Source organism: Catenulispora pinisilvae, from assembly GCF_015356865.1.
In the GTDB taxonomy this organism is placed as follows: domain Bacteria; phylum Actinomycetota; class Actinomycetes; order Streptomycetales; family Catenulisporaceae; genus Catenulispora; species Catenulispora pinisilvae.
The window spans coordinates 1-57,671 of record NZ_JAAFZA010000010.1 but is presented as its reverse complement, the minus strand read 5'-3'; the positions used below and the strand labels follow the sequence as shown (position 1 = coordinate 57,671).

Here is a 57,671-nt window from a genome sequence, read left to right as displayed (position 1 = left end):
CGCGGCTTACGTTGACAAGGACGCTATGCGCGATAATCATTCGACCATGGCCACGGGTGAGACACCATCTCCGCCAGGGGCGCAGAGTCTGCGTCCGGACTTCAAACACTTCGAAGGCGACGCGGCCCTTTATGACTCTTCCAAACCCGTATACCCCGACGCTCTGATCACGCGCATCGTCACCGCGATGCGGGGCCGCGAAGTCTTGAATGTCGGGTGCGGCACCGGCATCGAAGCCCGCCAGTTCCAGGCCCACGGATGTGCCGTCCTGGGCGTGGACCCCGACGCGGGATTGGCGCGGTTCGCCCGCGGCACCGGTGTGCCCGTCGAAGTCTCGGCCTTCGAGGCGTGGGAGCCCGCGGACCGGGCGTTCGACGCGGTCGTCGCCGGGACGGCCTGGCACTGGATAGACCCGGTCGCCGGTGTGGCGAAAGCCGCTCAGGCGCTCAGACCGGGGGGTCTGCTCGCACCGTTCCACCACGCGATGCACACACCGCCGGAGTTGGCCGACGCCATCGGGGAGGGCCTTCCGGCCTGGACAACGCGTTCGGCGGCAGCCTACCGACAGGTGGCGCCGCACTCCACGCTCGACGGCGACGGCCGGCGAAAGCCGTCCACGGAGCTGTACCAGCCGCTGTTCGACGGCATCGCCGACGGGATCCGCCGGGCGGGCGGGTTCGACGAACCCGACCAGTGGCGCTTCGAGTGGGAGCAGCGGTACTCGCGCGAGGAGTGGCTGGATCTGCTGCCCACCTTCGGTGCCGTCGCGAAGCTTCCGCCCGACAAACTGGCGAAGGCCTTGGACGCGGTGGGCACCGTCATCGACGGGATGGGAGGCAGTTTCAGCATGCCGTACACCACCGTCGCCGTTGTGGCGGTACGGAGAGATTCTGATTGAGAAAGCCGAACAAGCCAGGGTTGCCATGGGGGCGGCACTGAGATTCCTCCACATTTCCAGGGAACCTCGATCGACCGGCAAAAGGGGAAAGCATGAGCCACGGTTCGGCGACGGACTTCGCCAAATTCGAGACGATTCTTGACGCCGACGCTCTGCGCGGCGTCGCCGCGTTGACCGCCGAGACGTGCGGGGACCAGGTACAGCGGATGCTTGCCGACGCCCAGGTGGCCGAGCGACTGCGCACTGACGGTCTGGTGGTGCTCTCCGGGCTGGACGCGCTGCCTTCGCCGGACTGGTCATGGGTCTTCGTCGCGATCTGCGGCGCCCTGGGCAAGCTCCAGCCGCAGGGAGCGAAGGACAGCGGACAGGTCGTCAGGGAGGTCCGCTACCGCCGTGGCAGCCTCCAGGAGAGGACCGTCCGGTACTCCGACAGCCGCTCGGGCGGCAGCTACCACAGCGACGGCGTTCCCGTCCCCGGTCCGCTCCCCGATGTATTGGCGCTGCTGTGCGTGCGGCCAGCGCCGCGCGGCGGCGAGCTGGTCTTCGTGGACTCGACCTCCGCGCTGGAGGCCGCCACGCACCGGATGCCCGGGCTGCCCGCCGCCCTCAGCCGCGACTTCCACTTCGACCAGCGGCGCGAGGACGACCCCACGGCGACGGCGGTCCGCCGGATCGTCGAGCGGCACGAGGGCGAAGACCGGCTCGTCTACTTGCGGGACTACGTGGAGTCCGGCCACCGGATCGCCGGGGTCCGCCCGCTGGCCGCGGACGAGATCGAGGCCATGGACGTCCTCGATGAAGTGCTCGCCGACGAGGCGCTGCACATCGAGGGCAGGCTGGCGCCGGGGCAGATCGCGATCAACGACAACCACCGGTTCGTCCACGGGCGGCATGAGTTCCCCGACGAGCAGGACGAGCAAGGCGGCCGGTTGATGCTCCGCTGCTGGATCAGGGCATCGAAGGGCGAGTGAGGACGTCCGCCCGACGCGGCGCCGGTGGGACAACGCCGGCGCCGGCGCGGCTTCAGGTCAGGACACCAGCGGTGCGCGCTCGGCAAGACGGAGCGCGAGCCCGGCGTGGTGCAGGTCGTCCTCGTCGTGCGGCACATCGAGAATCAGAGCGCTGATTCCGAGCTGCAAGTAGCGGCCGAACATCTGCGCCACCTCCTGGTAACTGCCGACCAGGTAGGGGCAGAAGGTCTTGTACGCGCGGAACGGGTAGAGCCAGTAGCCCTCACGCGGCTCGGAGGAGCGGAGGGCCTCGGCGGAGAGCTTGCGGTGCCAGCGCGACTCCACCGCGCCTGCGGCCAGGTCGTGCAGTTGTTCGCCCAGCTGGTCGTCGGGAAAGCGGCCGCGGGCGACCTGCCAGGCCTGCTCGGTGCTCTCGCGGGCGATGATGCCGAGCCTGATGCCGTTGCCGCGCAGGACGTCGGGCGCCTGGGCATAGTCGCCGATGAACTGCGGGTAGAACAGGCGGACCGCGTCCAACACCCGCGCCGCCTCGATGCAGGCTTCTGACGAGCCCGACAGGTAGGTACGCGGGGTCAGATCGCCGGGCAGTGGAATCGTCAGCCGCGCGGTCGACAGATCGTAGAATTCGCCCCGCTGAGTGAGCGCGGGGCCGCCGGCCAGCAGCCGCCCGACGATCCGGCTGTACTCGACGAGCCGCAGGTAGCGCTCGTCGTGGCCGAGCGTGTCGCCCAACTCGTGCATATGACGGGCGAAACCACCGGTGACCAGGTTGAGGTCGACTTGCCGGCCGTACTGGAAGCCGAGCGAGCTGACCGCCCGCGCCACGTCGAACGGATGGCGGAACAGCGGCTGCACCGCGACCAGCGGCACGATCGACTCGGTGTGCTCGATCATGAGCTGCGCGACCTGCCACGGATCGACGAGCGTGTTGTCCGTGTAGACGAGCAGCCCGCGGTAGCCGGCCGCCTCGGTCCACCGGGCCGCGTCCAGGGCCAGTCGACGGAACTCGCTCCCGGATACCCCGTCGGAGGACGGAGCGGTCGTGTAGACGGTGAGCACGACGTCAGCCCGCCTTCGGTGGGCGAAGTCGGCCTACCGGGTCAGAACATCGGATAGATCGAGGCGTCATTCTTTCGTTTGGCGCGCTTCTTGCGGCTGAAGACGCGGACAATCCGGCGCATGAAAGCCATGCTGGATACTCCCTTGAGCAGTGATTCACAGGTACGTCTCGCCTATCGGCGATTACCTCCCCCGTGATGATCAGACGCATCGCGTTCGTATCACTGTGCCACGGCGGGCCATGGTCGGCAAGCGCTGTGTCGTAGAGCCCTGATAGACAGGCATGGACACTGCTTCACTGTCAGGGCTCGAAGGTGCGGCGTCGGATCACGGTGCGTCACCGCAGGTCCAGCCCGATCAGTCTCGTATCATGAGATGCCACATGACTCGGGGGTAGCGTATCAGTGAACTGTCGCTTATGGTGCCGGGATGGGGAAAAGTCAGAACGACTCGTTTGTTGATGCCGACGGCGCCTTCCAGCAAACGCCGAGACTGGCTTTCTAAAGACTGCTCTTTCGCGCAGGTCTTCAATTCACCTCGGAACGGCTCGATTCCGTGCTGTGCCGCACGTTCTCATAGCCGATCCGCCGGGATCGGCGACCCGAGCCGGACGCCCGGAACCGTGATATCCGCATCAACGTCCTCGGCGATGTTCCGCCGGTGGTGGGCTAAACCTGTGCGCGCAGCAGAACCCCACCTCCACACCACACGCCGACAACGGCTGGAAGGACCCTAGTGTGACGATCAGCGCACAAGGCATGGTGGAAACGCTGACAGCCCACGGCTATCAGCTGGCCACCGGCGTGCCTTGCTCGTACTTCGCCGGACCGCTACGGCTGCTGGACCAGGGGGCCGGGCCGCCGTACGTCGCCGCGGCGAACGAGGGAGGCGCCATCGCGATCGCCGCCGGCGCGCAGTTGGGCGGACACCGGCCGGTGGTGCTGGCGCAGAACTCCGGCTTCGGCAACATGATCAACCCGCTCACTTCGCTGGTCCTGCCGTACGGCATTCCGATGACCGTGATGGTCAGCATGCGCGGCTGGCCGGCCGCGAGCGCGGGCGAGCCTCAGCACCACTGGATGGGTCAGGTGGTGCCGGGCTGGCTGGACTCGATGGGCATCGCGCACTGGATGCTCACTGCGGACGGGCCGCCGCTGGAGGAGCTACTACGGCGGGCGCAGACTGTCCTGGACGCCGGGCGGCCGGCGTTCGTCCTGGTCGCGAAGGGCGCCATCGCGGACGCCGGGCCAGCCGGGAAGTCGGCGGCGCCCCCAGCCGGACTGCCGACCCGGGACGAACTGGTGTCGGCGGTCCTCCAGGAGGCGGGCGACGCGCACCTGCTGAGCACGACCGGCTACCTGTCGCGCAGCCTGTTCAACCTGGGCGACAGCGACCGGAACTTCTATATGCAGGGCTCGATGGGCCACGTCGCGAGCGTGGCGCTGGGAGCCGCGCTGGCGAACCCGCAGCGGCGGTTCGTCGTCCTGGACGGCGACGGCGCCGTGCTGATGCACGCGGGCTCCCTGGCGACGATCGGCGATCTGGCCCCGGTCAATCTGACGCACGTCGTCTTCGACAACGGCGTCTACGACTCGACCGGCGGGCAGCGGACCGGCGGGCAGCAGACCGACTTCGCCGGGATGGCGCTGGCGTGCGGCTATCGCCAGGCGTGGCGCGTCGATTCCACGGACGGGCTGCGCTCGGCCCTGCGTACGGCCCTGGCGAAGGACGGACCGTGCGCCATCGTGGTGCGCTGCGCGTCCGGCGCGCCCACCGGCGAACGGGCGTCGAACTCGGTGAGCGTCCAGGAGCTGAGCGACCGCTTCAGGAAGAGCCTTGCGACAGCGCCTGTCGCCGAGGCCGGCGACGAGAGGGCGTCATGAACCCGCACGTACGCATCGGCCCTGGCGTGCTGGACCAACTGCCCGACGTACTCGGCACCGCCCGCCGGGTGCTCGTCGTCCACGGCCGCAGATCCTTCCGGGCCGGCGCCGCCGCGGCGGTGGTCGACCGCATCGACGCCGAGGTCCGCTGCTTCGCCGGCGTGCGCCCGAATCCGGCCGTGGCCCAGGTCTGCGACGCGATAGCGCTGGCCCGGGAGTACTCCCCCGACGCCGTGCTCGGCATCGGCGGCGGCAGCGCGATGGACGTCGCCAAATGCGTCGCGGTACTGGCCGCGGGCACCGAGGACCCGGCAGCGTATCTGCTCGGCCCCCGCCCGATACCGGACAACAGGTCCGTCATGCTGGTACAGGTCCCGACCATATCCGGCTCCGGCAGCGAACTCACCTGCTTCGCGACGGTCTACAGCGGCCACCGCAAGCTGTCGCTCGACCACCCGAGCGCCCAGGCGGACCACGTCCTCATCGATCCGGACCTGGCCGCCACGGTGCCGACCCGGACCGCCGCCGCGAGCGCCCTGGACGCCCTCGCGCAAGCGGTCGAGTCGGCGTGGGCGGTCCGCGCCACCCCGGAATCCCGGGACACGGCCGTCCGCGCGCTGCGGACGCTCACCCCGGTCCTCGACGCCGCGACAAGTCGCGGGGACTTCGCCGATCCGCACCTGCGCACCGAACTGGCCCGCGGTGCCGCACTGGCCGGCGCCGCGATCAACACCTCCCGCACCACCGCCGCGCACGCGCTGTCCTACGCGCTGACCGCGCGGTACGGCATCGCCCACGGCGCGGCCGTGGGCCTGCACCTGCGATGGCTGATCGGGCACAACGCGGCGGCGACCGACGCGGACGTCCGCCACCCTGACGGTCCCGAGGCGTTGCGGACCATCATCGGCGACCTACAGCAGATCTGTCTGGACAGCACCGGCGCGCAGCTCGAGACGCTGATCGACCGCCTGCTCGACCTGCACGGCCTAGGTGACTTCCACGTTCCACGCCGTGACTGGCAGGACGACCTGTCCGGCAACAGAGCGGTGAACAACCCGCGCCTGGTGCGTACACAGGACGTCCTGGCCGGTACCGCCACAGCCGCGAAACGGACCAGGTCGACGGTGATCGCAGATGTCTGACACACGGCGGCTGTCCGCGTCGAACGGAGAGCCGGGGTCGTCCGATGCCTGAGTCAGCGCGAACGGCGACGGTCGCGGTCCTGGACTATCCCGGGCCTTCCATGCCCGCCCGGACCAAGTCCGTCCTCCTCGGCGACGACCGCTTCAGCTGTACGTATCCTCTGGAGCTGCACCTGCCGAACACGACGAGCCTGCCCGAATACGCGGCCGCTGTCGGAGACAACATCGGTGAGCGGCCGGACGTGGTCGTGGCCTACTGCGCGGCGGCGCCGATCGCCCGCGAGGTGGCTCGCCGGTTCGCGATGACGCCACGGCTGGTACTGGTCAATCCGGAAGTCCCCGGCGCCGACCGGGTCATACGGGAGCTGGCGTCCTTCCTCGCCGGAGACGCCCGGCCGACCGAGTCCGAGGACCGGCGGGCGGCCGCGGCCTGGCTGGCCGACGGCGCCGACCCCGACCGCCTCCAGCAGATACTCGGGGACCAGCATCTCGCCCGGCTGGAGGACCAGTTCGGCGGCCCACAACCACACCTGCGACCGATCGCGCTGCAACTCGCCACGATGCAGATCGCCTGGATCCATCACCTGGCCGCCGGAGCCGGCGGGCCGACCGACGGCGCCACCAGCACCGCCATCGCCATCGCCGACGAACACCACCTGGTGTCGGCGGACCACCGGTGCGAGCCGGACTGCACAGCGCGTCACGAGGTGTTCGGCGAGTCGGCGGAGGAGATCTTCTCGGGTCGGCGCCTGGCCGACGCCGTCGCCGCCGCCGGTTCCCGGCCGGTGCCGGATCGGGGCTGATCGGGGCCGATCGGGGCTAATCGACGCTGATCGGCTCCCGCCACGGACAGTTGGCGGGAGCTGATCAGCCTATAGATGAGAAGCCGTCACGAAGCTGTCAACAGCACCCGATCGACCTTCCCCGCCGTAGTCCGCGGCAGCGAATCCATCAGGACGATCCGCGCCGGCCGCATAGCGCTCGGCAGCCGTTCGGCGACCCAGCGACGGATCACCCGCTCGGTCGTCGGCGCCGCGGCCACCACGAAGGCGACGAGGTGAGCGCGGTCCGGCTGGTCCGCGGACCGGACGAGCACGGTCGCCTCGGACACGCCGGGGCACTCCTGGACGACCGCCTCGATCTCACCCGGCTCGATGCGGTGCCCCCGCAGCTTCACCTGGGCATCGGTGCGCCCCAGAAACTCCAGCGTGCCGTCCGGCCGGTACCGCCCGCGGTCGCCGGTGTGGTAGCAGAGCACTGAGCCGTCCGGTGTCATCCCGGTCCGGAACCGCTGCGCGGTCAGCTCAGGGCGTTCCAGGTAGCCGTCGGCCAGACCCGCGCCGTATATCAGGATCTCGCCCTCGCCGCCCGGCTCGGCCGAGGACGGCGCGGATCGGCCGTCGGGGTCGGCCAGGCACAGGCCGGTCCCCGGCAGAGCCTCGCCCAGCGAGATGGCGTCGCCGTCCCGGACCAGCGCGGCCGAAGCCCAGATGGTCGCCTCGGTCGGGCCGTACACGTTCCACAGTTGGGCGCAGCGGGGCACCAAGGCCCGCGCCAACACCGGGGTGAGGGCTTCGCCGCCGCACCAGATCCGGCTGCCGGGCGCGCCCTCCCAGCCGGCGGCCAGGGCGAGCCGCAGGAAACTCGGCGTGGCCTGAATGACAGACGGCTTATACGTGCTCACGGCCGCGGCGAAGACCGTCGGATCCAACCGGGCTCCGAACGGCGCGGCGACGACCGTCGCGCCGACGGTCAGGGGAAGCAGGATCTCGGCCATCGAGATGTCGAAGGACAGCGCCGTCATGGCGAGCATGGACTCGCCGGCGCTCAGACCGGGTGTCCTGGCCAGTCCGGCCAGCCGGGCGACGAGGGCTTCCTGCGACACCAGGACGCCTTTCGGGCGCCCCGTCGAGCCCGACGTGTACAGGACGTAGGCGATGCCGGTCAGATCCGTCCGGCCCGGGCCGAGCGGCTCCACGGCGAACCCGCCGTCCGCGGCCTCGCGGATAACGGCCGTCGGCCGCGCGTCCGCGGCCACCATGTCGCGATGGTGGGGCGGGCTGTCGGCGATCACCGGCATCAGCGCGCAGCCGGCGCGCGCCGCCGCCATCATCGCCACCACGCCGGCCAACGGTGCGTCGGCCTCGAGCGCGACCAGGCTGCCGGGCGAGGCGGCGGCCGCGACGCGGTCGGCGAGATCGGCGACGGTGGCGCCGAGCCGCGCATAGGTCAGGTCGGCGGTACCTCCGACCGCGACGGCGTCGGGGTCTTCGGCGAGGCGCGCCGCGACCAGGTCCCAGACGGTGCCCGTTTCACTCACCACCAGCGGCCCCCACCTCGGCGGCCTGCCGGGCCAGCAACCCGCTCACTTCCACCGCGGTCGGTGCGCGGACCACGTCGAGCAGGCTCAGCATGATCCCGGTCCGCTCATGGATGCGGGCCAGCAGGGTGAGGGCGAGGAAAGAGTTCCCACCGACCTCGAAGAAGCCGGCGTCGACGCCGACCTCGTCGAGGTCGACGATCTCCTGCATCAGTTCTGCGATCTCACTGGGGGTCATACCTGCTCGCTTTCCTTTCCGGCGATCTGGTCAAGCCATGCCCGGTCCAGTGTCCGCGCGCCGTCCCGCCCGACGAACACGAAGGTCTCGGTGAGGTACTCGGCCACCTGGAGCAGCCGGGTGTGCAGCGCGTCGGCCGAGTCCGCGCCGATCCACACATGGGCGACGGCGCCGTCGCTCCCGTCGCGCCAGTCGACCGTGGTCCCGGCGGTTGCCAGGGCCTCCACGGCGATCACCCCGGGCAGCTTGGCGACGGCCGAGCGCTCGGGCACCGCTGATATCCGCCGCGCCGATGCCGGCGGCTGGAACAGCAGCACCAGGACACAGCGGCGCCAGGCCAGGTCCAGCTCCGGCGGCCGCCCGATCGCCGCGGCGATGGCCGCCGCGCCCAGATCGGCGCCGGCCCCGTAGGCGGCGAGCTTGGCGATGAACCCCCCGAGCCGGCCGTTCAGCTCGACGATCTCCGAGCCGGCCGCTCGCGGTTTCAGCTCGACGTGGAACGCGCCGTCGGCGGCGCCGACGGCGTCCAGCGCCGCCGATGCGGTGCGGATCACTTCCGCGGCCGCGTCCGGGGCGAGCAGGCTCGGCAGCACCAGGCCGGTCTCGCGGCACGGGTCCATCGGCCGGAGGCGGTCGGTGACGAAGGCCGCCGCGACCTGCCCGCCGCACCGGAAGACTTCGGCCGACACGTAGTCGGCCAGGTGCGGCTGCGCCCGGGTGTCCCCGACGAGGAACCGTTCGACGAGCATCGCAGGGCCCGGTGTTCCGTCCGGCCACAGCGCGGCCACGGCGGCCGCCGCCTCGGCCGGGTCGCGCAGCAGCCAGATGTCCCGGCTGCTGACCCCGCCGACCGGTTTGAGGATCGCCGGCATGCCGTGGGCGTCCAGGAAGCGCGTCAGATCGGCGGCGCCGGCGACCCGGGCCGCCGGGACCTGCGACACCCCGCTCTCGCGCAGCAGGGCACGCTGGACGTCCTTCTTCCCCCACGTCGGCGTCCGGCCGGCGGCGATCCCCAGACCCCGGTTGACGGCCGCGGCCAGTGCGCACAGCCGGTCCACGAAGGAGATCGCCCGGTCGGCGCCCGCGGACTTGGCCGCCGACAGACAACCGTCGACATCGCCGAAGTCGACCACGGCGGTCGGGCCCAATGCCGTGGCGACGGCTTGGAGATCGGGATATCGGGCAGCCTCCCGGGCGTCCACCAGGAACACCAGATCGGCCAGATCGGCCGCGGCCGCGGCGCTGTCCAGCGTGGACAGCGAACCACCGACGCCGGTCAGCACCGCCAGGCGGGGTCGGCTAGCCGGCATCGGCGAGCTCCCGTGTCGCCTCGGCCGTCAGCAGGCCGCCGGACAACTCCTCGAACACCGCGCCGCGGGAGCTCTTCGGCGTCTCGGCGGCCGTACCGGCGCGGATATGCCTGAGCCCGCGCCGGCGCGCGTAAGCCAGCGGCTGATGGAACATCAAGTCCAGATACACGGCGATCCGTTCGCTGTCCTGGCTCTGCGGCAACCCGATCTCGTACAGCTCCAGCTGGTCCTGCCAGACGATCGCGGTCAACACGCCGGCCACCGACGCCGTGGCGGCGGAGAAGACGACGAGTTCGACGTCCGGGCACTCGGTCCACTGCCGGTAGCGCATCCGGACGAACTCCGCGTGATCCGGCACGTCCTTGCGGGTGTTGTGCTCGGCGATCAGCGGTGCGGCGACCGCCTCGGCCGTTGCCCAGTCCGTGACCGAGGTGTCCAGCCCCGCCGCCTCGATCAGCCGCCGATCGCGCCGCAGTACGCCGCGCACCCGTGAGCTCATCGGCCGGTCGGGGTCGTCGACGTCCCGGAAGTGCGACTCGCGGGCCAGGCCGGTCCAGTGGAAGCCGTCGGTGACCGCGTCGAGCGCGCGCCGGGCGCGGTTGTAGGCGTAAGGGAAGACCAGCGCGCGTTCCTCGGCGGCGGCGGCCCTGGCGATGGCCACGAGCACCTCGCGGGCGTTCTCGCCGGCGGCGTCCAGCCGGACCGGGAAGCCCGACCGCTGGTCGTAGACACCCCCGACGACCAGGCAGCGGTCCGCGGGCAGCGCTTCGGTCAGGCCCGGGTCCAGACCCCAGTTCCGCGGGTCGTAGGCGGCGTCCGGCCAGGAGGAGCCGACGGTTGTGTATACGGGTACCGCGGCTACCAACTCGGACCCGCGCACTCCCCGCACATACCGCGCACGCCACCGGCGGTCCAGCTCGACCTGGCGCAGCCGGCTCAGGCCGGCGGCGGCGCCGGCCGACCGGTCCAGCGCTTGGAATCCGGCGGGTTCGAACCGCGCACGGTCGAGCACGTCGTATCTGGAATCAAGGATCGGATGCGGTGATGTGATCGACAATCCTGCCTCCCCCAGCGGCAACAGCGCTCAGAGGCGAGCAGTACCGGCCTGCCCGCATCAGAACTCTGCTGTACATCGAGTCGAAGGTTCGCCCCGGGTGCCGGTGCGTGAACCGCGCGACGAGCTGCGCACAAACCGCTCACTCGCCCCAACGGCACCCAAACAGTATTCGAACACTGATCTTCGCAGAGGCCACAGCGGTCGTCAAGGCATGTATCGCAGGGTATGCATTCACCCGGGGCGTGGCCCGGCGCGCAGGCGGAGGCGGACGTGGACCGGGCCCGGATCCGACCGGTGTCTATCGAATCAGAAGTTTGATACGTTTTTCCGATGCGTTTCGCCACCGCGCTCCGCCCGTTGGCCCACAAGACGTTCCGGCGCCAGTTCACGGCCCAGGCGGTGTCGATGACCGGCACGGCGCTGGCCCCGGTGGCGATGACCTTCGGCGTGCTGAACGTCACCGGATCGGCGGCGGCGCTGAGCCTGGTGCTCGCCTCGTATTCCCTGCCCCAGCTCGCGCTGATGGTGGTGGGCGGGGTGTGGGCCGACCGGCTGCCGCGGCACCGGGTCATGATGACGACCGACGCGGCGCGGTTCCTGGCCCAGACCACCTTCGGCATCTGCCTGCTGACCGGCCACGCCCCGATCCTGGCCCTGATGGCCTTGCAGGTCCTCAACGGGGTGGCCAGCGCGTTCAACGCCCCGGCGCGGCTGGGCCTGACGAAGGCGACGGCGCCGCCGGGGATGTTCCAGCAGGCCAGCGCGCTGCTCGCGGTGACGAACGACGTCACCACCAGCATCGGCCCCCTCATCGCCGGCGTGCTGGCGGTGTCGATCGGCCCCGGCTGGGCCCTGGTGATCGACGGTGGGACGTACCTGGGCAGCTCCCTGCTGCTGTCGAGCCTGCGCCTGCCGAGTTCCCAGCGCACCCGGGGCCGGTTCGGCGAAGACGTCCGCGAAGGCTGGCAAGAGGTGCGCAAGCGCACCTGGCTGTGGACGAGTGTCGCCTACTTCTCGCTGTTCAACCTGGTGTACGCCATCTTCGTCGTCCTCGGCCCGGCGCAGCTGCACAGCAAGCATGGCAGTGCCCTGCAATGGGGCGTCGTGGTGGCCGCCATGAGCATCGGCTCGCTGTGCGGCAACGCTCTCGCGCTCCGGCTCACCACCCGCTACTTGCTGCGGTGGCCGCGCGCCATGCAGTTCGCGGCGATACCGCTGATCGTGGCGCTGGCCCTGAACGCGCCCTCGCCGGTGCTCACCGGCGCCGCTTTCCTGATGGGACTGGTCATCTCGTTCCCCGACGCGCTGTGGTACACCGCGCTCCAGCAGGAGGTGCCCGGGCCGGCGCTGTCCCGCGTGTCGTCGTTCGACATGCTCGGCTCGACCGCCGGCCGCCCACTGGGCTACGCGCTGGCAGCCGTGCTCCTGCGGATCGGTTCGGCGACGTCGCTGCTGGCCGTCGCCGCCGTGTTCTTCCTGGCGACCGCGGCGACGCTGGCCGTGCGCGACACCCGGAACCTCGCCCGCGCCCCGGCCGTCGAGCTCGACCCCGAGGAGGATTCGGCCGTCGTGGCGTAGTCGAGCTTTGTCACGCCCCGCCGGACCGCCGGCTCACCGATCCGTCGCACACTGCAATTCAGCGACGCCGGGAAGGACGATATCGGTGACGGCATCAAGGGCTTCGGCAGGAGAGGCCTCGCTGATGTCGAGGATGTGCCAGCCCCAGCTGGTGGCCATCCGCTCATAATCCTCCAGCATCGCGCCTTGGAGCTCGATGAACGACGACCGGCCCGTTCGGCCGGTGAAGCCCATGTCTTCGAACGGCCCGACACCGGTGCGCGCCACGATCCGCCGGTAGCACTCCTCTGCCGCGACTTTCATGAATACCCCGATATCGGGCTGCAGGAACTGGCCGGAGCAGGCCTCGACGATGAAGTCGATCGCCTTGGCGATGAAATCATCGGGGACGTCGCCGCTGTGAATCTCGTTGGCGACCCGGAGCACCTTCATCGCGTTCCGGTAGGGGAATCCGTCCCTGACGACGGTCCTGCCGTTGGACAGGTGCTCATTCACGATCTCCGTGTGAATCAACATCTCGGTGGTGAATTCGAGCATCGCGGAGGCCACCATGCCGGAGCGGCGGGCGTCGGCCGGATAGACCGGGCCGGGGTCGAGTTGGGCGCGCTTGAAGTCCGCGTATGAAGTCGGCCCATGCTGCACCCGAACCGATTGCGCATCCGTGGCGCCGCCGTAGCGCGTCCGCCAGATCTCCACCAGGAGCTGGCGCACCGAGATGTACGGAAAGTCTAATCGATCGCCCTGGTCGAGAACTCCCTGCCATCTCATGAACTCGGGCTTATGCCCTTGCGCGGCCAGCCGTTCTGTCAGCCCGTGAGCGACAGTGGTCTTACCGGATCCGTCTAGGCCCAGGAGCGCGACGTACACGCCTCGGCGCGTCCCAGCTGCATCTGCATCGGTCATGATAATGAAAAGGATTCCTCACTGTGATTCCGTGATCCGGCCTTCATTTATTGTTCGGGCGCAGATCATCACCTGCTGTCGGATAGCGCAGATCCCACCACAGGAGATGCATTCGTGACAAGCACCCCTCGTCTCGCCACGCCCGCCGAGCACCCCGGCCGCCGGCCCGTCAGCCCCCGGACCGGGATCCGGTGAATTCCGGACCCAGGCAGGAGATTCGGCACCGGCCGAATCGCGTGCGTTCCGCACTCGGCGTCGCTACCCTTCCCAGAAAGTCAGCTCTATGCATCGGAGATCGGCTCATGCGTTTGGACGCACGCAAGGCGGTGAAGACCTTGCGCGACCGAAACGTGCTGCCGGACCAGTGCCGGGCCGCTCTCCTGGTCGGATCCGCCGCCCGTGGGTGGAGCAATCGCCGGAGCGATCTCGACATCTACCTGGTCAGCGCCGAACCGTGGGCCGGTCCGGACACTGTCGAAGTTCGAGTGTCGCTGGACCCCGACGTGGTCCGGCAGCACACGTTCCACGCCGACGGCTGCGACTGGGATCTGGCCTATTGGTTGGACACCCAGGTCGACCAGATGGTCGCGAAGGTCTCCTGGGCCGAGTACGACCGGGTGCGGGCGGACAGCAACGACGTCCTGCTACCGCGGGAAGAGGCGTTCCTCGGACGTATCGCGACGTGCGTACCGCTGCTCGGCGAGGACTGGGTCGCCCGTCGCCGAGCCGAGATCGACGGTTCGGCCTTCCGGTCCGTCCTCGTCGCCCGCTCGCTCGGTGCGGCGGGCCGGGCCATCGAGGACGGTCTGGGCCAACTGGAGGACGGAGACCTGCACAGTTCCATGATCTCGGCGCGGCTGGCCTTCGGCCACACCGTCGACGCGCTGCTCGAAGAACGGGGAGAGTACGACAGTTACGCCTACAAGTGGCGGCCACGCAGGTTCCAGGCGGCCAACCCCGCGGCACTGACCTTCGACGAGTACTGGGACGTCGAGACGATGCGGGACTTCGATCGCGACGACCCCAAGAAGTGGATCAACAACATCCTCACGCTGTGCCAGGATCTGGCGCTGAAGGTGGAGGTCTGACCGACGTCGCTCCGAGGCGCCGCCCCGGTGCCCGGAACTGGATGATCCGGCTGCGCACGACGCTAGTACGGGGACCTGATGATCCGAATACAGCTCGATGAACTGACTCTTGGACGGGTACGCATAGCGATCAGCCCGCTGTGGGAGGCGTTTTCCAGTCTGACCTTGACCCTGCGTTACCGGAGCGAAATACCGTACCCCTACACGAAATGGGCCGCGACGGCACTGCCACGGGTTCCGCCCGGTCTGCACAGAGAGCTCACGGGCGCGATACGAACGCAATGGACGAAGTCTGTACCGTCGCCCCTCACCCCCATCCCGGCATGTCCCTCCCCCGGCATCGAGGACGAACTGACGGCACTGCGGAACACCGGCCACGACAGATTCGCCCACCTGATGAGCGACTACTGGAGTGCGGCGATCGCGCCTTACTGGCCGGACATGCGCAACGTCCTGGAGGAAGAGATCCTGGTGCGCGGCCGTGCGCTGGTGACAGGGGGCGCTGACATGTTGTTGCAGAACCTGGGAGGCCGCATCCGCTGGGAGCGCCCCGATTTGAACGTTCCGCACCAGACCGACATGGACTGGCCGTTGACCGACAGCTGCCTGATCATCGTCCCGGTCTTGTTCGCACGCGGCAATACGCGGATCTTCTCCGCCGTTCACGACACGGCGGCGTTCTCCTACCAGGCACAGGGTGCCGCGGTGCTAGGCGGCCCGCCCCGGGACGAGAGTGAACAGCACGACCAGGTGCGACCGAGGGACAAACTGACCGCTCTGCTCGGGCCTGGCCGGACCTCGGTCCTGCGCGCACTGCTGTCACCCACCACCACGACAGGAGTGGCGAACTCCCTCGGCTTGGCGCCGAGCACCGTCTCTCAGCACCTGGCCGGCCTCACCTCGGCCGGCCTCGTCCGGCGCCACCGCGTGGGGGCCCGGGTGCTCTACGAGTTGGAGGACTTCGGCGTCGTCCTGCTCGGTGAGCTCGGCGACTGAGTCCGCGCAGCCGTCGCCACTACCCGCCGACCCGGGCACCGCCCGCAGATCAGTCAGGGGCCCAGACCATGTACTCCCTGCGCGTCAGTTCCTGTGCCGTGTGCCTGCGGGACGGGCAGATCCTGCTCTCCCGCTGGGTTGATCCGGATGATCCCGCACGGAAACTCTGGTCGATTCCCGGTGGCGGTATCGACCACGGCGAAGACCCGTATGACGCGGCGGTGCGCGAAGTACGGGAGGAGACCGGGTACGAGGTCGCCATCGACGAACTGCTCGGCATGCACACCAGAGTCACCCCGGCCCCGCCCTCTGCCCGAGAACAGGTTGAGTTCCACAGCCTGCGGATCTTCTACGCGGCCCACATCGTCGGCGGCGAACTGCGCGATGAGATCGGAGGGTCCTCAGATCGCGCCGAGTGGGTGGGCCTGGACAAGGTGACCGGTCTTCCGCGCGATGAGCGCGTGGACATCGGCATCGCGCTGGCCCGCGAGCGCCCCGCCACCGGTCGGCATGGACATTCGGCCAAAGCGGACATTCGGTCAAAGCCGAATCCTTAGCACCTCTCCTCCTGCCGTGCTGCACTGCTGATTGACCGTTCCCGAACACTTTTTTGCGAGGTGTGCAATGGAGAACACGGACAACCTGGACGTCGTCGAGATCGACGAGGACATCGTCGAATTCGACGTCGAGGCGGACGACGCCAACGTCGCTAACGTAGCGAACGTAGCCAATGTCGCGAACGTGGCGAACGTCGCCAACGTAGCGAACGTGGCCAACGTAGCGAACGTCGCCAACGTCTGATGCCGACTGCGGCGGGAGCCACCTCGGCTCCCGCCGCCCCATCCGATCCGGGAAGAACCTCCAGCAGAAGGGAACGACGGTAGATGGGAAGCCTTGTAGTCGCGGAGAAACTCGCCGCGGCGCGCAAGCTTGGCCACGCCCTGGCAGCCGATGCCGACTCGGGCATCGACTCCGTCTACACCGGCGGCAGCCTGACGGCCGGCCTGGGCAACGCCACCAGCGACGCCGACGTCTTCGTGCTCGTCGCACCCGGGAGCGCCATAGGCGAGCAGACGACCCAGTACAGCGTCGACGGCCATCGGGTCGATGTGGAACGGTACCCGCTCACCGAGATCGAGGCGCTGGTCGCGGAGCTCGCCGAGTTCGAACTGCGCCGGGACAACCTGCCGACGCTGCACAAGCTTCCGGACACACTGGATCTCGTCCTGCGGCTCGTCTCAGCCGAGACTCTGGTCGGCTCTGAGCGTCTCACCGCTCTGCGCGAGCGCGTAACCGAATCCCTTCCGGCCATCCGGCGCACCGCGGTGAACCACGCGGCCATCTCCATCAACGGCTACCTTGAGGACTTCCTCGGCGCCGCGGCGGAAGGCGATCTGGACACGGCCGCGTTCACCGGCCAGAGCCTTGTCGCCTACGCGGGCAAGGCGGTCGCGGCCGCCGCCGGCGATCTGTACTTCAGCAACAAATGGATCTACAAGCAACTGGCCCGGACCCCGATCGAGGGGTTTCCTGTCGACCTGTTCACCTATTACCAGCGAGGCGCATGGACTGCGGACGGGACGACGGCGGCGGAAGGGCTGGCGCTTTTCGTCCAGACCTGCACGGCGGTCGCGCAACTGCTCTGTAATGCGGACGCACCGCTCGCGGCCTGGCCCGGCTGGCGACCGGGGCCGGCCGAGGAGGGCAGGTGGCGCAGCACCGGCTTCTGCGTACTGCGCACCGGTGACGGCATCCTGCTCCACTGGGAGCTCGGCCGGCAGCTCCTGCTCAAAGAGGCCCCGGCATTCGTCTGGGCCTTGTGCGACGGCCGATCAGTCGACGGGATCGTCGAGGCCGTGCGACAACTCAGCGACAGCGTTCCCGCGCTCAAGGGCCTGTCCCGGGTTCGCATCGAGTCCATCCTGACCGCGTTGCAGACCAAGGGCCTTGTGGGGACCGAACCGTTCTCACTCTTGAGCACGGTCTGATCATGAGCACCGCGACGATAGCGACGCCGGATGTCGCTCAGCTGGGGGAGGTCGCCGCCTGGGTGGTCCGCGAGATGTCGGGAGCGGCGGACTATCTCCAGATCTTCGCCGAGTCCACGCTCGCGGTCAGCGTCGAGTCCATGGCCGGCGCGGCCACCGCGACCTTCGCCGACCTGCGTGAAGGCCTGGGCTGTCTGGCATTGAGGGACGGCCGCTGGCGCTATCTGGCGGTGCCTCCGGGGCAAGCCGACCGGCTCGCCGACTGGGCCGGGACCCGGCCGACGAACATCGGCCCGACCTGGTCATCGTGCCCTGACACAGCCGCCTTCAAGCCGTCGGACCCGGCCACTTGGCAGGCGGAGGAGAACGGGTCCGACCCCATCCGTGCTCTAGAGATCTTCACACACCGCCGCTACGCCGTCGCGGACACCGACGGCAACGCGTACGCGGGTGCGACGCAGACCTTACGACGCTGCGTCGAGGCCGACGTGGAGGTGTCCGGTCGTCGGTACTCCGGTAGAAGCCGTTGGCTACGCCAAGGGCCGACCGCGACCGGTGCCCAGTGGTCGGCCCAGGAGCTGGTGCAGACAGCGCTGCGCCACGCCTTGGACTCCTGCGCGGCCGCAGTCCATGGAAAGCATCGGACACCGGTGGTCTTCGGGCCCTCAGCCGCGGCCGGCTTCCTGCACGAACTCCTCGGGCACGCGCTGGAGGCGGACAACTTCCAGCTCGACAGCCCCTACATCAGGGCCCTGCGGCAATCGCGAGCGCTGCCGACCGCCCTGGTCATCCGCGACGACCCGGCCGTGGAGAACGGCTACGGCAGCTACCCGGCCGACGACGAGGGGCACGCCGCCGCGGCTGCCACCCTGATGGCCGACGGGGAGATCGGTTCGCCTCTCACGTCGATGCGGACGGCGCAGCGCGGCGGCCACCGGCGCACGGCCAATGCCCGTCGTACGGACTTCCGCAGCCCGGCCATTCCCCGGGCCAGCAACACTGTGGTGCTGCCCGGAACCGAGGACCCGAAGCTGCTGCTTGAGGATCAGGACAGCGGGGTGCTCCACGTGGGCTGCCTGGGCGCCGGAATGATCTACCTCGGCACCGGCGAGTTCTCGTTCGCAGCCCTCGACTGCCACTACGTGACACCGGACGGCCATCGGATCCCCGCCCGGGACGTGAGCCTGGTGGGCAACGCCCTCGAAGCCCTGACCCGCCTGGAGGGCATCGGATCGGACTTCGGCGGGGACAACGTCACGTGCGGCAAACAAGGGCAGCTGATCGGCATCGGGCTCTACTCTCCCTCGATCCGCTATGCCGCACTCGATTGGAGCGCCGCGTGAGGCAGTTGGAGAGCCGCTGCGAAGAGGCCTTCGCGATAGTGGACGCGTTGGAAGGCTGTCTCCGGTCGGACGAGCGGGTGTTCGCCCACTTCGCCCGCACCTCGCGGCGCCGACTGAGGATCGACTCGGCCGGCGGCAAGCAGCTGGCTGTACAGCGGGGCGAATTTGGCGGATACGTGCGGTTCGACCGGAGCGGTCGCGAGCTGTATCTCAACGCCCGTGCGCTCTCGGCCGACGGAGCCGACCGGCTGATCGAGGCCGGCCGGGCCGTGGTGTCCTTCGGAAGCCCTCGCTCTTCGACGACGGACCAGGCCCTTTACGAGGGCAGCTGGCGCAATCGCGATGGGCAGGTCGAGTTGGAGAAGGTCGCCTCCGATCCGACACCCCTGATGGCCGCGCTCGCCGAGGGGGCCGGGCCGGATTTCACCGTCCGGTCGCTCACCGTCTCGGAGGTGCTGCGCGAGCAGGTCTGCGCAGACGGGACGGGCCCGCGAGGACACAGCCTTTGCCGGGGGGTCTCGGTGGCGGCCGTCGTGTCGGCCGACGAGAACGGTGAGGCCGCCTGCCTCGACCGTTACGCGGCCGACCTGGACCGCATCGACGCGGTCGCGCTCGGCCACGAGCTCGCCTTGACCGCTGCCGCGTTCGGTCCGGCGACTGGAACGTTCACCGGGCATTCGATCGGCTTCCTGCCGTCAGCGGCGGCACAGTTGCTGCGCGCGCTCACCACGACGATCCTCTCGCACCCGATCAGCACCCCAGAACCGCTGATCACAGCGGTGGTCGACGACGGACGGGCGGTGGACGGCTGTTTCGCCCGGGCCTTCGACTGCGAGGGGACCCCCACCTCGGCGATGGACCTCGTGACTCGGCACGGCGAACAGCAGGCCGTCGCGACCCGAGTGGGCACCGTTGAGGGCACAGCCCGCCGAGCCCCCCGCGCTCCCACTGGACACGCGGTGTGGGAGGCGCACAGATTTCAGCCCCAGCCCGGTGCCAGCAACGTGCGCCTGATCCCGGGCGGGATGGCCCCGGACTTCCGGAACGGGGAATCGTGTCTCGTGGTCGACGTCCGTAACCTCGGCGTGGCGGAGCTTCGAGCCGGCGGACAGTTGGCCTTCCGACTCCTCGCGGTCCGGGTTGTGGACGGCCGCCCGGCAGGGGCCTATGCGCCGGTCGTCATCGAGGGCGAGGCGGCCGATTTCCTCGCCGCGCTCACCGCGGTGGGCGAGACGGCGTCGTACTCCGACGGTCCCTTCGCGGTGGGCGGCGCCCCGCTGACGATGGATCTGGCCCGGCTGTCGCGGGGAACGAGACCCGGCTCCGAGCGCCGGCCTTCGAGTTCGTCGGGTCAGGGGAGAGGGTGACGGTGAATCCGTGAAGCGGTTCGGTCTTCATCGAGCGCTGGACACGTTGGGGTGGTGGGAGGTCCTGTTTTCCCGCGGCCCCTCCCGGCTGCTGGCCTTCAACTCCCTCGTCGACGCGGCGGGCACCGGACTGGCCCTGGTCTGTCTGCCGTTCTATGCCATCCGAGTGGCGCATCTGTCCGCGTCGGAGCTCGGCATCGTCCTGTCGGCGGGAGGGCTGTGTGAGCTGATCGCCGCGGTGCCCAACGGTGCGGCGGCCAGCAGGTTCGGCGTGCGCCGATTCATCGTGGCCACCAAAGTGCTCCAGGCCTGCGCCTTCGCGGGTCTGGCTTTCGCGACGGGGGTCGTCCCGATGCTGGTGCTCGCCGCGTTGGCGGGAGCTTCGCGAGCCGGCAGCGGCGGACTCGGACAGTCCCTGGCGGTGGCGGTCCTCGGGGAGCAGGAGCGGGCCACGATACTCGGCTGTGTCCGGGCCCTGCGTAACATCGGCTACCTGCTGTCCGCCGGACTCGGCAGCTGCCTGCTCGCGATCGGCGGGAGCACTCCCCTACGGCTCGCCCTGCTCGTCAATGCGGCCAGCTTCCTACTAGGTGCCCTGTGGATCGGTCGGCTCAGACTGCTCCGCGCCGGGGTCCTGCCCGAGCGGACCGACTGGTCCGTCCTGCGCGACGTCGAGTATCTGGGCCTGATAGCGTGCGCCGCCGTTTTCGGAAGCAGTCTGGTGGTCCTCACTGTGGGCCTGCCTCTGTGGGTAATGAGGTATCCACAGATCCCGAGCTGGACAACCGGTTGTGTGGTGCTGGTCAACACCGCACTCGTGGTGGTGTTCCAGGTGCGCTTCTCTCGTCGACTCGACACGGTCGATCGCGCGGTGCGCGCGATCTGGCGCAGCGCTCTGGCGTTCGCGGCGATGGCAGGACTGCTGGCACTGACCGCACACGCCCCGGCTCTTCTGGCCGTCGCCCTGATCGGCATCGCAGCGCTCACCCTCACGATGGGGGAACTGCTCGAATCACCGTCTTGGTGGACGCTGTCCATGCTCCTGGCACCGGCGAACCGGAGAAACGAGTACCTGGCAGCCTTCGACCTGTGCTGGGCCCTCGTCGGCATCTTCGGGTCGGCCTTGATGACGGTCGTCGTGTCTGCCGGCCCCGCCGGCTGGCTCTGCTACGGCGCGGCATTGCTCGCCGCCGCAGCCGCCGGTCGCCTGCTCGCCTCACGGCGAGCAGCCCGCTTCGGCGGGGCCTCCGTCACCGAAGCTACTCAGACCTCTGTATCCGTCCCTTCCTGAGCCGAGCACGGCGCACCGACAACGCACCGTCGATCACGCTCGGCAGTCCCCGGTCGCTTCATCTCCGTGAGGTCCTGATATGCGAAACCCCAACTCCGTCCTGCACATTGGTTGGTTCGACAAGCCGATCGCCGCCTTGCAGCGGACCGGCGCCGAGGTCGCCTGCGTGGCGACAGCGAGAGAAGCCCCGAGCGTTCGTGCGGCGGGGGCCTCCCCCATCGTCGTCCCCGATCCGGGCAGCGTCGCGGACATCCTCGCCGGGCTTTCCCGCGACTCGCTCGGGCCTGCCGACTTCGCCGCCGTGTGCAGCAGTATCGAGTTCTACCTCGTCCAGGCCGCAGCCATTGCCGAACTCGGCGGGGCGCGGGGGGCCGGCCTGGGCCGCACACTCGCCATGCGCGACAAGTTCGTTCAAAAGGAGTTGCTGCATCGAGCCGGTGTACGCACGGCGGCCTGCACCCTGGTGGAGAACCTCCACCAGTTGGACCTCGCCGAGTTTCCCGGTCCCCGAGTGCTGAAGCCCCTGGACGGAGCAGGCGCCAAGGACACGTTCGTCCTCCGCGGCCACGAGGAACTCCGGGAGTTCATCGCAAGCACTGCTACAGCCGACGACGGGCCCTGGCTTCTGGAGGAATTCGTCCCCGGCAAGGAGTACTTCATCGACGGTGTGGTCCGCGATGGGCAGATCACGCTCTTCTCGCTCTCCCAGTACTTCCAAAATCTGATCGAGTGCCACGACGGAGGCCTCACCGCCTACCACACCCTGCCCGAGAACGAGGTTCCGGACCTCTCCGCGAAGACCCTGGCACTGGCCGAGTCCGCATTCTCGGCGCTGGGCTATGAAGACGGGGTCTTCCATCTGGAGGTCTTCTGGGACGGCACCGAAGTGTGGTTCGGCGAATGCGGGGCTCGCGTGGGCGGCGGGCGCGCCGACAAGCTGGTCGAGCTCACCTTCGGCGTCGACCTGCACGACGAGTGGGCGCTGGCCGCGCTGGGCCTGTCCTCGAAGGTCACTGGCAACGAGACGCGGTCGAAGCAGTGCTACGGCGGCCTCAACCTGCGCAGCCCTCAGGGGAGGCTGGAGCACGTCCCATCACTGGACGAGGTGCTGGCCCGACCCGGTGTGGTCCAGGCCGAACTCACGGTCGCGATCGGCGACACCACCCCGGTTTTCAGTACGGCCAGCAACATGCGGGCCGGCCAGGCGGTCGTCTCGGGCGCCGACGCCGCCGAGACCGCGCGCCGCCTCGCCGAATTGAACACCTGGTTCTTCGACAGCATCAAGGTCGCGCCATAGCGGGGTAGACAACCGAGAGTCCGAAGCCACGTCACTCCAGGGAAGGACCAGCCCATAATGCACCTGAACTTATTCGTGATGACCACCGGGCACCACGAGGCGTCCTGGCGACTGCCGGAGAGCGACCCGTACGCCAGCATCGACCTCGCGCACTACACGAATTTGGCCCGCATCGCCGAGGACGCGGCGTTCGATTCCCTGTTCCTTGCCGACTCCCCCCATCTGCCGGGGCCGGTGCGGCGGCGCCCGTGGGGGATGCTCGAACCCCTGACGCTGGCGACCGCGCTGGCTGCCGCCACCGAGCGGATCGGGCTGATCGCGACGGTGTCCACCTCCTACAACGAGCCGTACAACGTGGCCAGGACACTGGCCTCGCTCGACCATTTGTCGGGCGGGCGCTTCGGGTGGAACGTCGTCACCTCGCCCGACCTGCCCGCGGCGCGGAACTTCGGGTTGTCGGACCTGCCGTCGCACGCGTCGCGGTACGCCCGCGCGGCCGAGTTCATCGAGGTGGCGTTCAAGCTCTGGGACTCCTGGGCCGACGACGCCATCGTGGGCGACAAGGCCGCGGCGATATGGGCCGACGAGTCGAAGGTCTGCCCCATCGACCACGTGGGCGAGTACTTCTCGGTCGCCGGACCGCTCAACGTCCCGCGCCCGCCGCAGGGGCACCCGCTGCTCGTGCAGGCGGGATCGTCGGAGGAGGGCAGGCGGTTCGCCGGGCGGTACGCCGAAGCGGTGTTCACCGCCCAGCAGACGCTGCCCGGGGCGCGGGCGTTCGCCGAGGATCTGAAGGCGCGCGCGGCCGCGTTCAGGCGGGATCCGTCGAAGGTGAAGATCCTGCCGGGGTTGGTGCCGATCATCGGGTCCACCACGGCCGAAGCCCGGGCGCTGGAGGCCTCGCTGAGCGACCTGATCAGCCAGGAGTACGCGCAAGGGCAACTGGCGTCCCTGCTCCAAGTGCCGGTGTCGGCACTGCCGCTGGACAGCCCGCTGCCGTTCGCCGACCTGCCGCCCGAGGAATCGGTCGAGGGGGCCAGGAGCCGCTTCTCGCTCGTGGTCGACCTGGCCCGGCGGGAGAACCTGACCGTGCGCCAGCTCATCGGCCGCCTCGGCGGCGGCCGCGGGCACCTGACGATCACCGGTACGCCGGAGCAGGTCGCGGACGAAATGCAGGCGTGGTACTCCGGCGGCGCGGCGGACGGATTCAACATCATGCCGGCGGTGCTGCCCTCGGGACTGTCCGTGTTCTGCTCCGAGGTGGTGCCGCTACTGCGGAAGAGAGGGCTGTTCCGCTCGGAGTACACCGGCAGGACTCTGCGCGAGCATTACGGGCTCGACCGGCCCGCGGTCGCGGTTCCAGCCGGAAACGGAGACTAGCGAGCGCCACGGCCGGTTCGGCTGGTCCGCACGCGATCGGCCGTCAAGATCAGTTCACTGTGGAAAAGGGTCATGGTGCGTAAGGAAAAAAGTCTTGTCAGGCTGGATCGCCAGTCGGACGATTCGATCGCGGTCATATGCATCGCCCATGCGGGCGCGGGTGCGTCCGCGTTCAACAGTTGGCGCAGCCAGCCGGTCGCGGGAGCGTCGATATGGGCTGCCCGGCTGCCCGGTCGGGAGAGCAGGATAACCGAGGAGCCGCTGACGACCATCGAGGCGATGGCGGACTCCCTTTACGACCCGGTCTGTGCCCTGCGGGCGGAGAGCATCCTCGTTGTCGGCCATTGCAGCGGTGCCCTGGTCGCGTACGAGCTCACGTGCAGGCTGGCGGAGGCCTACGACGCCGAACACAACCTGGGCCTCGTCGTGAGCTCGCAGCACTTCCCCGTGACGGCGGATTCGGACGCCCTGGAATTTGCCGGTCTTCCGCTGCCGCAGTTCAAGAAGGAACTGTCGGGCATGGACGGGATGAGCGAATCGTATCTCGGCGATGAAAGCATCGCAGAGCTGGTGGTATCCAGTATGCGGGCAGACTTCCAGGCGGCGGGGAGCTATGTGTTCCCGTCCGGGCGGCCGCGGCAGAGGTTCCCGATCACCGCTGTCGGGAGCGACGGGGACGACGCGATCGCTCCTGGCCGGCTGGCGGAGTGGCAACGCGCGACGAGCGGCCGCTTCGACGTGCGGACGTTCCCGGGAGGGCATTTCTACCTCTACGAGCAGGGGTCGGCGGTGCGCCGGGCCCTGCCGGAGCTTCTGCCCTCGGCCGGCTCCTCACAGGCGCGCAAGGACTGAAAGGCTAAGGGAAGTGACTCAGTCGGCAAAGCGGGCGCGGGAAACCCTGGCGCACATCTGGATGGAGATCTTCGGGCTGCCCGAAGTGGGCCTCGACGACAGCTTCTACGACCTGGGCGGCGACAGCCGGTCGGCCGTCCACCTCGTGGCGCGGGCCCGGCGGGCGGGCCTCGACTTCACCGTCAAGGATCTGATGGTCTGTCAGACCATCGACGCCCTGGCCGAGCTGAGCCCGGCCGGCGCCGCGACAGCCCCGGCGAGCGAGGTACACACGGAGAGCGAGGTGCACACGGAGAGCACCTACCCGCTCATGCCGCTCCAGGCGCGCTTCTTCGACTCGCACTTCGACGATCCGACGTACTTCGACCCGGCGCATTTCAACCTCACGGTCCCAATCGAGGTCGATCCGGGCTTCTCGTTCGAGACGCTCCGCGACAGCGCCGAGCGCGTGCTGAGCCGGCATGAGGCCCTGCGAATGCGGTTCGCGCAGTCGGGGGACGGCTGGCGGCAGCAGCCCGCCGACTCCGCCGAAGCCTGGTACGAGGAAGTCGCCGTCGACACGCGCTCGCCCGGGTGGCTCCAGGAAATGGACCTCCAGGTCGACAGCTTCCACCACCGATTCGACCTGACCACCGGTCCCCTCATCCGCTTCCTGTTCTTGAACCGGGGCGAAACGGAGCCCGGCTGGCTCGTGATGGACGTGCACCACCTCGTCTGCGACGGGATCTCCATCGAGGTCCTGCTGGAGGAGATCCAGGACGAGTACCTGGCGCGTCTGGCCGGCCGGCCGTCAGCCAGCCTCCCCGAGCCGTGCTCGTACCTCGGCCACCTACAGGAACTGCACCGCCAGGTGAACAGCCCCGACGCCGACGCGATCAGCCGGTTCTGGGCCGCGCAGCCCTGGAACTCCATCGCCCCGCTGCCCAAGGACAAGCCGGGCGACTCGCGCCAGTTGCGCTACATCAAGCAGATCAAGGCCTCCCTCGATCAGGCGAGAACCCGGGTTCTGACGACGTCGGCCGCCCGCTTCGACTGCTCGGTCGAGGACATGCTGCTCGCCTCGCTCGCCCAATCGCTGCGCCAGACAGGTTGGGCGACCACGTTCGCCATCGACATATGCCGCCACGGCCGTGACCCGATGCCCTCAGGCCGGGACACCTCACGCTTGGTCGGCTGGCTGAACACCGCGGATCCGCACATCATCTCCTCGGACGGCATCGCCGACGGACTGCCGATGCTGCGCTCCGTCGTCAGCCAGGTCCGCGCGTTCCGCCAATACGAGACGGGCTGGTCGGAACTCAGGTACCTGTCGCGCGACCCCGAACTGCGCAAGAGGCTCTCCGCCTGGCCGCGCCGGGAGCTCTACCTGAACTACCAAGGCCGGGACATCAGCGGCGACATCATGCAGGCCCCGTTCCATCCGGCCGTACTGCCCGCGGGAAAACCGGTGCCGCAGGTCGGCGAGCAGCCCTATCAAATCAAGATAGCGGCTGAGATCCGCGACGGGCGCCTGGCGTTCGCGCTCGCATTCAGCACCGAAATCTACGAGGAGGCCACCATCGAGCAGCTCTCGCAGGCGCTGTCGGGCAACCTCACCCGGCTGGCCGCGGAGCTATCGACTCAGGAGGCCGCCGCGATCCGCTGAGTAGCCGATCGCGGTGCTGGACCTTGAGCACGCCAGAAAGCCGGCCCGTGAGGCCTGACCCGAAGGAGGAGGCACCAGGTGACCGGACCGGAGATATCAGAGCTGATAAGCGAAATACTGGAGGTCAGCGACGTGGCCCCCGACGACGACTTCTTCGATATCGGCGGGAACTCACTCCTCGCACTGGACCTGTTGGCGCGGCTGGAAGAGCGCACGGGCATGAAGATCACCCTGCTCGACATCTTCCGCGCCGCATCGCCCGATGAACTGGCGGCCCTCATCGCCGACCGGAGCCGGGAAGCCGGCGGCACCGAAGCCGCGGCCGGCCCGCGGTGACAGGAGAACCCATGACCGAACCCCCCGTGAATCAGAACTCTCCAATACCCCGTACCGGCGTCGTCGTCGGCAACCCCAAGCCCGCCTCCCGCACCTTCCAAGCCGCGGTGCACGTCGTCGAGCAGTTGACCGGCGCCGCACCCGAACTGGCGATCGACCTCGCCGCCTTCGCCTCCGGCCTTCTCGACTGGTCCGATCCCGCGGTCGCAGCCGCCGTCGAAGCCGTGCGCGGCCTCGACCTGGTGGTTGTCGCCAGCCCGACCTATAAGGCCTCGTACACCGGACTACTCAAGGTCTTCCTCGATCGCTTCCCGTCCAACGGCCTGGACAGCGTGGTCGCCGTGCCGCTGATGCTCGGCGCCGGCCCCGGCCACCAACTCGCGCCCGAGGTATTCCTCAAGCCGGTGCTCGCCGAGCTCGGGGCGCTGCTGCCGACCCGCGCGCTGTACGTCCTGGACGGCGCCCACGACGACCCGGCCTCGTACGAAGCCTGGCTCGCCTCCGCTCGGACCCGCATCGCGTCGGCGGTCTCGGGAGTCTCGGGGGGAGCGTGAACCGCGGCGGCGGTCGAGCGTGTGCCCGGTGGCTGGTTGGCCGAGCTGGAATTAGGCTGAGTGGGTGGGCGATTTGCCGCGGGCCGTGTTGAGGCTGCCTCGGTTGCCTGCCGACTCGAAGGCAGGGCGAGCGCGTTGACGGATCCGGATTCGGACGGCAGGCGCTGCGCACTGGTGATCGAGGACGCCGCGGACATCTGCCTGCTGCTGTGCGACACGCTGCGCCGGGCCGGGTTCGACGCGACCGGCGCGGCCACCGGTGCCCGCGGACTGGAGTTGGCGCGGGAGTTGTCTCCGGACCTGGTGACGCTGGACCTGACGCTCCCGGACATCGACGGGATCGAGGTGTGCCGACAGCTGCGCGCGATCACGAACGCGTACGTGATCGTGCTGACCGCGCGGCACGGGGAGGCCGACCGGTTGGTGGGGCTGGAGGTCGGCGCGGACGACTACATGGTCAAGCCGTTCTCGCCGCGGGAGCTGCGCGCCCGGGTGGGCGCGATGTTCCGGCGGCCCCGGCTGGCCGATCCGGGGGCCGGGAGCCTGGGCGCCCCGGTGCTGCGCTTCGGCGGGCTGGAGGTGGACCGTGAGAGCCGCGAGGTCACCCTGGACGGGGCTCCGGTGGCGCTGACCCGCACCGAGTTCGACCTGCTGGCCGCCTTGATGAGCCGCCCGCACCGGGTGTGGGAGCGCGACACCCTGGCCTGCCAGGTGCAGCACACCGACTGGCCCGGCGACGACCACGTGATCGACGTTCACATCGCGAACCTGCGGCACAAGTTGGGCGACACCGGCCAGCGGGGCCGCTGGGTGCACACCGTGCGCGGTGTGGGCTACCGCTTCGGCGGCTCGGCGCCCGTCGATCCGAATCACGGCTGACCGCGGCGGGACGCGGCGGGACGTGATTCGGGGCGTCCGAGGCTGTGAAGGTCAAGGTCCAGGTCCATGGCTTCGCGGACCGTCGTCCATCGCTTCGCGGACCACCTCGGCCACCAGTCGCGCCTCGGTGCGGACGCGGGCGAACTGCACGGTGCTCGGTAGAAGACCCGCGTGCACCGAGGACTCAAGCTCGGTGAGTGCCGCGGCCAACCGCCGGGTGCCGAGCATCCTGCTGCTGACCTGGAGGTCGACGATGACGCGCTCGGCCTCGGCGGCGTCGGCGGCGCTGATCGCCCGGCCGATCCGGTCGAGCCGCTCGGGGAGCAGGTCGAGGTAGGCCTGGGCGTAGCGGTGCAGCGTCGCGTCACCCACCTCGGCGCGCATCCGGGAAAGGTGTGCGCGGCTCACCGGCTCGTCGCCGATCTCCGATGGTTCCTCTCGGGCCATCGCGTACACCGTCCTCTCCGTCTCCTTGACCCAGCTTCCAAGTACTGCCCCAAGGTCACCTCTGGTCCCGCTCAAAATCTGCTCAAGAAGTCGCGTCACTGTCGGGGGCGAGAGTGAAGTAGAAGGTCGCGCCGCTCCCGGCTGTGCTCTCCGCCCAGACGCGGCCGCCGTGGCGGCTGACGACCCGGTCGACGATGGCCAGCCCGATGCCGGTGCCGGGGAACTGGGCTCTGCTGTGCAGGCGCTGGAAGGGGGCGAAGAGCTTGTCGGAGTCGTGCATGTCGAATCCCGCGCCGTTGTCCTCGACGTAGAAGGCCGGGACGCCGTGGTACTCGCGCGTCCCGATGCCGACGCGCGCGTCGGGACGCTGCGAGGTGAACTTCCACGCGTTGGACAGCAGGTTCTGCATGACCAGGCTGAGCAGGGCGGGATCGCCGGACACCGGCATCGGCTCGATGACGGTCTGGACCTGGCGGTGCGGTTCGGCCGCGCGCAGGTCGGCCACGATGGTGCGGGCCAGGTCGCCGAGGTCGAACCGGCTGAGCCGCAGCTCGCCGCGCACGGCGTAGGACAAGTCGAGCAGGGCGTCGATCGTGCGGGCCATGCGCTCGGTCGCGGCGTGTACCAGGCGAAGATAGTTGCGGCCGACCTGGTCGAGCTGCCCGGCGTGGTCCTCCAGCAGAATCTCGGAGAACCCGGTGATGGCGCTCAGGGGGGCGCGCAGGTCGTGGGAGACGGAGTAGGCGAACGCGTCGATCTCGCGGGTCGCGGCTCGCAGGTCGGCGGTGCGGTCCTGGACGCGCTGCTCAAGGTCGGTGACCAGCTGCCGGACCTCGCCCTCGGCGCGCGTCAGGTCGGTGATGTCGGTGGCGATGCCGCACACGGCGTAGACGCGGCCGTCGGTGTCGGTGACCGGGTGGCGAACGCTGTAGTAGGTGTGGGGGCCGTCGATCTGGTCGACGGTCTCCTGCGTCTGCACCGGCGTGCCGTACCACAGGACCTTGCGGTCGTTGGCGCCGACGATGTCGGGCCCCGGGAAGAGGTCGCGGTGGCGGCGTCCGAGGACGTCTTCGCGGCTGACTCCGTACAGCTGCTCGAACTGCCTGTTGACCAGGAGGTAGCGGCTCTCGGCGTCGCGTACGCAGACCACCGCGCCGATCTCGTCGACGATGTCGAGCAGGTCTGCGACATCGGCGGCGGACCGGCGGCAGATCTCGCGCCAGGACCCTGCGAAGCGGAGCACGATGAGTGAGCAGACGGCGAGGAGCACCAGGCAGATGGCCGCGGCGATGTCGTAGCCGGCTGTGACGAAGGCGACGCCCGCCACGGCGATCGTGACGATGCCCAGTGCGACCGTGGTCAAGCCGATGCCGGATGCGGGGTCGGGCTGGGTGATCAGCGCGTTCCCGACGGGGCGGATCGGTGCGGCGGACGCGGCCCGCCGGTGTTCGGGCCGGGCCGCGCCGCGTCGAACGGCGCCGCGGATCATGTGAGGTGGCTCCCTGGTGAATCGATCTGTTCTGTCGATCTGTCCTGTCGACTTGTTCGGTGGGTCTGTGCGGTGGGTCTGTGCGGTAGGTCTGTTCAGTGGGTCTGCGCGCCCGACCGTTCGGTAGCCTCGCGCGGCCGGGCGGTTGCCGTGGCGACCGTGCTGACCTGGGCAGCGTATACGCGGCCGACAGCGGTTGCCGCGAGCGGCGCGCGGGCGTAGCCCTCTATTGGGGAACCAGAGTTGCTCAGGGAAGGGTGCGCCGATGGCAGGCGAGTTCGAGGGCGCGATGCGCGCCTACCATCGCGAGACCCAGGCGGCCGCGTTCGACTTCATCGGCGAGCGATACGACGAGGCCTTCCCGCACAAGGAGGGGCAGGTCGCCGCCGGTCAGTGGTTGATCGGGCGGCTGGAGCCAGGGGCACGGGTACTCGACGTGGGCTGCGGCACCGGGGTGCCCACAGCCCGCCAACTGGCGGAGGCCGGCGCGCGGGTCACCGGAATCGACATCTCTCCGGTGATGCTGGAGCTGGCCCGGGCGAATGTTCCGCAGGCCGATTTCCGGTTGTTGGACGTTACGGAAATCGACTCGGGGATCGGCTCAGAGATCGACTCGGGGATCGGCTCAGAGATCGGCTCAGAGATCGGCGATTTCGATGGTGCCGTGGCGTTCTTCTCGCTACTGATGCTGCCGCGCGTGCAGATCCCCGGTGCGCTGGGCCGGTTGCACCGGGTCTTGCGCCCAGGCGGCTACCTCGCGCTGGCCATGGTGGAAGCCGACATGGACGACGTGCCGATCCCGTTCCTCGGTGTGTCTGTGCACGTCTCCGGGTTCTTCCCGGAGCAGCTGCGCCAGCTGGCGATCGAGGCCGGTTTCGAGGTCCTGGAAGAGCACAGCCGGAAATACGCGCCGAGCAGTGCGCAGGCGCTGCCGGAGATCCAGCAGTTCCTCTACTGCCGGCGCGCCACCGCGTAGGCGCCCGGGCGAGCAGTCGCACGGCGGCCGGGCCACAGCCGGTGCCTACCGGCTCGCGCACCCTGTCAGACCAGGTGGTTCCTCCTCGGCAGACCGGAACCGCCAGATAAGCAACATCTTGATGAGAAATTGACAATGCCTTAAATCGCGCTGGATATTCCCAGCCGAGCCTTGGTCTCAAGGCCAGCGCAGCCGCACTGGCGAGAATCAGGTGAAAGCATGATGTCCGCCGAACACGTCGCGACCCCGGCCTCGGCTCCGGAACGGCCGAGGTCTGGCGCAGGCGCTGGCCTTCCCGCCCTCCGCTCCGTGGAGCGCGCGCCATGAAGCCCAGCGTGGCCGCCGCGAAGCGGAAGCTTCGGGCCTCGGCCCGCCGCAAGCCCGACTCCGCTGCCTTCGCGTCGCTGGAAGCGCAGATCGTGGAGCTCTCCGGTGGCCGCGTCGCCCGGATCACACCGCACGGTCCGTTCTTCGCGCGGCCGCCGCACAGGTCCAGAATCGCCCGATCGACGCTGGTTCCCACGCTCGCCGCCCGCGACCGGGTCACCATCGCGGTGCTGGCCGCCGGCTGGCTGGTCTGCTTCGCGGCGTTCTGGCAGTGGTGGCTGGCGCCGGGGCACCGGGTGACCTGGGCCGGACTGGTACTGACCAGCCTGCTGTTGCTCTACCTCACCTGTCAGGCCAGCTACTTCCTGCTCGCGGTCTCGCGGCTGCCCAAAGTCGACCCGGCGACCGGGATCCCGCGCCTGCGGCTCGCCATCGCCGTGACCCGGGCTCCCTCGGAACCGTGGTCGATGGCGCGCCACACGCTGGAGGCCATGCTGGCCCAGGACTTCCCCTACGGCTACGACGTCTGGCTCTGCGACGAGGACCCGACCGCCGAGATCGACCGGTGGTGCCGCTCGCGCCGCATCCACGTGTCCACGCGGCGCGGGGTCGAGGCGTACAACCGCGCCACCTGGCCCCGGCGCACCAAGTGCAAGGAAGGCAATCTCGCCTATTTCTACGACCGGTGCGGGTACCGGGACTACGACGTCGTCGTCCAGCTCGACTGCGACCACGAGCCGCGCCCCACCTATCTGGCCGAGGTCGTCCGGCCCTTCGCCGACGCGGCCGTCGGCTACGTCGCCGCGCCCAGCATCTGCGACGCCAACGCCGCGGACTCCTGGGCGGCTCGGGGCCGACTGTACCGGGAGGCCCCGTTCCACGGGCCGTTCCAGCTGGGGCACGTCGACCGCCTCGCCCCGGTGTGCATCGGCTCCCACTACGGGGTCCGAACCCGGGCCCTGCGCGAGATCGGCGGCCTCGGGCCCGATCTGGCCGAGGACTTCACCACCACGTTCCTGCTCAACTCGGCCGGCTGGCAGGGCGCCTTCGCGATCGATGCCGAGGCGCACGGACTGGGCCCCATGACCTTCTCGGACATGGTCACCCAGGAATACCAGTGGTCGTGCAGCCTGGTGGCGATCATGTTCGGGCTGGTCCCGCGCCATCTGCACCGGCTGCCGCCGCGGATGCGGGTGCGGTTCGCGATCTCCCTGACCTACTACCCGCTGATGGCGCTCGCGGCCATCGCCGGCATCGCCCTGCCCGCCATCGCCGCGGTGACCGGCCGGGTCTGGGTGAGCGTCAACTACGCCGCGTTTCTGGGGCATATGTGCGCGATGACGATCTGGCTGCTCGCGCTGGTGCTTCTGCTGCGCCACAGAGGGCTGCTACGGCCGCGTACCGCGCCGGTCCTGAGCTGGGAGCTGTGGCTGTTCACGTTCGCGCGCTGGCCATACGTCGCCTGGGGTGTGCTCGGGGCGATCGTGCAGCAGATGCTGCGCCGGCCCGTCCATTTCAAGGTCACCCCCAAGGACCGCACGGGACAAGAGACGCTGCGCAAAGGCCTCGTCCTCCCGTACGTCGCCATCGCGATCGGCCTTTCGGCATCGGCGATGGTCGGCGAGCAGACCGGACCCGCCGTGGGATACGTCTTCCTGTGCATCCTCGGTTCATTCGCGTACACGGTGGTCAGCATCCTGGTCGCCACGTTGCACGTCAGCGAAGCCGCCAAAGCGGCCGGCACCCGGCTGCGCAGTGCTTTCGCCACCGCCCGCACCCCCCTGATGGTATCCGCGCTGCCGCTCTTGCCCCTGGCCGCGGCGATCTCCCTCTATCCGGCGTACGCAATCGCCGTTCTGCATGGGTGATTCTCATGACCCGTGCAAGGAACAGGCAGATCGGAGCAGCAATATGAGGATCACAGTCATCGGCACCGGATACGTCGGCGCCGTACACGCCGCGTGCATGGCCGACATCGGGCACGATGTTCTCGGCGTCGACGTCGATGCCGAACGAATCGCCGCCCTCGCCTCGGGCCGAGCGCCGGTTCACGAACCGGGCCTCAACGAGATCCTCGGCCGGGCTCTGGCATCCGGCAGGTTGCGGCTGTCGACCTCGCTCGCCGAGGCCGCCGCGGCCGCGAGCACGCACTTCATCTGCGTCGGCACCCCGCAACGCCCGGACGGCAAGGCCGCCGACCTGCGTTACGTCGAGGCCGTCGTGGACGGTCTGGCACCGCACCTGCGTCCCGGCAGCCTGGTGGTGGGCAAGTCCACAGTGCCGGTCGGCACCGCGGCCCGGCTGGCCACGCGGCTCGCCGTGACCTCCCCCGGCACCGAGGTCGCCTGGAACCCCGAGTTCCTGCGCGAGGGATCAGCGGTCGAGGACACCCTGCGGCCGGCGAGACTCGTCGTGGGAGTGGTCTCCGCGCGTGCCGAGGAGGTCCTGCGGACCGTCTACGAGCCCATGCTGCGGGCGAGGGTCCCGTTCTTCAGCACCGACCCGGCCACCGCGGAGCTGGTGAAGGTGGCGGCGAACGCCTTTCTCGCGACCAAGATCTCCTTCATCAACGCCATGGCAGAGGTTTGCGACGCGGCCGGGGCGGACGTGACGGTCCTGGCAGCGGCGCTCGGCGCGGATCCGAGGATCGGCCCCCGCTTCCTGAACAGCGGACTGGGGTTCGGCGGCAGCTGCTTCCCGAAGGACATCCGGGCTTTCGCGGCCCGCGCCGCGGAGATCGGAGCCGCCGAGTCGGTGGAGATCCTCCACGAGGTCGACCGGATCAACCTCAGGCAGCGGCAACGCACCGTCGACCGCGCACGGGAGCTTCTCGGCGGGAGATTCGCCGGCCGCCGCGTCGCAGTCCTCGGTGCCGCGTTCAAGCCGGACAGCGACGACGTGCGTGACTCCCCCGCCCTCGCCGTCGCCATCGCCGTCCACCGGCAGGGGGCAGAAGTCCTGGTACACGACCCGCAGGCCCTGGACAACGCGCGCGCCGTCTTCCCCGAACTCACCTACGCCTCGGACATCCCCAAGGTATGCGAGGACGCTGACCTGGTGCTGCACCTGACTCCCTGGCAGGAGTACCGCGAGCTCGATCCCGCGGCGCTCGCCGAGGTGGTGCGCGAGCCGGTGCTCCTGGACGCCCGCAACAGCCTGGACCCGCAGCCCTGGTGGTCGGCCGGCTGGACCGTGCGGGTGCCCGGCCGGCCGTTGCTGTCCCCGTCGGCGCCGCCGTCCAAGCCGGCGTCACCCGGTCGAGGAGGAGAACCATGTATGTCGTCGTGACCGGAGGAGGCGGATTCCTGGGCGTCCATCTCTGCGAAGCCCTGCTGCGCAGAGGCGACACGGTCTGGTGTCTGGACAACTTCTCCACCAGCAGCCCGGGAAACACCGCCCACCTGCGCGGCCATCCCCGTTTCCGACCCGTTCGCGCCGACGTGACAGCACCCTTCGACGTTCCGGCACCAGTGGACGTCGTGGCCCATCTCGCCAGCCCCGCCTCACCGCCGGACTACGACCGGCTGCCGCTGGAGACGCTGGCCGTCGGCAGTCAGGGTACTGAGAACGCCCTCCGCTTGGCGCTGCGCCACGGCGCGCGCTTCCTGCTCGCCTCCACCAGCGAGGTCTACGGAGACCCCGCGACCCACCCCCAGCCCGAGGAATACTGGGGCAACGTCAACCCGATCGGCCCGCGCAGCGTCTACGACGAGGCCAAGCGCTATGCGGAGGCGCTGGCGTCGGCCTACCGGCGCAGCCGCGCCGTGAACGTCGGCATAGTCCGGATCTTCAACACCTACGGCCCGCGGATGCGGCCGTACGACGGACGCGTGGTGTCCACCTTCATCCGGCAGGCACTGGAAGGCAGCCCCCTGACGATCTACGGCGACGGCAGCCAGACGCGCAGCTTCTGCTACGTCGACGATCTCATCCGAGGCATCACGGCGATGGCCGACAGCGGTCGCGACGGCCCGATCAACCTCGGCAACCCCCGTGAGCACACCGTCCGCGAACTGGCAGATCTCGTCCTGCGAGCGGTCGGCTCGCGCTCGCGGATCGAGTACCGCCGGCTGCCCACCGACGACCCGACCCACCGACAGCCCGTGATAACCCGAGCCCGCGAACAACTCGGCTGGTCCCCGGTGGTCTCCATCGAGGAGGGCTTGGAGCGCACCGTCGCGTGGTTCGCCGACCAGCCCCGGCAGCCGAACCGGGCCCCGCATCGGGTCCGCGCCGCACTCCTGGAAGGCTGATCGCCATGCCCCGGCCGACGGCCGCCACGGGGTTCACCCGCGTCGTGCCGTGGGCCATCGCCACAGTGGGCCTGGCCGTCGCCGCGAGCAGTTGCGCCGCTCTGCCCCACTACGCGCCGTCGGCGCACACGTACTACATCAGCCCGAGCGGCCACGACGGCGCCTCCGGTACCTCGGCCGGCACGGCATGGCAGTCCCTGGCGCGCGTCCAAAAGGTGCGGCTCCGGACCGGAGACCAGATCCTGCTCCAGGGCGGAGCCCGATTCTCCGGCACTCTCACGGTGGCCGCCGGCGATGCGGGCAGCACCGGACAACCCGTGGTGATCGGCTCGTACGGCAACGGAAACGCAGTCCTCGCCTCGTCCGGCGACGGCATCGACGTGCACGACACCGGCGGCGTGGACATCCGCGACCTCACCATCACCGGGACCGGCGCTCCTTACGCACACGGCAGTGGCATCAACCTCTACAGCGACCTTCACGGCGGCACGAAGCCCAACCACGTCACCATCTCCGGCGTCGACGTCTCCAGCTTCCAGACCGGTATCGCGATCGGCGCCACCGGCGACACGGGCTTCACCGCCGTGGCGATCCGCCAGGCGCGGTTGCACGGCAACGAGGATGCCGGGCTCCAGACTTACGGCCCGGCCTTCGACCCAGCCCACCCCGCGTACGCGAACGAGAACATCGAGATCGAAGCGGTGCAGGCGTACGACAATCCCGGCGACCCCTCGGTAGTCGCCCACAGCACCGGAAGCGGCATCAGCCTGGGCAGCGTCCGCGACGCCGAGGTGAGCGGATCCAGCGCCTACGACAACGGCTCCGATTCGGCGCTCCTCGCCCATGACGGACCCGTGGGGATCTGGACGTACGACTCCACCGGCGTGGACATCGAGCACGACACCGCGTACGACAACCACACCGCCTCCCTCGCCGACGGCGCCGGATTCGGCCTGGACGACAACGTCTCGTCCTCGACGATCCAGTACGACCTGGCCTTCCACAACGACGGACCCGGCATGTACGCCTACACCGATACGCCCAGCAGCATCTACACCGGCGACACGATCCGCTACAACATCAGCGACAACGACGGCCGCAAGATGCCGCGCAACGGCGGCCTGGCCGTCTACGGGACCTATATCAGTGGTCTACAGGTCTACCAGAACACCGTGGTCATGGCCGGCACCGGAGGACAGGCTCCGGCACTGCTCGTGACCGGGAGCCAGAACGGCATCACCATCCGCAACAACATCCTGGCCACCGACGGCTCACCGGTGGCCACCGTCCTCGGACTCACCGCCTCGCACGTCACCCTGCAAGGCAACGACTACTACGCCCCGTCCGGACAGTGGTTCGTCATCTGGTCCGGCACGACGTACACCACCCTGGCCGACTGGCGCACGGCGACCGGCGAGGAACAGCTCTCCGACCAGCCCACGGGGCTGACCGTCGACCCCTGCTTCAGCGGGGGCCAACTCCCCGACATCGGGTCCCCCGCCGAGGCAAACGCGGTCCTCCCCGGCTGCACCGCCCTCGCGGGCAAGGGCCTCGACCTGGCGAAGCTGTTCCAGACGAATACCGGGCCGACGGACTACTTCGGGCGCGCCCTCAGCACGCCACCACCGGTCGGAGCCGCCTGACCGTCACGGCAGACCGGCGTGGCCCCTCGGCTTCGCCGTCGCCGGTCATCGCCCCGAACGCGGTACGGCGTCGGCCGAGTCGGCGGGACGAAGTCACGGCCAGGGCCCCCTTCGGAAGGGCGGGCGGGCGAGAGCTAAATACCCATGCATCTAGGTTACAGATGATCGGCGGGATCACTTGCACCGTCAATAGCTTCTTCCGCTGCTGCGAGCAATGTTCTATGGTACATATACCCCGCTCGACCCCCAGGAGGTCCGATGCCCCTGCTGCCCCGGCTCCAGCCGCCGTCGCAGCCATGGCCGAGCTGCCGTCGGACCTGTTCGCCGAGCGGCCGGCACCGCGCTGCTTCCCCGCCCGCGGGTTCCGCGCCACCGTCGTCGACTTCCTGAAGGAGCGCCACGTATGAAAGCCGTCATGGTGATGTTCGACAGCCTCAACCGCCGGTTCCTGCCGCCGTACGGGGCCGCCGACTGGATCCACGCCCCGAACTTCACGCGCCTGGCTGAACGGACCGCGACGTTCGAGAACTGCTACGCCGGGAGCATGCCCTGCATGCCGGCGCGCCGCGAGCTGCACACCGGCCGTTACAACTTCCTGCACCGCAGCTGGGGCCCGCTGGAGCCGTTCGACGACTCGTGCCCGGAGATGCTGCGCGAGCAGGCCGGCGTGCACACCCACCTGGTGACCGACCACCAGCACTACTGGGAGGACGGCGGCGCTACCTACCACAACCGGTACCGCACCTACGAGTTCTTCCGCGGTCAGGAGGGCGACGCCTGGAAGGGGCACGTCGCCGATCCGGAGATCCCCGAGAGCCTGAGGAGCATGCGGGGCGAGAAGTGGCGCCAGGACTGGGTCAACCGGTCGCACATGCCGACCGAGACCGAGCAGCCGCAGACGCTCACGTTCGACGCCGGTCTGGAGTTCATCTCCACCAACAAGGATCAGGACACCTGGTTCCTCCAGATCGAGACGTTCGATCCGCACGAGCCGTTCTTCAGCCACCAGCCATACAAGGACCTCTACCCGCACGAGTACGACGGCCCGCAATACGACTGGCCCGACTACCGCATGGTCCTGGAGACGCCCGAGCAGGTCGAGCACGTCCGCCTGGAGTACGCGGCGCTGCTGTCGATGTGCGACCGCTCGCTAGGCCGGGTCCTCGACGCGTTCGACGAATACCGGCTCTGGGACGACACGCTTCTGATCGTCTGCACCGACCACGGGTTCCTGCTCGGCGAGCACGGGTGGTGGGGCAAGAACGTCCAGCCCTGGTACGACGAGACCATCCACACTCCGCTGTTCATCTGGGATCCGCGCAGCCGGGTCGCCGGCGAGCGCCGCGCGTCGCTGGTACAGACGATCGACATCGGCCCGACCCTGCTGGAGTTCTTCGGCGTCGACCGCACCCCGGACATGCTCGGCCGGCCCCTGCGGGAGACCGTCGCCGACGACACCCCGGTTCGTGCGGCGGGGATCTTCGGCGCGTTCGGCGGCCACGTCAGCGTCACCGACGGCCGCTACGTCTATATGCGCGCCTGCGTCGAGGCCTCGAACACCCCGCTGTTCGAGCACACGCTGATGCCGACGCACATGGCCGCCCGGTTCCGGCCCGAGGAGTTGCGATCGGCTGAGCTCGTGCCGGGCGGGACGTTCGCCTTCACGAAGGGGGTGCCGGTGCTGAAGGCGCCCGGCTGGGCGATATCCCCGGCCCGTTTCGGCAGCCTCCTGTTCGATCTCGAATCCGATCCCGACCAGCAGAGCCCTGTCGTCGACGACGATCTCGAACTGCGCATGGCCGGCCTGCTCGTCGAGACGATGCGGACCGCCGACGCGCCAGCCTCGCAGTACCTGAGGCTCGGCCTGCCGCAGGACGGTGCGGTCACCTCGGCCCACCTGCTGGTGCGGATCCAGCGCGAAGCGGCCGAAGCAGCGGCGGCCGCCCCGCCTCTGAAACCCGAGGACTTCCCCACGGGACCGCGCAGCGTGCACACGCCGATCCGCGATCTCGCGGCCGATCCGGACGCTGAACGGGTCCTGCGCGACGCCGGTCTCGGACAGGTGCTCGACGGCGGAATCCTCAAGATGGTCGGCGACATTCCGCTGCTGCAACTCGCAGCGCTGGCCGGCGGACTGCTCACGCGGGAGATCCTGCAGAAGATCGCTGACGGGCTCGCGGCTCTGGAACCGGTCGAGGAGCCGGTCGAGGCTCCGTAGCGGAACAGCCGACGAGGTGAGACCGGCCGGGGCCGCCGCTTGGAGGCAGGGTGGCGGCCCCGGCCGGGACTTGTCGCGGAGCCGGTGCGTTCGGCATGAGCCACTGGATCGGCGTGCTGGCGGCGACCGGCAGGATCAAGTAGCCGAGCTGCCTTCCAGCCGTGCGAGCGTGAGCTGGAGCCAGGCGATATAGGAGGCGTTGGATGCGAAGCCGTATTCGTGGGCCGACAGGAACAGCTGGCCGACCCAGCGGGGGTCGATCTCGGGGAGTTGCGGATTCATCAGGGCAGGCAGTTCGTCCAGGATGCCGGTCTCACTGCGGTACTTCTGGCGGTACTCCAACTCGGTACGGACGACCGAGATGGCGATCTCGGGATCGAGCATGCCGCCGAACAGGTAGCGCAGCAGGAAGTCGGGGTCCGCGGGCCGGGCCGAGGGCTCGTAGGGCGAGCGCGCCCACTCCCACAGCGCCTCCCGTCCCGCCTCGGTGAGCGAGTACAGTTTGGCGTCCGGCCGGCCGTCGCGCGGATCGACCTCGAACTCGACCCAGCCGCGCTCGACCAACTTGGCCAGGCGCCGGTAGATCTGCGGCAGCTGCACCTGGTAGCCGATGTACTTCAGCCGGCCGTCCATCCACTGCCGCAGGTCGTAGCCGGAGAAGCGGGTCAGCGCCAGCAGCCCGAGGATCATCGAGTCCAGGTTCATGCGACATCCCTACAGGTGGCGACGTGGTTGCGGAAAACCCCGATGGAGACCGGGACGATCGTACTGTCGGGCACCGGATCCGATCTGCTGCACGACGAGCAGGTGCGCACGGCATACCTGGACGAAGACTGACACTCGATCATGGAACATGAAACCATGACCGCTTTCGACCACCTCGTCTACGCCGCCCCGGACTTGCAGGCCGCGTTGGAAGACATCGCGCGCCGAACGGGAGTCCATCCCACAGCCGGCGGCCCCCACCCCGGCCTCGGCACCCGCAACTATCTCCTCGGGCTCGGCGGCGACCGCTACCTGGAGATCATCGGGCCGGATCCCGCGCAGCCCACGCCACCGGAACCCAGACCGTTCGGCATCGACGACCTGTCGGCGCCGAAACTGGTCGCCTGGGCGATCGCGACCACCGACCTGGACGCGGCCGTCACCCGTTCTCGCGCGGCGGGCCACGACCCCGGCCCGCCGCGCGCCATGACACGCCTGCGACCGGATGGCGAGCTGCTGCGATGGCGGCTGACCCCGCCCCGCGCCGGTGTGGTGCCGTTCCTCATCGACTGGGGCGCGACGCCGCATCCGGCCAGGAGGCTGCCTGTGGTCCAGCTCGTCGGCTTCGAGGTCGTCCACCCGGCTCCGGACGCGGTCCGGGAATGCTTCACCGCCTTGGGCGCCGACGCGGCCTTCCGCCAAGGCGCCCGGCCGGCGCTCGTCGCACACCTTGCCGGCCCGGCCGGTGAGATCGTCCTGGACTGACGGCACGCAGGCATCACTCTCGTTCGGCGTTCGGCACTTAGGTACATTGGTATATATGAAACGCTGCTGCATGCCCTCGAACGAGCCGACGCTCCCCGCGCTGTCGCGGACTCCGTCGACGCCGCGGGCCGATGCCTCGATCTCCGGAATGGCGCTGCTGCCGGGCGGCGAGTTCCTCATGGGCGCCGAAGACTCCGAAGGCTTCCCCGATGACGGCGAAGGGCCGGTGCGACCGGTACGCCTGGCTCCGTTCCGCATCGACGTCCACGCGGTCAGCAACGACGCCTTCGCCGAGTTCGTGGCCGCGACCGGGCATCGCACCGACGCCGAGACGTTCGGCTGGTCGTACGTCTTCGCGGGGTTCCTGCCCGCCGATCTGCGCCGGAACGCGCGCAGGCCGGAACGCACCCCTTGGTGGTGCGGCGTCGAAGGCACGATGTGGAGCCGCCCGGAAGGGCCGGGCAGCACGCTGGACGGCCGCGGCGATCACCCGGTCGTCCACGTCTCGTGGAACGACGCCGCCGCCTACGCGGCCTGGTCCGGCAAGCGGCTTCCCACCGAGGCCGAGTGGGAGTACGCGGCGCGTGGCGGCCTGGAGCAGCAGCGCTATCCGTGGGGTGACGAGCTCGACCCCGCCGGCCGGTACCGCTGCAACATCTGGCGCGGCACGTTCCCGACCAAGAACACCGCCGCTGACGGCTATCGCGGCACCGCCCCGGTCGACGCCTTCGAACCCAACGGATTCGGCCTGTTCAACATGTCCGGCAACGTGTGGGAGTGGTGCGCCGACTGGTGGAGCACCGGCCACGCCCCCGAGCGTCCGCTGGTTGCCCCGGTCGGCCCCGCGACCGGCCGCGACAAGGTGATCCGCGGCGGTTCCCACATGTGCCACGTGTCCTATTGCAACCGGTACCGCGTCGCCGCCCGCAGCGCCAACAGCCCTGACAGCTCCAGCGGACACGCGGGCTTCCGGTGTGTGGCGTCCGCGTGACGAGGTCTTGACAGCCCCTCAACGTCCGGTGAGACTGAGGCCACCTTAGTTCCTACGTACATAGGTGGCCCAAAATCCTTCTCGACTACGTACTCCTCGGGGTGCTGGCCGTACGACGCCTGTCCGGCTACGACATCAGCCGGTGGATGGAGGGTCCGGGCCGCTACATCGGCTACGGCGTCAAGTCCCCGCAGATCTACCGCAAGCTGACCACGCTGGTGGACCGCGGCTGGGTCGCCTTCGAGATAGACCCGCGCGAAGGCCGCCCCGACGCCAAGCTCTACAGCCTCACCGAAGCCGGCCGCGCGGCGTTGCTGGAGTGGGCCCGCTCGCCGTACGAGCCGTCGCCGCGGCCGATGGACCCCGACTTCAAGCTGCGGTTCCTGTTCGCCGGCCAGCTGGGCCCGGAGATCGCGTTGGAGATCGTGGACACCGAGCTGGCCTACCGGCTCAAGCACGACGGGATCTCCGCCGACTTCCCCATCGCCGAGGTCTACGAGGCGCAGATCCCGGAGGTGAACCCGGGTTGGGCCCGAGAAGTCCACACCATGGCCCACGAGAACGGCTACGCGTTCGCCCACTCCTACATCGCCTGGCTCCAGCTGACCAAGGCCCGCCTCGAACGGCAGCTCGGCCGCTGACATCCGACACACCGCTCGACCCCCGCACCGGAGGCACCCCTTGCGTGTCATCTATGTGGACGTGGACACTCTCCGCGCCGACCACACCACCCCCTACGGCTACCACCGCCCGACCACACCGCACCTGCGGAAGCTGGCTGACAAGGGCGTCACCTTCGAGCGCTACTACTGCTCGGACTCCCCCTGCCTGCCCTCACGCACCGCGCTGACCTCCGGCCAGTTCGGCATCAGCAACGGCGTGATCGGCCACTTCGGCCCGGCGGCACAGTTCCGGCTGGACGCCGGCCACGGCCCCGAACCCGACCGGCCCCTGCTCGGCCAACGCCTCGGCTTCGGCGGCTACTACACCGCCGCGATATCAGTGTTCGCCGAACGCCACCGCGCCTACTTCTTCCACGCCAACTTCCGCGAAGCGATCCGCGCCACGGACCGGCTCGGCGACGAGGAGGCCCCGGACATCAACCGGGCCGCGATCGACTGGCTGCGCCGGCACTCTGACGACGACAACTGGTACCTGCACCTGACGTACTGGGAGCCGCACACCAACTACACGCAGCCGGCGGAGTGGACCGAGAAGATGGCCGCCGCGGGGCCTGTGCAGGCCTGGCCCGACGAGGAGACCATCGCCGCGCACGCCGAGATCTACGGCCCGCGCAGCGCCTTGGACCTGCACCACTCGATCACCGGCTCGGGGACGTCGCCGGTCCCGCACAACATGCCGGACGCGATCACCTCCCGCGCCGACTTCGAGCATCTGATCAACGGCTTCGACGGCGCGATCGCCTACTGGGACCACCACTTCGGACAGCTGATGACGACACTGGAAGAGCTCGGCATCGCCGACGACACCGCGGTGATCGTGTCCGCCGACCACGGCGAGTCCGTCGGGGAGCAGGGCCTGTACGCCGAACACGGTCTGGCCAACGAACCCACGCATCGCGTGCCCCTGATCGTCTACTGGCCGGGCGTCACCGATGATCTGCCGGAGACGGCACGCCGCAACGACGCCCTGCTCTACAACATCGACTACGCACCGACGCTGTGCGAGATGCTCGGGATGAGCGCGCCGGCCGGATGGCAAGGCACATCGTTCGCCGCGGCGATCCACGGCGAGGAGATCAACTCCCGCGACTACCTGGTACTGGGACACGGTGCGCACACCTACCAGCGCGCCGTACGCACCCGGGACCACCTCTACATCCGGACCTACCATCCCGGCTGTTTCCGTGCGGAGTGGGAGCAGCTGTTCAACGTCACCGAAGACCCGTACCTCACACAGGACCTGCGGGAATCAGAGCCCGGACTCGCCGCCACGATGCGTTCGCATCTCGCCGAGTGGTGGAACGAGTACGCCGGGCGGCCCGGCGCGCTGCCGGACCCGATGCAGGCGACACTTCAGACCGGACCGACCTACTACAACGACCCGGTCCGCTACGCCCAGCACCTGCGCGACACCGGCCGCGCGCATTTGGCCGAGGATCTGGAAGGTCGGCTGGCGTCCCTGAACATCCCAGTGTCCTGGCACGCCCCTGACCGGCCCCGCACCTACGAACTCTTCCAACGGTGGGTCCACCTGCTCCAGACCCGCGACCAGGAACCCGTCACCAAGCTGTAGGAGGCGAGCTGTGTCAAACGAAACAGCAGTATCCTCCAGCGCCCGGCCGGCCGACGCCGGCTCACAGGCCGACCCGCGCCGCTGGCGCCAGCTGGCGTTGCTCGGCGGCCTGCTCAGCGTGGACAACAGCGAGGCGAGCGTCATCCCGGTGATGTTCCCGGCGATCCGCAAGGCACTGGACGTGAAGCTGGCCGGCCTCGGCGCGCTGACCGCGGTGTCCAAGCTCGTCGGGGCCTTCGCCGGCCCGATGTGGGTCTCCGTCGCCCGGCGCCGGCCGCGCAAGCAGGTGCTGGTCCTGTGCTGCGGCATGTGGGGCGTGTTCACCATCGCGGCCGGGCTCGTCCAGAACTACATTCAGCTGATCGCGCTGGTCGCCGTCATCAGCTTCGGGCTGGCCGGCGGAGGACCGCTCACCAACGGCCTGATAGCAGACCTCTTCGACGACCGGACCCGCGGTCGCGCGGCCGGAGGGCTGTACGGCATAGCTTTCATCGGCGTCGGCATCGCGGGCCCGGTCTTCGGCGCGCTGTCCCACGCGCACAACGGCTGGCGCTACGGCTTCTTCATCAGTGGTCTGATCCAGATCACCTTCGGCCTGGCAACCCTTCTGTTCCTGCGCGATCCCGGCGTCGGTGCCGCGGAGGGCACGGCAACGGCCCGGGAGACGACGGTCGCGGCGAGGCAGGGGGAACGAGCGCGGGTCAAGGTGCTCCTCGGCAACCGCACACTCCGGCTGATGTGCTTCCAGCGCCTGGTGACCGGCCAGTTCGTCCTGCTGACCTTCGGCACGACATTCATGGTCGACGACCGCGGCTACAGCAACGCCAAGGCCTCGCTCATCACCGTGCCGGTCGGAGTCGCCTACGTGATCGGTACCTTCCTGGGCGGTGTGCTCGGCGACCGGGCCCATCGCAGGCGACCCCGCTCGGGCCGGATCATGGTGCTACAGACAGCAATGTTCGTCTACGCGCCGATCGCCTACGTCCTGACCCAGATCCACTGGAAGCAGTTCGGCATCTACCTGCTCTTGTTCGCCCTGATGGCCGCGACGCAGAGCGTGGTACCGGGAGTGAACCGGCCGATCGTCATGTCGGTCGTCGCACCCGAGATGCGCAGCACCGCGTTCGGCATGCTGTTGTCCGCCGAGGCGATCGGCTGGGCCCTGACCAACCTGCTGACCGGAATCGTCGGCGACGCCTACAGCCTGCAAACCGCGTTCCTGTGGTTCTCGGTGATCCTCATGCTGGCCAACGGAGCCCTGTTCTTCGGGCTCTACCGCCCCTACGCCCAGGACGCGGCCGCGCTCGAAGCAACACTGCACGCCCCGGAGGCAATCCAGTGACACAGCCGAACTTCGTCGTCGAGCGCCGCCTGCACGACGCCATCACCCGCTGGCTGCTAGAGACCGCCGACGTCATCCCTGCCGACACCGACCCCCGCCTACCGACCGTGCAATCGCCTGCTCCCGGAACCGCCGCCCGCAGCGGCGCCGACCTGTGAAGAAAGCTGAGACAGTGGAACACCCCGAGTACGCCGACGTCGTCGAGACCGCGCTGGCGAAGCTGGATCTGGATGCCAAGGCCCGCCTGCTGGCCGGACAGGACCTGTGGTCCCTGCCCGCACTACCGGAGATCGGCCTGGGCTCGCTGGTGATGTCCGACGGGCCGGTCGGCGTGCGCGGCGCGTCCTGGGACCCCGGCGACCCGTCGCTGGTGCTGCCGAGCCCCACCGCGCTGGCCGCGACCTGGGACCCCGACCTGGCGCGGCGGGCCGGACAGGTTCTGGCCCAGGAGGCGCGGCGCAAAGGTGTGCACGTGCTGCTCGCTCCCACGATCAATCTGCACCGGTCGCCGCGCGGCGGCCGGCACTTCGAGTCCTACTCCGAGGACCCGCTGCTCACCGCGCGGATCGGCGCGGCGTACGTGGCCGGCGTCCAGGACGGCGGCGTCGGCGCCACGGTCAAGCACTTCGTGGCCAACGACGCCGAGACCGACCGCTTCACCGTCGACAACCGGGTCGGTGCGCGGGCGCTGCGCGAGCTGTACCTGGCGCCGTTCGAGCAGATCATCGCCGACGCCCGGCCGTGGCTGCTGATGTCCGCGTACAACAGCGTCAACGGCTCGACCATGACCGAGAACCGGGACTTGCAGATCGGCGTGCTGCGCCAGGAGTGGGGCTACGACGGCGTCGTGGTGTCCGACTGGCTCGCCGCGCGCGACACCGTCCGGGCGATCACCGGCGGATTGGACGTGGCCATGCCCGGACCGACCACGGTATTCGGGCCGAGACTGGCCGCCGCCGTGCGCGACGGCCGGGTCGCCGAATCCGTGGTCGACGACGCGGTACGGCACGTGCTGCTGCTGGCCGCCCGCGTGGGCCTGCTGGCAGGCGCCGAACCCGCGGTGCCGACGTCCCGGCTCCCCGCGCCGCTCGACACGGAGACGATCGCCCGCGAGATCGCCACCGGCTCCATGGTGCTCGTGCGCAATACCGACCAGATCCTGCCGCTGGACCCGGCGGCGCTCAGCCGCGTCGCCCTCATCGGCCGCGCGGCCCGCGACGCCCGGATCCTCGGCGGCGGTTCGGCGACGGTGTACCCGGCCCGCGTGATCTCACCGCTGGACGGGCTGCGCGCCGCGCTGCCGGACGGCGTGGCGCTGACCTACGCGATGGGCGCCGACCCCGACAACGAACTGGACGTCCCACGGGACGGCTTCACGCTGCGCACCGTGCTGCGCGACGCCGACGGCGACATCCTCGCCGACGCCCCGCTGCCGTTCGGCCGGGTCCGATGGATGTCCACCGACCTGCCCGGCGGCGCGGACTTCGATGCCCTGGACAGCGTCGAGATCACGGGGACGTACACGCCCCACGAAAGCGGGACGCACCATTTCGGGGTCAGCGGACCGGGGCCGTTCCGGCTGGTCGTGGCCGGCGCGGTGCTGCTGCCGGGTACCGAGCCGCAGCCCGGCGGCGACGTCCTGAACGCCGTGCTGGGCAACCGCTACACCGCCGGCGGCGCCGCTGAATTGGAGGCGGGCAGACCGGTCGAGATCAGCCTGACCAACCTGCGTCCCAAGGGCGACTTCGGCCTGATCCGCGGCGTCGCCTTCGCGCTGGGCCACCGCGCCCCGGACCGCGACGACGACGCGCTGATAGCCGAGGCGGTCGCCGCCGCGACCGGCGCCGACACCGCGGTCGTCGTGGTCGCCACCACCGAGCGGGTGGAGAGCGAGGGCTTCGACCGCGCATCGCTCCGGCTGCCGGGCCGGCAGGACGACCTGGTCGCCGCGGTCGCCGCCGCCAACCCGCGCACCGTGGTGGTGGTGAACGCCGGGGCACCGGTCGAGATGCCGTGGCGCGCCGATGTCGCGGCCGTCCTGCTGACGTGGTTCCCCGGTCAGGAAGGCGGCGCCGCGCTGGCCGACGTCCTGCTCGGCGCTGCCGAGCCCGGCGGACGGCTGCCCACCACCTGGCCCGAGCACCTGGCGGACGCCCCGGTATCCGAGGTCACCCCGACCGACGGCGTCCTGGCCTATGACGAAGGACCCTTCGTCGGCTACCGCGCCTGGCAGCGCGCCGGCACCGAACCGGCCTTCCCGTTCGGGTACGGACTGGGATACACCACGTGGGAGTACGAGGACATCGAAGTCGCCGGCGACACCGTGCACGTCCGGATCCGTAACACCGGGATCCGCTCCGGCCGGGAAGTCGTCCAGGTCTATGTCGCCCCGGCCGACAGCTCTGCCGACGCCCCCGACCGCCCAGAGCGGCAGCTCGCCGGCTTCGCGACGGTGACGGCCGGTCCGGGCGCGTCCGTCGAGGCCTCGATCACCATTGCGGAGCGGGCGTTCCAGATCTGGGACGAGGGCGCGAACGCGTGGGCGACCATACCGGGCGGCTACCGCGTCGAGGTCGGACACAGCGTCACCGACCTTGCGATGACCACGCGCGTCGAGGTCGCCGGGCACTGACGATCCGAATCGGAACCTCATGCGCGACTCCGCTTCTGTGAGAAACGTACTCTGCCACCTCTTCGGGGCAGGCTTGCCAGGGGCCGCGGATATGAAAGAGAGTCAAGGCCCGTGAACAGAGACCACACCACCGAGTTCGCCGGACTTCGCGTCGTCGCTTTCCCCCTGGACCCCGAGGCGCCGTTGCCGGCCGCGGCGGAGACCGGCGAACCGGTCGCCTGGCGTCTGGATTGCGACGTACGGTGGGGTGCCCAGTTCGGCTATACGCTTCCGGAACTGTTCGAGCTCTTCCTGCGGCGCGTGGACCCCTCCCGCATCGAGGCGATCGTGTTCGGCGTGTGGTCGACCGAGATGGACTCCGGCGGCCACCCCGTCGAGGTGCTCTCGGCGGCTGCCGATCGGCTTCCCGGGCTGCGCAAGGTGTTCATCGCCGACGTCGGCAGCGAGGACATCGAGGTCTCGTGGATCGCCAACCTCCCGATCACGCCGCTTCTGGAGAGCTTCCCGCGGCTGGAGGAACTGTGGGTGCGCGGCGGACAAGAGAATCGCGACGTCCCGATGGTGGGCCGGGTCAAACACGGCGCACTGCGGACGCTGGTCCTCCAGTCCGGCAGTCTGCCGGCCGAGACGATCCGCGCGATCGCGGCGTGCGACTTCCCGGAACTGGAGCGGCTCGAAATCTACTTCGGCGACGAGGACTACGGCGGCACTGGCTCGGTCGACGATGTCACCGGCCTGCTGGCCGGCGAGAGGTTCCCGAAACTGCGCTACCTCGGGCTGAAGAACGCGATCACGCAGGATGAGATCGCCACCGCCGTGGCCCACGCCCCGATCGTCGGGCAGTTGCAGACGCTCGACCTGTCGCTCGGGACGTTGAGCGACGACGGTGCGGCAGCCCTGTTGGCCGGGCAACCGCTCACCCACCTGCGCAAGCTCGACCTGCACCACCACTTTCTGTCGCGGGAGATGGACGATCGACTGCGGCAGGCGCTGCCCGACGTCGAGATCGACCTGTCCTGGCGAATCGCGGATGAGGACCGCTACGTCGCCGTCGCGGAGTGAACGGCCCCGAACCGTCGGGGCGCCGACTGTGGTCGTTCAGCCATGGTCTGGGTGGCCGCACCGAAGCTGAAGCGCCGGCTTGTATGGCTGTAGCGGTTCGTGGACGGCAGCTGCCTGCCACCACACCCAGTTTCCGTCAACGGCTGGGGTGCCGTGAGCTGCCAGGTTCTCGGATGCCGGCCCCGACGCGCTCCGGCCGGGCTACGAGCATCGGCGATCGTTCTTCTCCGCCTGCCCTAGTGCAGCGCCGCGTCGATCTTTCGGGGGTTGGGTGGGGGGTTTTGGTCACCGGCTTGAGATGAGTCGGGTACGGAGGCCGGCGGTCGCGTGCGGGGCTTAAAGGCGTTGTGAAAAAACCGCCAGATTTTGGCCGCTGACTTGCGCTGTCGGGCGGCGGTGAGCAGGTCCGGCGGCCAAAATCTGGCCGTTTTTTAACAACATGTGTGCTTACGTTAGTCAGGGTCCCGCACCGCACGAAGCCCGCGGCCGGGTACGCCGTCACCTCTGCCGGTCCCCGCCTTGCGCCGTAGGGTTGTGAACCTCGCCCTGGGGGCGACCGGCAGCCGGCGACGTGGCCGGCTTGACGCCCGGACTGCCCGTTCTCGGAAGCAGACCACACATGTTGTGACAAAACGGCCTGATTTTGTCCGCCCTGCCGGGCGACCGCCGCGGGCCTCGGGAAGCCGGCGGACGAAATCAGGCGGTTTTTTCACAACGCTTTTAAGCCCCGCACGCGACCGCCGGCCTCCGTACCCGACTCACCTCAAGCCGGTGACCAAAGCCCCGCACGCGACCGCCGGCCTCACACCCGGCTCACCTCAAGCCGGTGACCAAAGCCCCCCACTCAGCCCCCGAAAGATCAATGCGGCGCTGCCCTAGCGTCTACCCCTACCGTCGACGCGGCGCGAGTCCGGTCTCGAAGGCGATGATCGCCAGGTGGACGCGGTCCCGAGCCTCGAGCTTGGCGAACAGGCGCGCGACGTGCGTCTTCGCCGTCGCCGCGCTGATCACCAACCGCTCGGCGATCTCAGGGTTCGACAGTCCCTCGCCGACCAGTGCCAGCACCTCGCGCTCCCGGTCGGTGATCGCCGCGAGGAGACCCGAGTCCGTGTCGGGCTCGGCGTCCGGTTCGGGGACCGCGGGGACCGCGGGGGCCGCGGAGGCCGCGAAGGTTCCGGCGAAGTCCGCGATCAGCCGTCGGGTCACGCTCGGCGCGATCAGCGCGTCGCCGGCGGCCACCACGCGGATCGCGTCCAGGATCGCGTCCAGGGCCATGCTCTTGAGCAGGAATCCGCTGGCCCCGGCGCGCAGTGCGCCGTAGACGTACTCGTCGTCGTCGAAGGTCGTCAGCACCAGCACCTTGGGCGCGTCCGGCTCGGCGGTCGCCTGCCGGGTGGCCTCGATCCCGTCCATGCCCGGCATCCGGATGTCCATCACCACGACGTCCGGCCGCAGTTCCCGTGCCAGGCGCACTGCCTCGTGGCCGTCGCCGGCCTGGCCGGCCACCTCCAGGTCGTCGGTGTCGCCGATCAGGATCGCCAGTCCGACCAGCATCAGCGGCTGGTCGTCGACCAGTAGTACCCGTACGCTCATGCCGGCAGACTCGCCGTCACCCGGAATCCGCCCTCCGGGCGCCGGCCGGCGCTGAACTGGCCGGACAGCAACGTCACCCGCTCGCGCATGCCGAGCAGGCCGAAGCCGCTCCCGCCGGCCCCCGCCGCGAACCTCGGGCGGCCCGGCCCGGCCAGACCGCTGTCCCCGTCATCCACCACCTCGATCCTCACTCCTTCCGGCTCGTAGCCGACCGCGACGCGGCACGTTCGCGCCCCGGAATGCCGCACCACGTTCGTCACCGACTCCTGGATGATCCGGAACGCCGACAGCTCGATCTCCGGCGGCAGTGGACGCCGCTCGCCCCGCCAGGTCACCTGGACCCGCACCCCGGCGCCGGCCGTGCGTTCGGCGAGTTGCGGGACGTCGGCCAGGGTGCTGGCCGGCGCCAGCGGAGCGGCCTGCGGCGTGGTGTCGTCCGGCTCGGCGCGGCGGAGCGCCCCGAGCATACGCTGCAACTCCAGCAGCGTCTCCCGGCTGGTGGTCTCGATGCCGGCCAGCGCCTGCCGCGTCTGCTCGGGCTTGGTCTCCACGACCCGCGCGGCCGCTCCCGACAGCACCGTGATGATCCCGATGCTGTGCGCGACGCTGTCGTGCAGCTCGCGGGCGATCCGCAGCCGCTCGGCCATGACGACGCGGGCCGCGGTCTGCTCCTCCAGGGCTTCGACGTACTCACGGCGTTTGCGGTACACCCCGCCGAAGACCCACGCGAGCGCGAACCACAACGCGAGCCACCCGGCCCACTGGGCCGCGCCGCCGACGGACTGCCCGTAGACGTGGATGTCGTTGACGAACGCGTCCGCGACGCCCGCGACGGCGCCGACGGCGGCAGCCTTCGGCCGCCGGGCGGCGATGTACCCGCTCAAGGCGACGAGCAGGATCAACACGATCAAGGGCCGCGCGCCGAAAATGTCGCCGAGGACTGATTCGCCCAGGACCGACGCGAAGACGGCCACCGGCAGACGGCGCACCAGCAGGACCGGAAGGGCGAGCACGACGCACAGACCCATCGTCTGGAAGTGCCCGAGGACGGGGAACCGGAACAGGCCGGCGTTGGGGCTCGGCGTCGTCAAGACGAGCATCCCCGCGTAGAAGCAGGCGATGGCCAACACCACGGCCTGTGACATCAGCCAGGTCACACGCTTCGATGTCGAGAGACGCTGGAGAAGCTCTTCCATAGGGAGATCGTATTCGGTGGCGTCGGCTCTGCGCGTCGCCCCGGGGATGTACGCCGGGTACACCCCCGAGCCGATGGCCTGCGGGAGAGGTGACATCCGCCGGCCGACGCGAGGGATGAGGGTCAGTTCCTAGGTTCATGGCCATGACGAATGCACCGATGATCGAGCTCCAAGACACGACAAGGAAATATGATGACGGCCCGCCCGCGCTGGCCGGGGTGACCTTGTCCGTGGCGGCCGGTGAGTGCGTGGCGATCCTCGGCCACTCCGGCAGCGGGAAGTCCACCCTGCTGAACCTGATCGCCGGGCTGGACAAGCCCTCCAGTGGCACCGTGACGGTCAACGGCACCCGCGTCGACCAGCTCGGTGAGGCCGGTTCGGCGAAATACCGCCGGGCCTCGATCGGCATGATCTTCCAGTTCTTCAACCTGCTGGACGATCTGACCGTGTTGGACAACGTCATGGTTCCGGCGCAGCTGGCCGGGATGGGCAAGGGCGAGGCGAAGCGCCGGGCCGCCGAGCTGCTCGGCTCGCTGGGCATCGACCGGCAGGCCAAGGCCTACCCGCAGCGGCTGTCCGGCGGCCAGCGACAGCGGGTGGCGGTGGCCCGGGCGCTGATGAACCGGCCGGCGCTGCTGCTGGCCGACGAGCCCACCGGCGCGCTGGACTCGAGCTCGGCGGAGGACGTGCGCCGGCTGCTGCTGGATCTGAACGGCCAGGGTCAGACCATCCTGCTGGTGACCCACGATGTGCAGCTGGCCGCGAGCACCGCGCGCCGCACGATCGAGTTGGTGGACGGCGCGGTCGCGCGGGACATCGTCAACAGCGGCAACGGCAGCGGCAGCGGCGCCGGCCTGGCCGCCCGCACGCCGCTGACCCGTCCGTCGGGAGAGGTCCGATGACACTGCGCAAGCCGCCGATGCCCCGGCGCCTGTTCGAGGCCGGTTTCCGGGCCATGGCCCGCCTGCTGCTGGCGGTGAGCCGGTGAGCGCCTTGGGCAAGGTCGTGCGGTCCGGCATGGGCCGGCGTCGGGTCCAGACCCTCGTCCTGGCCCTGACGACGCTCACCGCGGTGCTGTCATCAGTACTCTCCCTCGGTCTGCTGACCGCCGTGCAGGCCCCGTTCGACCACGCTTTCCACACCCGGAACGGAGCGCACCTGGCGGTCCAGTTCGACGATTCGAAGGTCACGGCCACACAGACCACCGCCACCGCGCACGCCGCCGGTGTCACCGAGGCAGCCGGGCCGTACCCGATCGCCGCCGCCCTGGACACGACCGTCGGTACGGACTGCCCCAAGACCGATTGGGCCGGTCACGACAATGGTCCGATCACCGTCACCACCCGGCCCGACCTGGGGAGCACCTCCGGGATGGACCAGCTGGTGCTGACCCAGGGGCGCTGGCCGACCAGCCCGGGCGAGATCGCCCTCCCGGCGAATGACTATGCCGACGCCTGCTTCGGCTCCTCGGTGGTGTTCTCCTCCCTGCCGGGCAAGCCGTCGTTCAAGGTTGTCGGCTTCGCCGACTCGGTGACCAACAGCGCGACCGGCTTCGCCACCGCCGACGGTTTCGCGCGGCTCACCGCCGCCGGTGCCAAGTCCGACACGCAGATGCTCTACCGGTTCGCCAAGGCCGGGACCGACGCCGACATCGCCGCCGACAAGCAGGCGGTGGCCGCCGCCGTGCCGGCCGGCGCGGTCCAGGACGGACAGTCGTATCTGATCGCGCAATGGCAGGCGACCGGTAACGCCAAGGCCTTCGTGCCGTTCCTGGTCGCCTTCGGAATCCTCGGGCTGGTCCTGTCGGTGCTGATCATCGCGATCGTGGTCAGCGGCGCGGTGGCCTCGGGGACCCGGCGCATCGGGATTCTGAAGTCGTTGGGCTTCACACCTTCGCAGGTGACTCGCGCCTACACCGCGCAGGCCATGATCCCGGCGACACTCGGCGTGGTCCTCGGCACGGTCATCGGCAATCTCGCGGCCGGGCCGGTCCTGAACGGGGCCTCCAAGCAGCTCGACGCGGCCGATACCACGATTCCGTTGTGGGTCAGCGCCATGGTGTCGATCGGCACGCTGCTGATCGTCGGTATCACGGCTTCGATCCCGGCGTTGCGGGCCGGCCGGATGTCGGCGGTGCAGGCTTTGGTGGTCGGCCGCGCCCCCAAGGCCGGGCGCGGTCAGGCGGCGCAGCGTCTGGCATCGCGGCTGCCCCTGCCCCGGGCCGTGTCGCTGGGGCTGGCCCAGCCCTTCGCCAAGCCGGCCCGGACCGTACTGGTCGGCGCGGCGGTGCTGCTCGGCACGGTCAGCGTCACCTTCGCGGTGGGGTTGGGGACCGCGTTCAGCAAGTACCAGGACACTACTATGAGCTCGGGCTTCAACGTCGCGTCGAAGATCGTGGAACCCACAGCCGATGTGGGCGTGCCCTGGGGTCAGTACGGCCCCAACGACCCGCGCCACCCTTATCTGGATGCCGCGAAGGTGGCCGCCGCGCTCGCCGAGGTCCCGGGCACGAAGGCCGCGTTCGGCTGGGGCGACAGCGGCGCGACCATGGTCGGCGCGCCGATCGGCGGCGAACCGCCGGTCCTGTACACGGTCAGCGGCGACTTCTCCTGGACGAACATGGAGCTGCTGTCCGGCCGCTGGTACTCGGCGCCCGGCGAGGTCGTGGTCGGCGACAAGCTGGCCTCGGCGGTGGGGATCCACGTCGGTGACTACCTCACCGTGGTGCGGCAGAACAAGCAACTGTCACTGAAGGTCGTCGGCATCAACTTCGACACCCATGGAAGCACCGACTACACGGCCATAACGGATGCGGCCACCTTCACCGCCGCCGGACTGACCCCGCACATCGACCAGTTCAACGTCGAGCTGGCCTCGAACGTCGACGGAGCGGACTGGTCCACCTCGGCCGCCGCCGCACTGACCCCGCTGAACGCCTCGGTCCAGCCGAACTCGGACGGGGGCAGGAATCTCGTGGTGATCATCATGGACACCCTGGTGGCGATGTTCACGCTGATGTTGACCGTCGTCGCCGCGCTCGGGGTGCTGAGCACAGTGGTGCAGGACACCCGGGAGCGGGTCCACGACCTGGGGATCTTCAAGGCCCTCGGGATGACACCGAAACAGACCATCGCGATGGTTCTGACCTCGGTGACGCTCACCGGACTGATCGCCGGACTCATCGGCGTCCCGATCGGGGTCGCGGTGGAGAAGGCGACACAGGGCCCGATGAGCCACGCGATCGGCCGGCACCTCCCGCCGAGCGTGACCCACGCCTACACCGCCGGGCTGCTCCTACCGCTGCTGGCCGCCGGGGTCGTGATCGCCCTGCTCGGGGCACTGCTGCCGGCCGGCTGGGCGGCCCGGTCGCGGACCGCCACCGCGCTGCGGACCGAGTAGGACCGAGCAAAAGCGGCGCTGAGCACGGCACGGCACGAACGCCAATGCCGACCTCCCCCGGTTGACACCCTCGGGGGGTCGGCATTCTGAACCGCCCCGAGTCCTCGCAACGGCTACAGCTTTTACAGCGGTCAGGATTTCGCCTGACCGGGCTGTCAGACGGAAACGCACGGCACCAACCCAGTACGGTTCACTTCGAGGTCCATCGTGCTTCGGCGTCGAAGGCCAGGTCAGTCTCGGTGACGAAGCCATCAGAATTCGGTTTCGTCCCGGGCCTGTCGGCTGTAGACGCACTGCCCGGCCAGCCACGTGGCCTCGATGGGGATGTCGGCCATGCGCACCGGATCGACAGAGCGCGGGTCCGCCTCCAGGACGACGAAGTCGGCGTACTTCCCGACCTCGATGGAGCCGGTGATGTCGTCGGCGAACAGGTGCCAGGCGGCGTCGATGGTCTGCGCCCGCAGAGCCTGGTCGACAGTGATCCGTTCCTCGGGCGCCAGGACCCGACCCGACTTCGACAGCCGCGTCACCGCCTCGGTGATGTTCCGCAGCGGCTCGACCGGCGTGACCGGGGCGTCGTTGTGGAAGGAGATCCGCAGACCCGCTTTGAGGGCCGAGCCGGCGTTCGCGTAGTGCGCGCCGTGCTCGGGTCCGAACAGGTCGTCGACGAGGATGTCGCCCCAGTAGTACAGGTGGTCGACGAAGATCGTGGCGGTGATGCCGAGCGCCGCGGCCCGCTGGAACTGGTCCGGGCGCATGGTGCCGACGTGTTCGAGGCGCAGCCGGTGGTCGTCACGGGGATGCGCGGCGAGCAGCTGCTGCCAGACGTCCAGGATCATGTCCACGGTGTCGTCGCCATGGACATGGCAGGCCAGCTGCCAACCGGCCGGGAAGTACGCCTCGCTGAGCGCCTTCAGCTGCTCGGGGGTGTAGTTGGCCCGGCCGCGGTGGTTCGGCTCCAGGCCCAGGGCCCGGGTGGTGTCGTTGGTGAGGTACGGGAAGGAGGTGGCGATGTTCCCGATCCAGGGCGACCCGTCGGCCCAGGTCTTGATGCCGACCTGCCTGACGAGGTCGTCGCCGTTGTCCGGGGTGATGTCCGATGCCATCTTCGGCCCGGACATCTCGTACATCCGCACCCTGACGGTCGGGCTGCTGGCGGCCAGCGCCGGTCGCAGCCGGGCGTCGAAGGCCATGTCCGAGCACATCGTGACCCCGGCCAGGTTCAGTCGCGCGTACTCGGCGTTCAGCAGGGCCGGCCAGTCGCCGCCCTTGGGCAAGAACGGGTGCACGCACGCCCCGACGGCCGCGGCTTCGTACGCGGTGCCGTCCAGCGAGCCGTCGGCGGTGCGGCCGAAGCGTGCGCCGACGGGATCCGGCGTGTCCTTCGACAGCCCGAGCCATGTCGCCGCGGCGCTGTTGAAGAAGGCCTGGTGCCCGGAGTTGTGCATGATCACCAGGGGGGTGTCGGGCGCCACCGAGTCCAGCCAGGCCAGATTCGGGGTCGGGAGTCCCTTCTGCAGCAGCGGGTCCCAACCGTAACAGCAAGTTCCGCCTCCGCCGCGCGCGGCGACCGCGGCCTTGACGGCCGCCACCACGTCGTCGGCGGCGGGGATCGTCGCGGGCCGAATGTCGTCGACGGCCGGTCCGAGCACGAAGGCTTCCTCGGTGACATGGCCGTGCGGCTCTACGAAACCGGGCATCAGGCACCGGCCGCCCAGGTCGACGATCCGCGTCGAGCGGTCGGTCAGCGATTCGATCTCGGCGCCGCTGCCGACCGCCACGATCCGGCCGTCCCGCACCGCGACCGCCTCGGCCAGCGGCTGATCGGGATTCATCGTCAGCACCACGCCGGCGGTGAACACGATGTCGGCGAACCGTGAGGACACTTCAGACTCTGCTGCCATGGCGCCAGCGTCCGCCCGGGCGCCACGACCCGGCCACCAGTACGGGCCCGTTCGGAGGTACGCCCCGGTTCGTCGTCCACCCCGGAGTACTACCGGCT

49 protein-coding genes are annotated in these 57,671 nt (G+C 69.5%); 37 read left to right on the top strand and 12 right to left on the bottom strand.

Annotation, left to right across the window (positions count from 1 at the left end):
• The first annotated feature begins 46 nt into the window (after window positions 1-46).
• Both IZR01_RS04975 and IZR01_RS04970 read left to right on the top strand, forming a co-directional pair.
• Window positions 47-898 carry a class I SAM-dependent methyltransferase gene (locus IZR01_RS04975; protein ID WP_194892129.1) on the top strand — a complete coding sequence of 284 codons (852 nt, stop codon included), beginning with the start codon at window positions 47-49 and terminating at the stop codon, window positions 896-898.
• A gap of 92 nt (window positions 899-990) precedes the next feature.
• Window positions 991-1,869, top strand: coding sequence for a TauD/TfdA family dioxygenase (locus tag IZR01_RS04970; protein ID WP_194892130.1), 879 nt, complete (start codon window positions 991-993; stop codon window positions 1,867-1,869).
• Window positions 1,870-1,926: 57 nt separating this feature from the next.
• On the opposite strand, the gene IZR01_RS04965 is transcribed toward IZR01_RS04970, so the two are convergent.
• Window positions 1,927-2,928 carry an LLM class flavin-dependent oxidoreductase gene (locus IZR01_RS04965; RefSeq protein WP_194923052.1) on the bottom strand — a complete coding sequence of 334 codons (1,002 nt, stop codon included), beginning with the start codon at window positions 2,926-2,928 and terminating at the stop codon, window positions 1,927-1,929.
• A 737-nt stretch (window positions 2,929-3,665) separates the two neighbouring features.
• On the opposite strand from IZR01_RS04965, the gene aepY reads away from it, so the two are divergent.
• Genes aepY through IZR01_RS04950 form a run of 3 tightly spaced genes read left to right on the top strand, consistent with a single transcriptional unit; the run spans window position 3,666 to window position 6,756 of the window.
• Window positions 3,666-4,811 (top strand): phosphonopyruvate decarboxylase, encoded by a 1,146-nt coding sequence (aepY, locus tag IZR01_RS04960; RefSeq protein ID WP_323746916.1) that lies wholly within the window; start codon window positions 3,666-3,668, stop codon window positions 4,809-4,811.
• Window positions 4,808-5,953 carry an iron-containing alcohol dehydrogenase gene (locus IZR01_RS04955; RefSeq protein ID WP_194923051.1) on the top strand — a complete coding sequence of 382 codons (1,146 nt, stop codon included), beginning with the start codon at window positions 4,808-4,810 and terminating at the stop codon, window positions 5,951-5,953. The genes aepY and IZR01_RS04955 overlap by 4 nt, the downstream gene beginning before the upstream one ends.
• 44 nt (window positions 5,954-5,997) lie before the next feature.
• On the top strand, window positions 5,998-6,756 hold the full coding sequence (locus tag IZR01_RS04950; RefSeq protein ID WP_194923050.1) for a hypothetical protein: 759 nt from the start codon (window positions 5,998-6,000) through the stop codon (window positions 6,754-6,756).
• A gap of 86 nt (window positions 6,757-6,842) precedes the next feature.
• Here the strand turns inward: IZR01_RS04950 and IZR01_RS04945 are convergent, their stop codons facing one another.
• The 4 genes from IZR01_RS04945 to IZR01_RS04930 are packed head-to-tail and all read right to left on the bottom strand — an operon-like array spanning window position 6,843 to window position 10,878.
• A complete protein-coding gene (locus tag IZR01_RS04945) occupies window positions 6,843-8,276 on the bottom strand; it encodes an amino acid adenylation domain-containing protein (protein WP_323746915.1) in 1,434 nt (477 codons plus the stop codon).
• Window positions 8,266-8,511 carry a phosphopantetheine-binding protein gene (locus tag IZR01_RS04940; RefSeq protein WP_194892134.1) on the bottom strand — a complete coding sequence of 82 codons (246 nt, stop codon included), beginning with the start codon at window positions 8,509-8,511 and terminating at the stop codon, window positions 8,266-8,268. Before IZR01_RS04940 ends, IZR01_RS04945 begins: the two co-directional genes overlap by 11 nt.
• Window positions 8,508-9,821 (bottom strand): ATP-grasp domain-containing protein, encoded by a 1,314-nt coding sequence (locus IZR01_RS04935; protein ID WP_194923049.1) that lies wholly within the window; start codon window positions 9,819-9,821, stop codon window positions 8,508-8,510. Before IZR01_RS04935 ends, IZR01_RS04940 begins: the two co-directional genes overlap by 4 nt.
• Entirely contained in the window at window positions 9,811-10,878 is a 1,068-nt protein-coding gene (locus tag IZR01_RS04930) for a hypothetical protein (RefSeq protein WP_194923048.1), read from the bottom strand. Before IZR01_RS04930 ends, IZR01_RS04935 begins: the two co-directional genes overlap by 11 nt.
• A 330-nt stretch (window positions 10,879-11,208) precedes the next feature.
• Between IZR01_RS04930 and IZR01_RS04925 the strand changes: the two genes are divergently transcribed.
• A complete protein-coding gene (locus tag IZR01_RS04925) occupies window positions 11,209-12,456 on the top strand; it encodes an MFS transporter (protein ID WP_194892137.1) in 1,248 nt (415 codons plus the stop codon).
• A 33-nt stretch (window positions 12,457-12,489) separates the two neighbouring features.
• Here the strand turns inward: IZR01_RS04925 and IZR01_RS04920 are convergent, their stop codons facing one another.
• Window positions 12,490-13,359, bottom strand: coding sequence for a hypothetical protein (locus IZR01_RS04920; protein ID WP_194923047.1), 870 nt, complete (start codon window positions 13,357-13,359; stop codon window positions 12,490-12,492).
• A gap of 302 nt (window positions 13,360-13,661) precedes the next feature.
• Between IZR01_RS04920 and IZR01_RS04915 the strand changes: the two genes are divergently transcribed.
• The 15 genes from IZR01_RS04915 (at window position 13,662) to IZR01_RS04845 (ending at window position 28,375) form a co-directional block, all read left to right on the top strand.
• On the top strand, window positions 13,662-14,447 hold the full coding sequence (locus tag IZR01_RS04915) for a hypothetical protein (protein ID WP_194923046.1): 786 nt from the start codon (window positions 13,662-13,664) through the stop codon (window positions 14,445-14,447).
• 396 nt (window positions 14,448-14,843) lie between these two features.
• Window positions 14,844-15,443: an ArsR/SmtB family transcription factor gene (locus IZR01_RS04910; RefSeq protein ID WP_194892140.1), complete on the top strand. Its 600-nt coding sequence runs from the start codon at window positions 14,844-14,846 to the stop codon at window positions 15,441-15,443.
• Between the two features lie 68 nt (window positions 15,444-15,511).
• On the top strand, window positions 15,512-16,000 hold the full coding sequence (locus IZR01_RS04905; RefSeq protein WP_194923045.1) for an NUDIX hydrolase: 489 nt from the start codon (window positions 15,512-15,514) through the stop codon (window positions 15,998-16,000).
• Between the two features lie 67 nt (window positions 16,001-16,067).
• Complete coding sequence (locus IZR01_RS04900) at window positions 16,068-16,244, top strand: hypothetical protein (RefSeq protein WP_194892142.1); 177 nt, start codon at window positions 16,068-16,070, stop codon at window positions 16,242-16,244.
• 83 nt (window positions 16,245-16,327) lie between these two features.
• Window positions 16,328-17,431, top strand: a complete 1,104-nt coding sequence (locus tag IZR01_RS04895) for a PqqD family peptide modification chaperone (RefSeq protein WP_194923044.1) — start codon at window positions 16,328-16,330, stop codon at window positions 17,429-17,431.
• A gap of 2 nt (window positions 17,432-17,433) precedes the next feature.
• Window positions 17,434-18,774, top strand: a complete 1,341-nt coding sequence (locus IZR01_RS04890; RefSeq protein ID WP_194892144.1) for a TldD/PmbA family protein — start codon at window positions 17,434-17,436, stop codon at window positions 18,772-18,774.
• The gene (locus tag IZR01_RS04885) at window positions 18,771-20,141 is read left to right on the top strand and encodes a metallopeptidase TldD-related protein (protein ID WP_194923043.1); all 1,371 of its coding nucleotides are present in this window, start codon (window positions 18,771-18,773) and stop codon (window positions 20,139-20,141) included. The genes IZR01_RS04890 and IZR01_RS04885 overlap by 4 nt, the downstream gene beginning before the upstream one ends.
• Window positions 20,142-20,151: 10 nt before the next feature.
• The gene (locus IZR01_RS04880) at window positions 20,152-21,432 is read left to right on the top strand and encodes an MFS transporter (RefSeq protein WP_194923042.1); all 1,281 of its coding nucleotides are present in this window, start codon (window positions 20,152-20,154) and stop codon (window positions 21,430-21,432) included.
• Window positions 21,433-21,511: 79 nt separating this feature from the next.
• Complete coding sequence (locus tag IZR01_RS04875) at window positions 21,512-22,729, top strand: ATP-grasp domain-containing protein (RefSeq protein WP_194923041.1); 1,218 nt, start codon at window positions 21,512-21,514, stop codon at window positions 22,727-22,729.
• 57 nt (window positions 22,730-22,786) lie between these two features.
• Window positions 22,787-24,109: an LLM class flavin-dependent oxidoreductase gene (locus IZR01_RS04870; RefSeq protein ID WP_194923040.1), complete on the top strand. Its 1,323-nt coding sequence runs from the start codon at window positions 22,787-22,789 to the stop codon at window positions 24,107-24,109.
• Window positions 24,110-24,181: 72 nt separating this feature from the next.
• Window positions 24,182-24,961 carry a thioesterase II family protein gene (locus IZR01_RS04865; RefSeq protein WP_194923039.1) on the top strand — a complete coding sequence of 260 codons (780 nt, stop codon included), beginning with the start codon at window positions 24,182-24,184 and terminating at the stop codon, window positions 24,959-24,961.
• A gap of 13 nt (window positions 24,962-24,974) precedes the next feature.
• The gene (locus IZR01_RS04860; RefSeq protein WP_194923038.1) at window positions 24,975-26,606 is read left to right on the top strand and encodes a condensation domain-containing protein; all 1,632 of its coding nucleotides are present in this window, start codon (window positions 24,975-24,977) and stop codon (window positions 26,604-26,606) included.
• 78 nt (window positions 26,607-26,684) lie between these two features.
• Window positions 26,685-26,942 carry a phosphopantetheine-binding protein gene (locus IZR01_RS04855; protein ID WP_194892151.1) on the top strand — a complete coding sequence of 86 codons (258 nt, stop codon included), beginning with the start codon at window positions 26,685-26,687 and terminating at the stop codon, window positions 26,940-26,942.
• A gap of 11 nt (window positions 26,943-26,953) precedes the next feature.
• Window positions 26,954-27,496, top strand: a complete 543-nt coding sequence (locus tag IZR01_RS04850; RefSeq protein ID WP_194923037.1) for an NAD(P)H-dependent oxidoreductase — start codon at window positions 26,954-26,956, stop codon at window positions 27,494-27,496.
• A gap of 135 nt (window positions 27,497-27,631) precedes the next feature.
• Window positions 27,632-28,375: a response regulator transcription factor gene (locus IZR01_RS04845; protein WP_194923036.1), complete on the top strand. Its 744-nt coding sequence runs from the start codon at window positions 27,632-27,634 to the stop codon at window positions 28,373-28,375.
• Between the two features lie 51 nt (window positions 28,376-28,426).
• Here IZR01_RS04845 and IZR01_RS04840 read toward each other — a convergent pair whose 3' ends face one another.
• Window positions 28,427-28,822: an Hpt domain-containing protein gene (locus IZR01_RS04840; protein WP_194892153.1), complete on the bottom strand. Its 396-nt coding sequence runs from the start codon at window positions 28,820-28,822 to the stop codon at window positions 28,427-28,429.
• 82 nt (window positions 28,823-28,904) lie between these two features.
• Window positions 28,905-30,311: a sensor histidine kinase gene (locus tag IZR01_RS04835; RefSeq protein WP_194892154.1), complete on the bottom strand. Its 1,407-nt coding sequence runs from the start codon at window positions 30,309-30,311 to the stop codon at window positions 28,905-28,907.
• A 265-nt stretch (window positions 30,312-30,576) separates the two neighbouring features.
• On the opposite strand from IZR01_RS04835, the gene IZR01_RS04830 reads away from it, so the two are divergent.
• The 6 genes from IZR01_RS04830 to IZR01_RS04805 all read left to right on the top strand — a co-directional run bounded on the left by IZR01_RS04830 (window position 30,577) and on the right by IZR01_RS04805 (window position 39,728).
• Window positions 30,577-31,287 (top strand): class I SAM-dependent methyltransferase, encoded by a 711-nt coding sequence (locus IZR01_RS04830; protein ID WP_194923035.1) that lies wholly within the window; start codon window positions 30,577-30,579, stop codon window positions 31,285-31,287.
• A 323-nt stretch (window positions 31,288-31,610) separates the two neighbouring features.
• On the top strand, window positions 31,611-33,482 hold the full coding sequence (locus IZR01_RS04825) for a glycosyltransferase family 2 protein (RefSeq protein WP_194923034.1): 1,872 nt from the start codon (window positions 31,611-31,613) through the stop codon (window positions 33,480-33,482).
• A gap of 43 nt (window positions 33,483-33,525) precedes the next feature.
• Complete coding sequence (locus IZR01_RS04820; protein ID WP_194923033.1) at window positions 33,526-34,902, top strand: UDP-glucose dehydrogenase family protein; 1,377 nt, start codon at window positions 33,526-33,528, stop codon at window positions 34,900-34,902.
• Window positions 34,887-35,867: a UDP-glucuronic acid decarboxylase family protein gene (locus tag IZR01_RS04815; protein ID WP_194923032.1), complete on the top strand. Its 981-nt coding sequence runs from the start codon at window positions 34,887-34,889 to the stop codon at window positions 35,865-35,867. Before IZR01_RS04820 ends, IZR01_RS04815 begins: the two co-directional genes overlap by 16 nt.
• 5 nt (window positions 35,868-35,872) lie before the next feature.
• Window positions 35,873-37,510, top strand: coding sequence for a right-handed parallel beta-helix repeat-containing protein (locus IZR01_RS04810; RefSeq protein WP_194923031.1), 1,638 nt, complete (start codon window positions 35,873-35,875; stop codon window positions 37,508-37,510).
• A 403-nt stretch (window positions 37,511-37,913) separates the two neighbouring features.
• Window positions 37,914-39,728: a sulfatase family protein gene (locus IZR01_RS04805; RefSeq protein WP_194923030.1), complete on the top strand. Its 1,815-nt coding sequence runs from the start codon at window positions 37,914-37,916 to the stop codon at window positions 39,726-39,728.
• Window positions 39,729-39,863: 135 nt separating this feature from the next.
• Here the strand turns inward: IZR01_RS04805 and IZR01_RS04800 are convergent, their stop codons facing one another.
• Window positions 39,864-40,433, bottom strand: coding sequence for a helix-turn-helix transcriptional regulator (locus IZR01_RS04800; RefSeq protein WP_194892161.1), 570 nt, complete (start codon window positions 40,431-40,433; stop codon window positions 39,864-39,866).
• A 156-nt stretch (window positions 40,434-40,589) separates the two neighbouring features.
• Here IZR01_RS04800 and IZR01_RS04790 point away from each other — a divergent pair, with 156 nt between their 5' ends.
• From IZR01_RS04790 to IZR01_RS04755, 8 genes are all read left to right on the top strand, one after another.
• Complete coding sequence (locus IZR01_RS04790; RefSeq protein WP_194892162.1) at window positions 40,590-41,198, top strand: VOC family protein; 609 nt, start codon at window positions 40,590-40,592, stop codon at window positions 41,196-41,198.
• A 55-nt stretch (window positions 41,199-41,253) separates the two neighbouring features.
• Complete coding sequence (locus IZR01_RS04785; RefSeq protein ID WP_499698300.1) at window positions 41,254-42,189, top strand: formylglycine-generating enzyme family protein; 936 nt, start codon at window positions 41,254-41,256, stop codon at window positions 42,187-42,189.
• 101 nt (window positions 42,190-42,290) lie between these two features.
• On the top strand, window positions 42,291-42,830 hold the full coding sequence (locus tag IZR01_RS04780) for a PadR family transcriptional regulator (protein WP_194892164.1): 540 nt from the start codon (window positions 42,291-42,293) through the stop codon (window positions 42,828-42,830).
• Window positions 42,831-42,870: 40 nt separating this feature from the next.
• Window positions 42,871-44,445 (top strand): sulfatase family protein, encoded by a 1,575-nt coding sequence (locus tag IZR01_RS04775; protein ID WP_194923028.1) that lies wholly within the window; start codon window positions 42,871-42,873, stop codon window positions 44,443-44,445.
• 10 nt (window positions 44,446-44,455) lie between these two features.
• Window positions 44,456-45,787, top strand: coding sequence for an MFS transporter (locus IZR01_RS04770; RefSeq protein WP_194892166.1), 1,332 nt, complete (start codon window positions 44,456-44,458; stop codon window positions 45,785-45,787).
• Window positions 45,784-45,945 carry a hypothetical protein gene (locus tag IZR01_RS04765; protein ID WP_194923027.1) on the top strand — a complete coding sequence of 54 codons (162 nt, stop codon included), beginning with the start codon at window positions 45,784-45,786 and terminating at the stop codon, window positions 45,943-45,945. The genes IZR01_RS04770 and IZR01_RS04765 overlap by 4 nt, the downstream gene beginning before the upstream one ends.
• 14 nt (window positions 45,946-45,959) lie before the next feature.
• Window positions 45,960-48,419: a beta-glucosidase gene (locus IZR01_RS04760; RefSeq protein WP_323746914.1), complete on the top strand. Its 2,460-nt coding sequence runs from the start codon at window positions 45,960-45,962 to the stop codon at window positions 48,417-48,419.
• 111 nt (window positions 48,420-48,530) lie between these two features.
• Window positions 48,531-49,481 (top strand): STM4015 family protein, encoded by a 951-nt coding sequence (locus tag IZR01_RS04755; protein WP_194892169.1) that lies wholly within the window; start codon window positions 48,531-48,533, stop codon window positions 49,479-49,481.
• An 888-nt stretch (window positions 49,482-50,369) separates the two neighbouring features.
• On the opposite strand, the gene IZR01_RS04750 is transcribed toward IZR01_RS04755, so the two are convergent.
• Both IZR01_RS04750 and IZR01_RS04745 read right to left on the bottom strand, forming a co-directional pair.
• Window positions 50,370-51,074: a response regulator gene (locus tag IZR01_RS04750; protein ID WP_194923025.1), complete on the bottom strand. Its 705-nt coding sequence runs from the start codon at window positions 51,072-51,074 to the stop codon at window positions 50,370-50,372.
• Window positions 51,071-52,270, bottom strand: coding sequence for a sensor histidine kinase (locus tag IZR01_RS04745; protein ID WP_194923024.1), 1,200 nt, complete (start codon window positions 52,268-52,270; stop codon window positions 51,071-51,073). The genes IZR01_RS04750 and IZR01_RS04745 overlap by 4 nt, the downstream gene beginning before the upstream one ends.
• A 143-nt stretch (window positions 52,271-52,413) precedes the next feature.
• Here IZR01_RS04745 and IZR01_RS04740 point away from each other — a divergent pair, with 143 nt between their 5' ends.
• Both IZR01_RS04740 and IZR01_RS04735 read left to right on the top strand, forming a co-directional pair.
• Window positions 52,414-53,172 carry an ABC transporter ATP-binding protein gene (locus IZR01_RS04740; RefSeq protein ID WP_194923023.1) on the top strand — a complete coding sequence of 253 codons (759 nt, stop codon included), beginning with the start codon at window positions 52,414-52,416 and terminating at the stop codon, window positions 53,170-53,172.
• A gap of 82 nt (window positions 53,173-53,254) precedes the next feature.
• A complete protein-coding gene (locus IZR01_RS04735; protein WP_194923022.1) occupies window positions 53,255-55,669 on the top strand; it encodes an ABC transporter permease in 2,415 nt (804 codons plus the stop codon).
• Window positions 55,670-55,920: 251 nt separating this feature from the next.
• Here IZR01_RS04735 and IZR01_RS04730 read toward each other — a convergent pair whose 3' ends face one another.
• Window positions 55,921-57,573: an amidohydrolase gene (locus IZR01_RS04730; RefSeq protein ID WP_194923021.1), complete on the bottom strand. Its 1,653-nt coding sequence runs from the start codon at window positions 57,571-57,573 to the stop codon at window positions 55,921-55,923.
• Window positions 57,574-57,671: the final 98 nt, after the last annotated feature.

Bases quoted from the DNA above. Each gene is read 5' to 3' on its own strand.
- IZR01_RS04745 (WP_194923024.1), bottom strand. From the start codon at position 52,270: ATGGAAGAGCTTCTCCAGCGTCTCTCGACATCGAAGCGTGTGACCTGG.
- IZR01_RS04750 (WP_194923025.1), bottom strand. From the start codon at position 51,074: ATGAGCGTACGGGTACTACTGGTCGACGACCAGCCGCTGATGCTGGTC.
- IZR01_RS04905 (WP_194923045.1), top strand. From the start codon at position 15,512: ATGTACTCCCTGCGCGTCAGTTCCTGTGCCGTGTGCCTGCGGGACGGG.
- IZR01_RS04970 (WP_194892130.1), top strand. From the start codon at position 991: ATGAGCCACGGTTCGGCGACGGACTTCGCCAAATTCGAGACGATTCTT.
- IZR01_RS04935 (WP_194923049.1), bottom strand. From the start codon at position 9,821: ATGCCGGCTAGCCGACCCCGCCTGGCGGTGCTGACCGGCGTCGGTGGT.
- IZR01_RS04830 (WP_194923035.1), top strand. From the start codon at position 30,577: ATGGCAGGCGAGTTCGAGGGCGCGATGCGCGCCTACCATCGCGAGACC.
- IZR01_RS04940 (WP_194892134.1), bottom strand. From the start codon at position 8,511: ATGACCCCCAGTGAGATCGCAGAACTGATGCAGGAGATCGTCGACCTC.
- IZR01_RS04875 (WP_194923041.1), top strand. From the start codon at position 21,512: ATGCGAAACCCCAACTCCGTCCTGCACATTGGTTGGTTCGACAAGCCG.
- IZR01_RS04820 (WP_194923033.1), top strand. From the start codon at position 33,526: ATGAGGATCACAGTCATCGGCACCGGATACGTCGGCGCCGTACACGCC.
- IZR01_RS04790 (WP_194892162.1), top strand. From the start codon at position 40,590: ATGACCGCTTTCGACCACCTCGTCTACGCCGCCCCGGACTTGCAGGCC.
- IZR01_RS04835 (WP_194892154.1), bottom strand. From the start codon at position 30,311: ATGATCCGCGGCGCCGTTCGACGCGGCGCGGCCCGGCCCGAACACCGG.
- IZR01_RS04950 (WP_194923050.1), top strand. From the start codon at position 5,998: ATGCCTGAGTCAGCGCGAACGGCGACGGTCGCGGTCCTGGACTATCCC.
- IZR01_RS04900 (WP_194892142.1), top strand. From the start codon at position 16,068: ATGGAGAACACGGACAACCTGGACGTCGTCGAGATCGACGAGGACATC.
- IZR01_RS04730 (WP_194923021.1), bottom strand. From the start codon at position 57,573: ATGGCAGCAGAGTCTGAAGTGTCCTCACGGTTCGCCGACATCGTGTTC.
- IZR01_RS04800 (WP_194892161.1), bottom strand. From the start codon at position 40,433: ATGAACCTGGACTCGATGATCCTCGGGCTGCTGGCGCTGACCCGCTTC.
- IZR01_RS04870 (WP_194923040.1), top strand. From the start codon at position 22,787: ATGCACCTGAACTTATTCGTGATGACCACCGGGCACCACGAGGCGTCC.
- IZR01_RS04920 (WP_194923047.1), bottom strand. From the start codon at position 13,359: ATGACCGATGCAGATGCAGCTGGGACGCGCCGAGGCGTGTACGTCGCG.
- IZR01_RS04955 (WP_194923051.1), top strand. From the start codon at position 4,808: ATGAACCCGCACGTACGCATCGGCCCTGGCGTGCTGGACCAACTGCCC.
- IZR01_RS04840 (WP_194892153.1), bottom strand. From the start codon at position 28,822: ATGGCCCGAGAGGAACCATCGGAGATCGGCGACGAGCCGGTGAGCCGC.
- IZR01_RS04740 (WP_194923023.1), top strand. From the start codon at position 52,414: ATGACGAATGCACCGATGATCGAGCTCCAAGACACGACAAGGAAATAT.
- IZR01_RS04915 (WP_194923046.1), top strand. From the start codon at position 13,662: ATGCGTTTGGACGCACGCAAGGCGGTGAAGACCTTGCGCGACCGAAAC.
- IZR01_RS04850 (WP_194923037.1), top strand. From the start codon at position 26,954: ATGACCGAACCCCCCGTGAATCAGAACTCTCCAATACCCCGTACCGGC.
- IZR01_RS04785 (WP_499698300.1), top strand. From the start codon at position 41,254: ATGAAACGCTGCTGCATGCCCTCGAACGAGCCGACGCTCCCCGCGCTG.
- IZR01_RS04925 (WP_194892137.1), top strand. From the start codon at position 11,209: ATGCGTTTCGCCACCGCGCTCCGCCCGTTGGCCCACAAGACGTTCCGG.
- IZR01_RS04895 (WP_194923044.1), top strand. From the start codon at position 16,328: ATGGGAAGCCTTGTAGTCGCGGAGAAACTCGCCGCGGCGCGCAAGCTT.
- IZR01_RS04815 (WP_194923032.1), top strand. From the start codon at position 34,887: ATGTATGTCGTCGTGACCGGAGGAGGCGGATTCCTGGGCGTCCATCTC.
- IZR01_RS04825 (WP_194923034.1), top strand. From the start codon at position 31,611: ATGAAGCCCAGCGTGGCCGCCGCGAAGCGGAAGCTTCGGGCCTCGGCC.
- IZR01_RS04910 (WP_194892140.1), top strand. From the start codon at position 14,844: ATGAGCGACTACTGGAGTGCGGCGATCGCGCCTTACTGGCCGGACATG.
- IZR01_RS04890 (WP_194892144.1), top strand. From the start codon at position 17,434: ATGAGCACCGCGACGATAGCGACGCCGGATGTCGCTCAGCTGGGGGAG.
- IZR01_RS04810 (WP_194923031.1), top strand. From the start codon at position 35,873: ATGCCCCGGCCGACGGCCGCCACGGGGTTCACCCGCGTCGTGCCGTGG.
- IZR01_RS04975 (WP_194892129.1), top strand. From the start codon at position 47: ATGGCCACGGGTGAGACACCATCTCCGCCAGGGGCGCAGAGTCTGCGT.
- IZR01_RS04865 (WP_194923039.1), top strand. From the start codon at position 24,182: ATGGTGCGTAAGGAAAAAAGTCTTGTCAGGCTGGATCGCCAGTCGGAC.
- IZR01_RS04805 (WP_194923030.1), top strand. From the start codon at position 37,914: ATGAAAGCCGTCATGGTGATGTTCGACAGCCTCAACCGCCGGTTCCTG.